Here is a 56,957-nt window from a genome sequence, read left to right on the forward strand (position 1 = left end):
CGCTCGTGCCCGGGGCGCGGTAGAGGCGGGTGGCGTAGGCGACTCCGGCGTCGACCTCGCGCTCGGCGGGCGCGGGCAGCCCGAGATCCGCCAGCCACCGCGGGGTGCGGGAGCCGCGCCCGGAGGCGTCCACGACCAGGTCGGCGGTGAGGGAGGTTTCCTCGTCGCCGGTGCGGACGCGTACGCCGGTGACGCGGCCGGTGTCGCCCTCCAGGGCGAGCGCGGTCGTGTTCTGGCGCACGGTGACGCGCGCGTCGGCCAGGACGCGTCGGCGCAGGACGTGGTCGAGCAGTCCCCGCGAACACACCAGGTTGCGGTGGTGCGTGGCCAGAAACCGGCGGAACCAGATCTCGTTGGGGGCCCGGGAGACCATGTCACCCGTGACGTGGATCAGGCGGCCGCCCTCGGCGACGACCTCGTCCACGACGCCGGGCAGCAGCTCGTCGAAGGCCTTCACGCCGGCGCTCCACACCATGTGGGCGTGGCGGGCCTGGGGAACCCCGCGGCGGGGTTCGGGGCCGTCGGGCAGGGTGTCCCGTTCGACGACGATGACGTCGGCGAAGGCGGTGAGCGCGCTCGCGGCGAGGAGGCCCGCGACGCTCGCGCCGATGACGACTGCGGTGGGGCGGGGGTCAAGTGCTCTGTCTGGCATCGGCGTTGACGTTATCAGCCAGATCTCGTCTTCACCGGTCGGACCACGGAAGGGCCCGGACACCCTGTCTCCGTGGTGTCCGGGCCCTGTGGGGGCGTGTCGGGCTCAGCCGCCGTCGAGGCGGGCGCGAAGGAGTCCCTTGCCCAGCTCGGCGCCCTTGCGGCTGTCGGCCTGGGCCTTGCGGAACAGGTCCGCGACCTCGGTGTCCTTCTCGCGTTCCGCGTCCTGGATGTAGGTCTCGAGGCGCAGCGCGTTGCTCAGGCACGCCTCCACGTACCAGATCAGGTTGTAGTCCTTGTCCTGTGTACCGGTGACGCCGCCGGTCTCGGTTCCACTGGTCATGCGGACCTCCTCCGTCTGTGCGTGGTCTGTCGGCGCGGGACGGGTACCCGTCCCGCGCCGGGCCACACGGCGAATCCGCTACGTCACTCGTCGACGGCCGAGCCGTAGCGGGAGCCCACCACGGGTGCGCCCAGCGATCCGGCGCCATAGGACCACGAGCCGCTCGCCAGCAGGCCGGACGGGCCGGCGGGCAGGTACCAGGCCACTCCGTCGCCGGCGTTCTCGGCGGGCGCGGCGGCGACCAGCTCGGCACGGCCGTCACGGTCGGTGTCCACCAGCCGGACCTGCGCGCCCCAGGCGTCGCCGGCCTCGGCGGTGCCGGGGATGTTCGCGGTGTTCTGGTCGAAGTACTGGCTGCCTGTAGCCGTCAGGCCGGCGGCGGAGCCGCGCAGCAGCGTCACCGCGCCGGCGTCCGCCTCGGTGCCCACGTCCTTGCCGGGTGCGCCGACGGCCACGTCCGCGTAGCCGTCGCCGTTGACGTCGGCCACGGACACGTCGGCGCCCCACGCGTCACCGTGCCTCCCCGCTCCGGGAACGCCGGGGGTGTTCTGGTGCCACCACTGTTGCCGTCCGCCGTCCTCGCCCACGGGACCGTCCTCACCGCCGAAGTAGACCTCGACGATTCCGCCGGTCATGCCCTCGGCCTCCATGTCCACGCTGCTGTCCTGGCCGAGCACGAGGTCGTCGTAGCCGTCCTTGTCGATGTCGCCGGAGGCGGCGGAGATGCCGCCAGCCAGGTCACGGAGGTGGGTCAGGCTCGCGCCACCGGAGTAGACGGCCGACCATCCCTTGATGATGTCGTCCTGGGGGCTGAAGCCGGAGACGACGAGGTCCGCGAAGCCGTCCTTGTCGTAGTCGCCCGTGGTCAGGCCGGCGGGCTCGACGCGGTAGCCGTGCGGGTTCCGGGCCATGCCGAGGTGGGCCGTGCGGGTGAGCTTGCCCTGGCGCCAGGTGAAGACGTGGGCCCCGCTCTCGTCGAGTACGGCGATGTCGTCGTTGGGGGTCGCCGAGGAGAAGCGGGCCGCGGCGAGGGCCGCGCCGAAGCGGGCCCCGGAGGTGGGGGTGGGGGCGGTGAAGGAGCCGGCGCGGGTGCCCAGGCCCTGCGCGGAGCCGTAGAGGACGGTGACCCGGCCGGCGCCCGCCACGGTGCCCTCGGCCTCGCCGGGGGCGCCGATGATCGCGTCGTCGTAGCCGTCGCCGTCGATGTCACCGGAGGCGACCGCCTGTCCGAAGCCGTCCCAGGCCTCCGAGGTGCCGGGGACGCCGGGCGTGGACTGGCTGAAGACGGCGGTGTGGCCCTTGGGGGTGCTGGTGTTGGTGCCGATGCCGTTCGGCGCGCCGTACTGCACGGTGACGTATCCGGCGCCCTCCTTGCCGTCGACCCGGCCTTCCGGCGCGCCGATGAGGACGTCGGCGTAGCCGTCGCCGTTGAAGTCGTTGTTGCGGTCGGCGGCGCTGGTGCCGCCGGGGACGCCCGCGTACGAGGCCGGGGCGGCCAGCACGGCGGCTCCGGTCAGCAGCAGGAACGAGGCTGCCGTGACGGCGGCGGAGGCACCGGTGCGGCGGGTCGTGCGCGGTGTGCGGGACATGCTTGTTTCCCCCAGGGGTGACGTGTGGTCGTGGTGATGCGTGGTCGTGGTCGTGCCGGCGCGTGCGGTCGAGTACCGGCTTTGTTGCGGATCGGGCAGGTATCCGCCCGTTCTTTCACCGACGCCAGGTTCGACACGGGACGGCCCGGAGGAGTTGTGGTGTCCCGGAGGGCTGTGACGGGTCGGTGACAGCTGTTGCCGGAGGCGGACATTCAGCCCACGTCCTCTGCCACGTCGACGTCCTCTGCCACGCCCCCGCGTCGGGCTCCACTGGAAAACGCCAGGGGCGCCACCCCTTCCGCGCCGTGAGGACATCCAGAAGCATGCATATGCCGGATCGACCTGCCGGACGGGCCGAGCGGACGTCACACGGAGCCGGACATGAGCGATGAGGCGTGGACGCGTGGCGTGGAGTGGCTTGCCGCCGCCGCGCCGGATCCCCGGGCCTGCAAGCGGGACTGGGACCGGGGCGACGGCGTCGCGCTCCTCGAGGCCGGCCGGTACTGGGACGTCCTGAGCGTTCCCGAGCGGCTGGGTCTGCTCACACTGGATCTGCTGTGGCAGTCGTCGCCGCCCCTGCCGGGGCCGACGCTCGTCGACACCGCCGCCCGACGGGTGGGTTTCTTCCTGCCGCCCGACCCGGGCAGCGAGTGGGTCGGGGCGGGGCTGCGGCACGCCGGCAAGGGGGCGTGGGTCGCCACCCCTCCCCCGTACCGGCCCGGCCGGTTCCTGGAGTGGCTCGTCCCGCCCGACGGGAGCGGCGCGCTGTACCCGCCGAGCGGGCTCGAGGTCGCGCTGCGCCGGGCCAACGGCACGCTCGCCGTGCTGACGCCGTCGGGTGACTAGCACCAACTCTGCGCATCCACAGGGAAATTCAGACAGTTGACGCAGAAACGAAGAGAGGCAGATCACTTTCGGAACGAAGTATCACTCGACCGTGCGAGATCGATCAATGACGGTGTGTACTGTGCAGCAAACGCCCCACCCGAGGGTCTCGGACCCTGCCCTGCCCGACCTCTCATGGAACCGCTGCGATGATCGAATTACCGGACCTGGCCGTCGGTGGTCTCGCCGTCGGCACACTGTCCGCGCTCGCCCTCGGCGGTGGGTTGCTGCGCGCCCGGCGGCAGCGAGCCAGACAGCGCACCGAGATCACCGCCTTGCGCGCACAGGTCGACGGGTTGATCCAGGCGTTCACGGCCGAGGTCGACCACCTCGCGCAGAAGCGCGTGCCGGCCGCCGCCCGTCAACTGGCGCACCCGCACCTGGGGGTGCCGGGCCCGCTCCGGCCGCAGACCACCGGAACGTACCTGGGCGCCGCCCTCGACGGCGTGCTGAGCGGGCTGCATGCCGAACTCCTCGCGCAGCGCACCCGCGTCGACGCGGCCGCGCAGGCCGGACTGCGTGGCGCCACCCGTGAGATCCAGGCGGCGCTGTACCGGCTCCAGGACGCCCTGAGGGGACTGCAACAGCGCTACGACGACCCCGAGCTGGCGCAGACGCTCTTCCAACTGGACCACGAGAACGAGCAGTCGCTGCGGCGCGCACAGGTGACCGCCGTGGTGTGCGGGGCCTGGGTGGGGCTCGCCCGTGAGGAGTCCCACCTGGTCGACGCGGTGACCGGCGGTCAGGCCCGGCTCGCGGGGTACCACCGGGTGAAGGTGCACAACCATCTGGAGCCGGGCACGGCCCTGGTCTCGCACGCCGTCGAACCGGTCGCCATCATCGTCGCCGAGCTCCTGGACAACGCCCTCAGGCACTCCGCTCCGGACACCGAGGTCGTGGTCGGTCTCGAACACGTCCACCACGGCGTCTGCGTCACCATCGACGACGCCGGCCTGGGCATGACGCAGGACGAACGGGCCCGGGCCCAGCGCCTGGTGGCCGGCAACGACCCGATCCTGCTGACCGAGCTCGGCGACCCGCCGCGCATGGGGCTGGCCGCGATCGGCCGGCTGACCCGGCAGTTCGACCTGAGCGTGGACGTCTCCTCGCCCTCCCCGTACGGCGGGGTGCGGGCGGTCCTGCGCGTCGACAGCCACCTGCTCAGCCGTCTCGACCCCGCCGAGAAGCCGCCCGCGGCCAGCGCACCGCGCACGACCCGCCGCGCCGTGCCGGACGGCCCGGGCGGGCCGTCGGCGCCGTCATCGTCCGCCCACGCCTACGGCGGCGAACACGACGACGCCACCGCTCCGGCCGCGCCGGGGCACCACGATCCGGGGGACACCGGTGGTCTGCCTCAGCGGCGCCGCCGCAGCCGGGTGACCGCCCAGGAGGCGCCCGCGCCGGCGCGTACGGCACGTCCGGCACGGCGGCCCGAGGAGGCCGCGGCCGCGCTCGGCGCATTGCAGTCCGGTACCGCGGCGGCCCGCGCCGCGGCCGAGGGGGGCACCGACGGGTGGCCCGAAGAGACCGAAAAGACCCAAGAGACCGAAGAGACCGACCACGAAGGGGGAGCGGCCCGATGACCAGCCGCGACATGAGCGACACGGCCTGGGTGCTGGAACCGATTCTTCAGGTGCCGCACGTCGTGGCCGCCGTCCTGCTGACCAAGGACGGGCTCGTGACGGGGTACACCGACGCGCTGACGCAGCCGTCGGCCGAGCGGGTCGCCGCGATCACCAGCACCGTCCAGGGGGCGTGCCGCACGGCGGCCGCCGCGTTCGCCGACCGGGACCGGGCGGAGGTGCGGCAGGTCGTCATCGAGTCGGACCACGGATACGTGCTGATCGTGCCGACCGACCACGGCACCTGTGTGGCCGCGTACGGGGACGGCGAGGTGCGCCTGGACCTGCTGGCGCACCGGGTGCACTCGCAGGTGGCACGGCTGGGCGAGAAGGCGATGGCCGCCGCGCCACGAGAGGCCGACGGCGACGACACTCCGGCATGACCGGCCGCCCGGGCGGCCGTCCGCTGGTCCCCGCGTACCTGTCGACCGGGGGTGTGGCCCGGCACCGCGGGGTGCGGCTGGACCGGCTCTCGGTGCTGAACCGCAGCGAGGCGGACGTGCCCGCGGGGCTGCCTGCCGCCCAGCTCGCCCTGCTGGACGCGCTGGACGGCGGTTCGCTGACGGTCGTGGAGGCGGCGGCGCTGTTGCGGCTGCCGGTCTCCGCGGTGCGTGTGCTCGCCGCCGACCTCGTCGACCAGGACCTCGTCCTCGCCCGTGCGCCGATCCCGCCCGCCGCACGGTTCGACCCCGACCTGCTGAAGAGAGTGGCCGATGGCCTCCGCGCCCTCAAGCGTTCCTGACGCCGGCGTGCCCGGCGCCCCGGGCGCCCTGCACCTGCCCGACACCGCCCGCGACCTCGTCAAGATCCTCGTCACGGGTCCCTTCGGGGTGGGCAAGACGACCCTGATCGACTCGGTGTCCGAGATCCGGCCGCTGCACACCGAGGAGCGGCTCACCGAGGCGTCCGCTCGGGTGGACGACCTCGAGGGGCTGCGCGACAAGACGACGACCACCGTCGCCATCGACTTCGGCCGGATCAGCCTGCCCGGCGGGATCGTGCTGTACCTGTTCGGGACGCCCGGGCAGGAACGGTTCCGGTCGCTGTGGGACGACATCGCCTACGGGGCGCTCGGCGCGCTCGTGCTGGTGGACAGCCGACGCGTCGACGCGTCGTTCGACGTGCTGGGTCTGGTGGAGGAGAGCGGGCTGCCGTACGCGGTCGCCTTCAACGTCTTCCCGGACGCGCCGCGCCACTACAGCGAGGAGCAGTTGCGCCGCGCGCTGGACCTGGAGGCGGGAACGCCGATGGTGGCCTGCGACGCGCGGGAGCGCGACTCGTCCGTCGACGCGCTGCTCGCCCTGGTCCAGCACCTGATCGAGCGCGCCCCCGACCGCGACTTCCCGGAGAGCCGGTGACCATCCCTCCCCCCGCGACCCCGTCCCCCGCCCAGGAGGCCTTCTCCCGCTCGGTGCCCGTACGGCTGTGGGAGGACGGCTTCGCGCTCGACCCGCACCGCTACTACGCCGCGCTGCGCGCCCAGGGCCCGATCGGCTGGGCGGAGTTGGCGCCGGGCGTGCCGGCGTACGTCGTCACGGACCGGCGGGCCGCCCTCGACCTGCTGCACGACACCGAGACGTTCTCGCACGACCCGCGGCCGTGGGAGGCGACCGTCGCCGACGACGCGCCGATCCTCGGCATGATGCGCTGGCGGCCCAACGCCCTGTTCTCCGACGGCGCGGCCCACGTCCGCTACCGCACCACCCTCATCGACGTCTTCGACCTGGTCGAGCCGCACGACCTGCGGGCCCGTGTGCACCGTGCGGTCAACCTGCTGGTCGGCCGGGTCGGGCCGAGGGGCGAGGCCGATCTGGTGGGCGATTTCGCGCGGCCGCTCATGGCGCTGGTGTTCAACGACCTGTTCGGGATGCCGGACAGCGACGGTGACCGGCTCAACGAGGGCCTGGGCAAGATGATGGAGGGTGGTCCGCAGGCCGCCGAGGGCGAGGCGCAGTACGCGGGATACGTGCTGGACCTGATCGCCGCCAAGGCCGAACGGCCCGGCGACGACCTGCCGAGCCGCCTCCTCGACCATCCCGCGGGGCTCACCCCGGAGGAGGTCACCTGGCAGGTGTTCCTCACCCTCGGCGCCGGGTACGAGCCGACCGCGAACCTGCTGTCGAACGCCCTGTCGCGCATCCTGGGCAACCCCGCCTTCTACTCCACCCTCACCAGCGGCGCCCGGCCGGTCATGGACGCGGTGGTGGAGGTGCTGCACCACGAGACGCCGCTGGCGAACTACGGCATCTACTACGCCCGCAGGCCCGTCGCCTTCCACGACGTGTGGATCCGGGACGCGGTGCCGGTGGTCGTCTCCTACGGCGCGCTCGGCCACTTCGCCGAGCAGGAGCACGGCGCGGCCCGGCACCCGGGCGACGCCTCGCACCTGTCCTGGGGCGCGGGCCCGCACGCCTGCCCGGTGCGGCAGCACACGCTGCTCATCGTCACCGAGGCCGTCGAGCGGCTCACCCAGTGGCTGCCCGACCTGGAGCCCGTACTGCCCCGTGACCGCCTGAGCTGGCGGCCCGGTCCGTTCCACCGCTCGCTCACGGCGCTGCCCGTGCGTTTCCGCCCCCGCACCCCCGACCAGCCAGGAGAACCCACGTGACCGTGACCGACCGCATCGCGCTCGACCCGTTCGGCGCCGACATACCCGCCGAGAGCGCCCGGCTGCGCGCCCTCGGTCCGATCGTGCCCGTCGAGCTGCCCGGCGGCATCCCCGCCTGGGCGCCCACCGGCTACGACACCCTCAAGGAACTGATCCTCGACCCGCGGGTCAGCAAGGACCCGCGGCTGCACTGGAACCTGTGGTCGCAGGTCGGCCAACACCCGTCCTGGGGCTGGATCCTGGGCTGGGTGGGTGTGGTCAACATGCTGTCGACGTACGGCCCCGACCACACCCGGCTGCGCAAGCTGGTCGCGCCGAGCTTCACGGCGCGCCGCACCGAGGCGCTGCGGCCGCGGGTGGAGGCGGTCACGAAGGAGCTGCTCGACGCGCTGGACGCCTCCGGCGACCAGGTGGTGGACCTGCGGGAGGGGTTCGCGCATCCGCTGCCCCTGCGGATCATCTGCGAACTGTTCGGGGTGCCCGAGGAGTTGCGGGAGGCGACGGGCCGGCTCATCGCGGCCATCATGGACACCTCCGACCCGAGCCCGGAGCACGCCGCGTTCGTGCAGGAGCAGATCGGCACCGTCCTCGGCGCGCTCATCGCCCACAAGAGCGAGCATCCCGGCGACGACATGACGACCGAGCTGATCCGGGTGCGCGACGAGGACGGCGACCGGCTCAGCTCCGAGGAGCTGCTGTACACGCTGCTGCTGGTCATCGGGGCCGGCTTCGAGACGACCGTCAACCTGATCGGCAACGCGGTGGTGGCGCTGCTGCGGCACCCGGAGCAGCTGGCGGCCGTGCGCGCCGGGGAGATCGGCTGGGACGCGGTCGTCGACGAGACGCTGCGCGTGCACCCCTCCATCGCCTCGCTGCCGCTGCGGTTCGCCGTCAGTGAGCTCACCGTGGGCGGCGTCACGATCCCGGCCGGGGACGCGATCATCACGACGTTCGCGGCCGCCGGTCTGGACCCGGCGCACTACGGACCGGACGCGGACACCTTCGACGCCACCCGCGGTGCCGACGACCATCTGGCCTTCGGAATCGGCGTCCACCGCTGCATCGGCGCCCCGCTGGCCCGCGTCGAGGCCCTGACCGCCCTGCCCGCCCTCTTCGACCGCTTCCCCGCACTCGAACTCGCCGTCGACGGGCGGGAGCTGCGGCAGGTCCCGTCGTTCATCGCGTTCGGCTGGCAGGAGGTGCCGGTCCGGCTGAAGGGCTGAGGACCCCTGAGACGCGGGGGCGCCGACCGGTCCCCCGTTCCGGTCGTGCCCCCGCTGTGCGACGAACTTACGTGGGGGGCGCTCCGCTTGTGAATCGCGTCAGTGCCCGCTCACGGCCCCGCAGGACTCACCCGTGCACAGGCGAGTCCTAATGGCCCGTTTTGGCCAGGTGCAGTTCGGGGCGTTCGAGGTCTCCCGTGGCCAGATGGGCGAGCACGACCTCGTACAGGTCGCTGCCGGCGGCCAGGAGCTGGCGTTCGAGGACGGGTTCGGCGCCGCGGACGTGTTCGCGCACGGTCTGGGCGTGGACGCCTAGCTGCTGGGCCGCACGCTCGGCGTTGCCCCCGGCGGCGATCCAGGCGCGCAGGGTGCGGCGCAGGTCGCGCGCGTCGGCGTCGAGGCGGCCCAGGAGGGCGTGGGCCCAGGTGCCCAGCGCGGGCCCGGCGAGCAGTTCCTCGAACGGGACGGCGGCCGACCCGTCCCCGCTGTCGGTCGTCTGCTCCGTGAGGCCGTCCTGGGTGTTCAGTGCGAGGTGGACGGCGGCACGGACGGTGAGGTCGGAGAAGTCCGTGCGCAGCAGGGTCTCCACGCGTTCCATGCGGGCGCGCACGGTGTTGCGGCTGACGCCCAGGATCTTGGCGGCGCTGACAGCGGTGAACTCCAGGCCGAGGCGGGTTGTGGCGAGCAGTTCGGCGCGGGTGTGGTGCGGGAGGGTGTCGAGCGGGCGCAGCAGTCGGGTGGTCCAGGTGCGCAGCGCCTCCGGGTCCATCAGGCGCTCGGGGTGGGTGCGTTCGGCGTACACGGCCGCCTTGCCGGGGCGGAAGCGGGCGACGGCGAGGGCGCTGACGGCCTGTCCGTAGGCGGTGGCCGTCTGGGCGAGGGCCTGCCGGGTGCTGCCGCCGAGGAAGGTGTGGGGGGTGCGGTCGAGCAGGGTGCGCAGTTCCGCGGCGGCGGTGTCGCGGGGCGTCACGACGATCACGTGCCCGTCCACGGCCGGGCACCGCACGACCAGGGCCTGCTCGGCGGTGACGTCGATGCAGTCCTCGGCGAGCCGGTCGCGTTCCTCCGGGCGGCTCTCGACGACGTAGACGCAGGCCGTCTCGGTGTCGAGCAGGCCCGGCCACAGTCCGGCGGCGACGCGGCGGGCGGCGACGGTGTCCTCGACCATGAGCAGTTGCAGGATCGCCAGGCGCAGGTCCGAGGTGGCCCGTTGCAGGCGGCGTCCGGTGGCGGTCGTCTCACGCGCCCGCAGCAGGATCTCGAGGACCGCGGCGGTGTGCGTGACGATGTCGGAGTCGCGCCGGTCGAACGGGGCCGGACGCGCGACGACGAGCACGCCCGCCGACGCGGGGTGCGGGAGCGCGACCCGGACCAGGCGCAGGTGCCGTCCCCCGCCCTCCCAGGCGGCGGAGGCGATCCGGCCGGTGACGATGTCGGCGGCCAGGTGGTCGGCCGGTGGGGGCTGCGGCCCGGCGAGGAGGGCGCCGGTGTCGTCCTGGAGGGACGCGGTCGCCCCCAGGGTGTCGGCGAGCCAGTCGACGACCTTGCGGATGTCGCGGCCCGCGGGGCGCAGATGGTCGAGGAGTTCCTCCGCCCACACCGCGTCCCCTCCCGGGGGCGCGTCCGTACGGCGGTACCGTCCGTCCCGGCCAGCCATCTCGGCCTTCTCCTCGTCCTAGCGTCAGCCTTGTGCACCCCCCGTTCGGGGACGTTACCTCACGCCGGTGTGAGGGCGGCCACCACGACCGGGCGCCTCCGCGCTGGGCCGGGGACGGCATAAGCTCGACAGATGGCCAAGTACTACGACGTGCACCCCGACAACCCGCAGCCGCGGACCATCTCCCAGGTGGCCGACAGTGTCCGCTCGGGGGCACTCATCGCGTATCCGACGGACTCCTGCTACGCCCTGGGGTGCCGGCTGGGCAGCCGTGACGGCATCGACCGCATCCGGACGATCCGGCAGCTGGACCACCGCCACCACTTCACGCTCGTGTGCCAGGACTTCGCGCAGCTGGGCCAGTTCGTGCACGTGGACAACGACGTCTTCCGCGCGATCAAGGCCTCGACGCCCGGGAGTTACACCTTCATCCTGCCCGCGACGAAGGAGGTGCCGCGCATGCTCCAGCATCCCAAGAAGAAGACGGTCGGCGTGCGCATCCCGGACCACGTCGTCACGCAGGCGCTGCTCGCCGAGCTCGGTGAGCCGCTGCTGTCGAGCACCCTGCTCATGCCCGGCGAGGAGGAGCCGATGACCCAGGGCTGGGAGATCAAGGACCTGCTCGACCACGCGGTGGACGGCGTGGTCGACTCCGGGGACTGCGGCACCGAGCCGACGACGGTCATCGACTTCTCCGGGGGCGAGGCGGAGATCGTCCGGCGGGGGGCCGGGGACACCTCGCGGTTCGAGTAAAGGGAAGGTTTGCACGTCGGGGGCGCTCCCGGACGGTTGGATGGTGCGTGCAACGATGGCCACGGCCCGGCTGCCGGGCTGCTCGACTGCTCGCCGTGAACCGCTCAGAGAGGCACCCCATGACCTCCGTGGAGGGAACCGCCGTGGACATCCCCACCGAGGACGGCGTCGCGGACGCCTACCTCGCCCATCCCGGTGACGGGTCGCCCCACCCAGGAGTGCTGCTGTACCAGGACGCGTTCGGGCTGCGCCCGCATCTGCGGGCGATGGCCGACCGGCTGGCCGGGGCCGGTTACACCGTGCTGGTGCCCAATGTGTTCTACCGCCACGGGCGCGCCCCGGTCGTGGACCTGCCCGAGTTCATCGACCCCTCCGGCCGTCCCGAGATCTTCGAGAAACTCGGCCCGCTCATGCAGTCCCTGACCAACGAGCTCGCCCTGCGGGACGCGGACGCGTATCTGCGGTGGCTCGCCGACAGCCCGCTCGTCGCGGACGGCCCGGTGGCGCTGACCGGGTACTGCATGGGCGCCCGGCTGTCCCTGCTCACCGCGGGCACGTACCCCGAGCGGGTCGCGGCCGCGGCCGGGTTCCACGGCGGGCGGCTCGCGACGGACGGGCCCGACAGTCCGCACCTGGTCGCCGAGCACGTCACCGCGGAGCTGTACTTCGGCCACGCCGACGCCGACCCCTCCCTGCCGCCCGAGCAGATGGATCGCCTGGAGAGCGCGCTGACCGCGGCCGGCGTCCGCCACCGGTGCGAGGTCTACCCCGGCGCCCCGCACGGCTTCACCCAGGCCGACACCGCCTCGTACCAACAGGAGGGCGACGAGCGGCACTGGGCGGCGCTGCTGGACCTTCTCAAGCGCACGTTCTGATCACCGGGAGGCGCCTGGGGCAGACCGCCGCGGGCGCCTCTTCGGCGCGCGGGCGGAGCGGCGCCGGGGGGAACCGGAGCGCCTGCGGACGTCCGGCCGCCCGCAGCGTCTCCGACAGGCGGAGGGCGTGGGGCGGGCTTTCCCTCGGGAGGGAGCAGACGCCGTAGCCTCGGCGAAAGCGGTCGGGATGGCCCAGGAACCGCTCCCGCCAGTGGGCGTCGTACAACCCCGCTGTTTCGAGCGTCGGGCCCGGACGCGGCGCGAGCCGTTCCGGCCCCGGGCCGGTGCGCCGGCGTCGAGGTCCGCGACCGGCAGTTCGGGGTGCGGCCGTCATGACCTCATGGCAGGCCGCGTTCTCAGGCACGCTCCGCCGCGCGGGCGTCCCAGCCGCTCCAGGCGGGGATGTCCTCGCGGGCCTGCCGCCAGGCGGCGGGGAAGTCGGCCGTGCCGGTGCGGGCGGCGACCGCGCCTCCGGCGATGGCGCAGGTCGTGTCGCGGTCGCCCCAGCCGGCGACGGTCTGCCACAGCGCCTCGGACAGGTCGTCCAGGTGCCCGGCGGCGGACCACAGGGCGAACGGCACCGTGTCCTGCGCCGAGATCAGCGTTCCCGAGCCCAGTACGGACGCCGCGTGGCGCACCGAGGTGCGTTCGGGGAAGGTGGCGGCCACCAGCAGTCTTGAGCGGACGTCGCTCTGGGGTATGTATGAGGCGACCTGGCGGAGGAAGTCGGGGCGGTCAGGGGCCCCTTGACCGTCGCCGGCGGCCGCGAGTGCCGCGGCGACCGCCACGGCCACGGCGCCCGCAACGGCCTCCGGGTGGGCGTGGGTGGTCAGCGCCGACAGCCGGGCCTGCTCACCCGCGGCCGCCGGATCGTCCCGGAACCAGGCCCCCAGCGGGGCGACCCGCATCGCGGCACCGTTGCCGTGCGAGCCCTGTCCGCCGAACTGTCCCGTGGTGACGGTCCGCCAGTGCTCGCCCTCCCCGATGCGCCGCAGCACACGGTGCATCGACGGACCGTACTGGCGCCCCGGGTCGCGGTCGTACTCGGCGGCGAACTCCCGTGCCAGGTCGTCCGGTCGGACCTCGCCGTGCGCCGTCAGATGGGCGAACAGGACGAACGCCATGGCCGAGTCGTCCGTCCACGGCCACGGCGCGGGGCGCGGTTCGCGCGCGGCCCACAGTTCCTCGACGGGCTCGCTGGAGAGGGTGAACCAGCCGTCACCGAAGGCGTCGCCCATGACGAGCCCGTCGAGGGCGGCGTGGGCGTGCTGCGGACCACTCATGGCAGGGCTCCTCCAACTGATCGTTCCTGACGGCATTCTCGCGTGGTGGAGAGCTCGTTCGAAGCAGACCGGGGCCGCGGACGGGGAGGGACACGACAGAACCGGTGTCGACAGCCGACAGCCGAGTGCTGGACGTTTGGCGGATGTGCCGGCGTGGGTAGCCTCGGCGTCGCTGTCCGGACGGGACACCGACCGGTGGGGAGTGACCGGATGCCATGGCGGCTGGGCGGTGCCACGGCCCCCGGGCGTGCAGGCGAGGAGAAGACGCGTGAGGGTCGTCATCACAGGTGCGTTCGGCTTCCTGGGCAGTCGGCTGACCGGCACACTGCTGCGGACGAGGACGTTTCGTGGCGCACCGATCACACGGCTTGTGCTCGCCGACCGCGTCGTGCGGCCCGACTCCCCAGCAGCGAGAGACCCGCTGGTGGACATCGTGCACGGCGACCTGACCGACCGCCTCGACGACGTGTTCGCCGAGCCGGTCGATGTGCTGTTCCATCTCGCCGCCGCGGTGTCCGCCGAGTGCGAGGCCGACTTCGACCTCGGCATGCGCGCCAATGTGGACACCACCCGCGCCCTGCTCGACGCGGCCCGGGCCCAGTCGGCCGCCGGCGGGCCGATGTCGCGGGTGCTGTTCGCCAGCAGTCTCGCCGTCTACGGTTCGAGCCCCGAGCTGCCCCTGCCCGCGGTGGTCAGCGAGTCGTCCCTGCCCATGCCGCAGTCGAGTTACGGAACACAGAAGCTCATCTGCGAGCACCTCGTCGCGGACCACACGCGCCGCGGCTTTCTCGACGGCCGCGTCGCCCGCCTGATGACCGTCGCGGTGCGGCCGGGCCGGCCGAACGCGGCCGCCTCCGGCTTCCTGTCCGGCATCGTCCGGGAGCCGCTCGCAGGGCTCCCGGCGATCTGCCCGGTCCGGTCCGACCTGCGGGTGGCCCTGGCGTCACCGGGACGCACCGTCAAGGGACTCCTCCGCGTCGCGGAGGCCGAGCGCGGCGTCGGGCCGGGGCGGCTCGAAGGGCGGCTGCCGGTCAACCTGCCCGCGCTCACGGTCTCGGTCGCCGAGATGCTCGCTACGCTGCGCCAAGTTGCCGGCGACGCCGTCGCCGACCTGGTGACCATCTCGCCCGATCCTGCCGTCGAGGCGATCGTGGCCTCGTGGCCCGCCGTCTTCGACAACAGACGCGCCGCCGCACTCGGGCTGGAGCCCGACCCGAGCTTTCTGTCCCTCGTGCGGGACTACCTCTCCGATCATCCCGACGCGGTCCCGAGGCGATGAACTTCGGGCCGGGAGGTTCGGGGTGCCCCTGGGACAGGACCACGGGGGCATGGTCAACTCGCTCCCCGGGCAGGCGAATGGACCCCCCTCCCGGCCCCTGAGCAGGTCGTTGCTACGGTGCCCCGGTGTCTGACTCCTCACGCGATACCGCCGAAGGCGCCGGCTGGGGCACCCTCGAACGCGGCGAGTACAAGAAGCTCATGCCGCCCAGGGTCGAGAAGCTCTCCTGGCTGAACCCCAGGACGCTGTGGGCCGCCCGCAACGGAGTGGTGGCCTCCTGGTTCGGGGACCCCACGGGCCGTACCCGGAGCCGTTGGGTGGCGCAGCGACAGGCCGCGGGGGCGCCCGCCGACAAGGTGATCCGGCGCGACTCCGAGGACAGCTTCTCCTTCATGGTGATCGGTGACACCGGGGAGGGCGACGACTCCCAGTACGCCGTCGTACCGGGGTTCCTGAAGGTCGGTCAAGGCACGGACTTCGCCGTCCTCGCGAGCGACGTGATCTATCCCGTGGGCAGCGCCGACGACTACGGCACGAAGTTCTTCCAGCCGTACCAGGACTATCCGGCCCCCATCTACGCGATACCCGGCAACCACGACTGGTACGAGGACCTCGGCGCGTTCATGCGCGTCTTCTGCGACGACGCCCCGCCCCTCGCCCCCGAGCCCGGGCCCCGGCCCCTCACCCGGGCCTGGCTGCGGTCGCTGCTGTGGCACCGGCCCCGCGCGACGGACGGGCAACACCTCGACGAGGCACGGCAGTTGCGGTCGGCGCCGGATCAACGGGCCGTCCAGCCGGGGCCGTACTGGGCGATCGACGCCGGGCCCGTGCGGATCATCGGCATCGACACCGGCCTGCTGGGCACCCTCGACGCCGAACAGGGCGCGTGGCTGCGCGAGGTGTCCCAGGGTCCCCGCCCGAAGGTGCTGGTCACCGGCTCACCCCTGTACGTGGACGGCGAGCACCACCCCTGCCCGATCGACGGCGGCGGCACGGTCGACGAGATCGTCCGCGACCCGGAGCACCACTACGTCGCGGCGATCGGCGGCGACATCCACAACTACCAGCGCTACCCGGTGCGGTTGGACGACGGGCGCACGTTCCAGTACGTGGTCTCGGGCGGCGGCGGTGCCTTCATGCACGCCACGCACATCATCCCCCGCGTCGACATCGCGGGCGTCACCGAGCAGGACTTCCGCTGCTATCCGCTGCGCGGCGACTCCCTCGCCTTCTACAGCGGGCTGTACGGGCGACGCCTGCGCCTGCGCCGCTTCTTCACGCTCACCGAGGCGGAGGCCACGGCCGTGATCGCGGAGCGCCTCGGCATCACGCCGGCCCGTGCTCCGGGCCCGGACGCCCGGGTCACCTGGCGGACCCGGCTGGTGGCCAGTCTGCTGGGCGCCGGGGGCCGCCCCGACCGCACCTCGCGGTTCCGGCTGCCGGTGCGCAAGATCTACACCTCGCTGTTCTCGCCGGGCTCGGCGACCTACAGCCCGCCCTTCTTCAAGAGCTTCCTGCGCCTCGACGTCACCCCGGAGGCGATCCGGCTGCGCTGTTTCGCGGCGACGGGCAACCGTGCGCAGGAGCTCCACCCGCCGGTGGAGGACGAGGTCGTCATCCCGCTGACCTGAGCCCACCTGCGACAATCGAACGCAGCAGCGCCGGACGGCCGTCCGTGCCCGTGAACCATCTGTGCCGAGAAGGATCTGCGCCGAGAAAGATCTGCGCCGTGAACGATGGAGGAAGCCCGTGCCGACGACCTCACGCCCGCTGCGGAAGCTGGGCTTCCTGACCATCGGCCTTTTCGACGCCGACGACCCGCGCCGGGGCCACGAGACCACGCTGGAGATCATCGAGCTGGGCGAACGGCTCGGCTTCGACAGCGCCTGGGTGCGCCACCGCCATCTGCAGTACGGCATCTCCTCCCCCGTCGCCGTCCTGGCGGCCGCCTCGCAGCGCACCCGGCGCATCGAGCTGGGCACCGCGGTGATCCCGCTGGGCTGGGAGAACCCGCTGCGTCTCGCGGAGGACCTGGCGACGGTCGACATCCTGTCCGGCGGGCGGCTCAATCCGGGGGTCAGTGTCGGTCCGCCGATGCACTACGACCAGGTGAAGGACGCGCTGTACCCGGACACGGGCGACGCCGAGGACTTCGGCTACGAGCGGGTGCGGCGGCTGCTGGACTTCGTGCGGGGCAAGTCCGCGACCGACTTCAGCGGGGTCGAGGGGTTCGAGGTGTTCTCCGACCGGGTGCAGCCGCAGTCTCCCGGGCTCGGCCGCCGTCTCTGGTACGGCGGGGGCAGCCTGAGCTCCGCCACGTGGGCCGGGGAACACGGCATGAACTTCCTCACCAGCAGCGTCGTCAAGGCCGAAGGCCCGGACGACACACGGGACTTCGCGCAGATCCAGCTCTCCCACGTCCGCGCCTTCCGCGCCGCCCACCCGGACGGCGAGGCCGCGCGTGTCTCCCAGGGCCTCGTCGTCATCCCCACCGACTCCGCCTCGCCCGAACAGCGCGCGAAGTACGAGGAGTTCGTCGCCAAGCGGCTGCCGCGCACCGCGTCCCCGCAGGGCCCGGCCCGGCTGCTGTTCGCGCCGGATCTGGTCGGCACGTCGGAGGAGATCGCCGAGCAGCTGTACGCGCACGCCGCGTTCCGCGAGATCGACGAGGTGGCCTTCGCGCTGCCGTTCACCTTCGAGCACGAGGACTACGTGCAGATCCTCACCGACATGGCGACGCGGCTGGGCCCGGCGCTGGGCTGGAAGGCCGGGGGAACGGACCGATGACGACGTCCGACCGGCAGGGCTGGAGTTTCGACTCCGCGCGTGTGCCCGCGTCCTTCACCGCGTGCGAAGAGACCGACGCGCCGGGAGTGGAGCACGCGCTGACAGCGGACCGGGCCCTGTGCGGCATCCCAGAAGCACGGCTGACCGTGTACCGGCATCTGTTCACCCCGAGCCAGAAATCCGCCTGTGCACGTTGCGCGGAACTGGTTGCCGAGGCTCCCAGCGAGCCCGGAGTGCAGGAGCGCCTCCACGACCGGGTGCGCGGCGCGGCTGCCGGCCCCCTGCGCGAGGAGCTGCTCGCGGCGCTGCGGCAGGGAGCCGACGTCGGGCTCTGGATCAACGGACCGACCAGCACCCTGCTACGGCACTACGCGCAGCTCGACCGGATCGTCGAGGGCGGCGAACCGATCGAGGCGGTGGTGCGCGCGGACCGGCGCCTGGGACTGGCCCGAGTGGTCCACGGCACCCGCGAGTTCGTCGTGTTCATCCCGGAGGACGGCCGCCCGTTCGTGACCCGCGCGGAGCCTGCCTGACGCCGTCGGCGACGGGGACGCGGGCCTCACCAGCGGCCCGGCTCGGTCCCGGTGATCGGCTCCGACGGCTTGCCGTCCACGCCGATCGGTACGTCTCCGGCGAGCATCACCCGGTGCATGGTCCGCGGGAAGTCGAGGTGGGCGTTGTCGCTGGGGGCGAGGTGGATGGTGGCCCGGTTGTCCCAGAAGGCCACGCTGCCCGGTTCCCAGCGGAAGCGGACCGTGTACTCGGGGCGGACCGCCTGCTCCAGCAGCATGTCCAGCAGCGCCCGGCTCTCCGCGCGGGAGACGTCGGCGATCTGCTCGACGTAGTAGCCGTTGACGTACAGCACCCGCTCCCCCGTCTCGGGGTGCACGCGTACCAGCGGGTGCAGGGACGCGACCTGGTGGTCCAGCAGATGGCGCAGGTAGGCGTCGTCGCCGGGGCGCGGCTGGTAGCCGACGCCGAGCCGGTGCTCGGCCCGCAGGCCGTCGACGAACTCCCGTACCGGCGCGGAGAGTCCGGCGTACGCGGCGGCCAGGTTGGACCAGGTGGTGTCGCCGCCGTAGGGCGGGACGGTCTCGGCGCGCAGGATCGTCGCGGCGGGCGGGTCGACGCGGGCGCCGTGGTCGCAGTGCCAGCCGCGCAGCAGGGTGTGCCGGCGGCGCCGTAGCCACTCGTCGTGCTCCATGCCGAAGCGGCCGCCCAGCTCCAGGCGGTCGGCTGTGGTCTCGATCTCCGGGAAGTCCGGTGGTGAGGCGCTGCCTCGCTTGCGCAGCACGACCGGTCGGCCGAAGCGGCGCGCGAACGCCACGTGCCCCGCGTGGTCGAGCCGCTGTCCCCGGAAGAACACGACCTTCCAGCGCAGTACCGCCGCCCTGATCGCCGCGACCTGGGCGTCGTCGAGGCCGTCGGCCAGGTCGACGCCGGTGATCTCGGCGCCGATGTGCCCGGCGACCGGCCGCACCTCGATCCCCGCGGTCGGCTCCGTCGTCTCTCCCGTGCCCCGGTCCGTGGTCATGCGCGCTCCGATGATCGTCAGGTCGTGGTATCGGCTCCATGAAGATCGTGACAGCGATCGCCGGACGGGGCGACAGGGCCTCTCATAAGGGGGCGCAGAAGGGGGCTGTCCCGTCGAATCGGATCGAATCCGTCACGATTCCAGCTCAACGGCCCCCGGACCTGCCGGACTTGCTGCCTTGACGGCGACTCGGAGCTACGGTGTTTCCCCCAGGTCGCGGTCAAGTCATCGGAGGAAAGGCCCGGTTGATCAAGTGACAGACTTTCCTCCCACCGTGGTGATCCTCACGGCACTGCCCGTGGAGTACGCAGCCGTACGCGCGCACCTCACCGACGTGGTGCGGCGCGAGGACGACTACGGCACGGTCTTCGACTGCGGACGGCTCGCCGACACCGGACTCGTCGCCGCGGTGGCGCTGATCGGTGAGGGCAACGAGAACGCGGCCCTGATCACCGGGCAGGCCTACAACCTGTTCGGTCCCAGGGCGCTGCTCTTCGTCGGGGTCGCGGGCGCGCTCAGCGAGGATCTCGAGATCGGCGACGTCGTCGTCGCCACCCGCATCTACGCCTACCACGGCGCGAAGATGAACCCGGGCGCCTCCCTCGCTCGCCCCCGCGCCTGGGACGCCTCGTGGCGGCTGCTCCAGGCGGCGTACCGGGCGACCCACGAGCCGGACGTCACGGTCCACTACAAGCCGATAGCCGCCGGCGAGGTGGTGCTCAACGACCGGGCGTCGAACCTCTCGGAGCACCTGGAGAAGAACTACAACGACGCCGTCGCCATCGAGATGGAGAGCGCGGGGGTCGCCCGGGCGGCGCACGTCAGCGGCAGGCTGGACACCCTGACGATCCGCTGCATCAGCGACAAGGCCGACGGCCGCAAGCGGGAGGCCGACGCCAGGGGCACCCAGCGCCTCGCCGCCTCCCGCGCCGCGACGATCGCCGTCGCCGTCCTCAGGGAGTTCGCCAAGAGCGTGGTGACGCGGCAGCACACCGGGCACGACTACGACCGGGCGACATCCGCACAGCCGCGGGCCACGGAGGGCCCCTGGGCGACGGCCGCTCCGGTGAGCAGAGCGACGCAGGATCCGGGGGCACGGGATCCGGGAACAGCGGATCTGGGCGCAGCGGCGGGTCTGGGAGCACAGGATCTGGGAGCACTGGGTCCGGGAGCGACAGAGAGAACCGGGCCGGCGGCGGGCCACCCGACAGTGGAGATGCACGGGACGGGGGAAGGTCGCTGGGCACCGGGAACTCCCGGGACGACGGGGGTCGACGGGGTGCCGGGAATGCCCGGGACACCGGGACATCACGGACCGCTGGTAACGCCCGGTGCGGCGAGAGACCACGGGGCGCAGGAGGTTTCCGAGGCCACGAGAGAGCGGGGGGCGCCGGAAACACCCGACGCCGTCAGAGGCCAGGGGACGGTGGGAACACCCGACGCCGTCATAGGCCAGGGGACAGTGGGAACACCCGAGGCAACCAGAACCGACGGGGCACTCGAAGCACCCGACGCCACCAGAGCCGACGGGGCACCCGACGCCACCAGAGCCAATGGGGCGCTGGAAGCCCCCAGGGCGGCAGAAGGACCCAGACCTACGGGCGCTTCCGCTCCCGTCACCCACCCCCCGACGCCGGTCACCGCCCGCGCCCGCCGGTCCGGCCCCGTCCCACCAGTGCCCGCCGCCTTCTCGGACGGCCCCGCCACCGCACCGTCGACACCCGCCGGGGCTTCCTCGCCGACCACCGCCACGTCCGCACCCGGCGACGCATCCTCGTCGCCCACACCCGCCACTCGGCCCAACCCGCCCTCCCCAGGCGGCACCGCCTCAGGGACAGGACGCGCTCCAGTCGACGGCCGTGCCCCGCTGTCGCGCGGGCTGCGTGCCGCACGAAGACACCTCACGCCGCTGCGCGCCGCGGGGCTCGCCTGCGTGCTGATCCTGGGCGCGCTCGTCCCCGTGGTGTTCTCCGGCGACGACGGGTCGTCCTCCGACCCGGGAGCCGGCTCGAGCCTGCCGACGTGCCCCGTGGCCAAGGCCGACACCACGCTGCGCATCTCCGCCTCCATCGACCTGTCCAAGTCGCTCCGCAACGCCGCCGACGCCTACGGGGCCCGCCGCGCCCACGGCCGCTGTGTGAAGATCACCGTCAGCGGCGTCAACTCCGGTACCGGGATGCGCGCGCTGGCCAAGGGCTGGACCGAGGCCGACGGACCGGAGCCGCCCGACGTGTGGTCGCCCGCCGGGAGCGAGTGGCTGGAGCTGGCCCGCTCGAAGGCGAGCCCCCGGGCGCTGAAGCTGCTCCCGGAGACGGCCGAGCCGATCGTCACCAGCCCGCTGACGATCGCGATGCCCAAGACGATGGCGACGGCCCTCGGCTGGCCGGAGCAGCGGATCGGCTGGAAGGAGCTGGCGAAGTGGGCCAAGGACCCCGCTGACTTCTGGGCCGACCGCGGCGAGAAGCAGTGGGGCGCCCTGAAGCTGGGCAAGACGAACCCCCACTACTCCACCTCCGGCCTCAACGCGACCATCGGCGCCTTCTACGCCAACACCGGCACCAGCGCCGAACTGTCCGAGAAGGACATCGACTCCCCCGCCAACCAGGCGCTCGTCAAGACCATCGAGAAGTCGGTGGTCCACTACGGCGACACCACGCTGACGTTCCTCTCGAACCTGCGCGCGGCCGACGACTCGGGCGGTGAGGACGAGGTGGCGCGGTACATCTCCGCAGTCACCGTCGAGGAGAACGCGGTGGTGACCTACAACCAGGGCTACCCCTGCGGCGCGTACAGCGACGAGCCGGAGTGCGCGAAGACCCACAAGCCCAGGACCCCGCTCGTGTCGCTGTACCCCAAGGACAGCAACCCGGTCAGCGACCACCCCTACGTCACGCTCAACCGCCTGTCCCCGGCCAAGAAGACGGTGTCCGCGGACTTCCTCCGGCACCTGCACGACCGGGACGTGTACGAGAAGTACTTCGCGCCCTACGGGTACCGCACCCACGACCTGAAGCCGGGGGCGTCGATCACCGAGGAGAACGGGGCCCTGCCGGGCACCCGGCTCTCCGCCTACAACCCGCCGAAGGGCAAGGTCCTCGACCGGATCCAGCAGACGTGGTCCCGGCTGCGCCGCCCCGCCAACGTCCTGGTCGTCATCGACACCTCCCTGTCCATGGAGGACAAGGTGCCCGGCACCGGCAGGACCAAGATGCAGCTGCTGAAGGACGCCGAACCGGCCCTGTTCGGCGAGTTCGGCCCGGCCGACCGGGTCGGCCTGTGGAAGTTCTCCAACGCGGCGAACCTCGACGGCAAGCACCACTACCAGGAGCTGGTGCCCGTCGGCCCGATGAACGACCCGGCGCCGGGAGCCAACGGCGTCCCCCGCCGCGAGCAGCTCACCAAGGAGGTACGCGCTCTCGTCCCCAACGGCGCCACCGGGCTGTACGGCACCGTCGACGCGGCGGCGAAGGCGCTGCGCCAGGGCTTCGACCCGGACGCCATCAACGCGATCGTGCTGCTCACCGACGGGCGCAACGAGGGGGTGCCCGCCACGCCGACGCTGGAGGAGGTCCTCTCCCGCATCGGTGGCTCCGACGACCGGGTCCGGATCTTCACCATCGCCTACGGCTCCGACGCGGACGAGCAGGACGCGGGCGGCAGGACCGTGCTCGAGAAGATCGCCGCGGCGACCGGGGCACGCGCGTACGACGCGAAGAACCCGAAGGTCATCGGCCAGGTGCTGACCAGCGTGATCTCCAACTTCTGAGCTCTCGGTTTGATCGACCCGCACGGTGTCCCCGACGCTGGGTGTACGGATCGGTCGAAGGGAAGGCTTCACGGTGATCGACATCCCGGTGCACCAGCTCAACGACGACACGACACTCCCCGCGATCGGCCTCGGCACCTGGCCGATGGACGACGCGCAGGCCGAGGACGCGGTGGCGGAGGCCCTCGGCCTGGGCTACCGCCTGGTCGACACGGCGACGAACTACCGCAACGAGAGCGGTGTCGGCCGCGGCCTGGTCCGCAGCGGTGTCCCCCGCGAGGACGTCGTGGTGACCACGAAGCTCCCCGGCCGGCACCACGGACATGCGGAGACGCTCGCCTCGTTCGAGGAGTCGCGTGCCCGGCTCGGCGTGGAGTACGTGGACCTCTATCTGATCCACTGGCCGCTCCCCCGCGTCGACAAGTACGTCGACTCCTGGAAGGCCATGATCAAGCTCCGTGAGGACGGTCTGGTCCGTTCGATCGGCGTCTCCAACTTCACCGTCGCCCACCTCGAGCGTCTGGAGAAGGAGACCGGGGTTCTGCCCTCCGTCAACCAGATCGAGCTGCATCCGCACCATCCGCAGGACGAGCTGCGCGCCTTCCACGAGGCCAAGGGCATCCGTACCGAGAGCTACAGCCCGCTGGGCCGTGGCACCCGTCTGCTGGAGGACCCCGCCGTCGTCGCGACCGCGGAATCCCTCGGGGTCACGCCCGCCCAGGTCGTGCTGCGCTGGCACGTCCAGCTGGGAGCCGTACCGATCCCCAAGTCGGCGAGCCCCGAGCGGCAGCGCACCAACCTCGACGTCTTCGGTTTCTCCCTCGGCCCCGCCCAGATGCGGACGGTGTCGGAGCGGGCGCACCGGCGCATCGGCGGGGACCCCGAGACGCACGAGGAGTTCTGAGCCCCCTGCGCCGGGGTACCCGGGGCTGCCGGAGCGCCGCGCGGAGGGAGTGAGCACGTGGGTGAGCGGGAGCGGCTGCGGGAGTATCACGGCAAGCGTGACTTCACTCGGACGGCGGAGCCCGAGGGGCGGACGGCGCGGCCCGGAGAGGCTCCCCGGTTCGTCGTGCAGATCCATGACGCGAGCACGCTGCACTTCGACTTCCGGTTGCAGGTGGAGGACGTGCTGAAGTCGTGGTCGATCCCGAAGGGGCCGTCGCAGGACCCGAAGGACAAGCGGCTCGCCGTGCCCACGGAGGACCATCCGCTGGAGTACGAGGAGTTCGAGGGCGTCATCCCCCGGGGCGAGTACGGCGGTGGCACCGTGATCGTCTGGGACGTCGGGACCTACGAGCCGCTCAGCCACGACCGCGAGGGGCGGCCCGTCGACTTCGAGGAGTCCCTGCGGCGGGGACACGCGACGTTCCGCCTGCACGGGTCGAAGCTGCACGGCGAGTACGCGCTGACCCGGTTCCGCGGCGGTGACGACGGCGAGGAGGCGTGGCTGCTGGTCAAGGCCGGCCGCGGGGACCGGCCGGGGCAGGGGCACCGGACGCCCGACCCGCGCAGGGCGCGTTCGGCACGCACGGGGCGGACCCTCGGCCAGGTCGCCGCGGAGGAGTGATCACAGGGGCGGGGGCAGGGGCTGTTCGGCCCAGATCGTCTTGCCGTTGGTCGTCTGGCGGCTGCCCCAGCGCTGGGTGAGCTGGGCGACCAGGAGGAGACCGCGTCCGCCCTCGTCGTAGGCGTGGGCGCGGCGCAGGTGCGGGGAGGTGGAACTGCCGTCGGAGACCTCGCAGATGAGGGAGCGGTCCCGGATCAGGCGCAGCTGGATGGGCGGTTCGCCGTACCGGATGGCATTGGTGACGAGTTCGCTGACGACGAGTTCCGTGACGAAGGCGGCCTCGTCGAGGCCCCAGGCGGTCAGCTGGTCGGTGGCTGCCTGCCGGGTGGCGGCCACCCGTGCGGGGTCCGGGTCGACGTCCCAGGTGGCCACCTGGTCCGTGCCCAGCGCGCGGGTGCGGGCCAGGAGCAGGGCCACGTCGTCGCTGGGCTCCTCCGGCAGTACGGCCTTCAGGACCGTGTCGCAGAGGTCGTCGAGCGAGTCGGCGGGGCCGGCCAGGGTGCGGCACATCTCGGCGGTGGCGCGGTCCACGTCGCGGTCGCGGTCCTCGATCAGGCCGTCGGTGTAGAGGGCGACGACCGCGCCCTCGGGCAGTTCCAGTTCCGTCGCCTCGAAGGGCAGGCCGCCGACGCCGAGCGGGGGCCCGGGAGTCATCCGGATGAGCTGCGCGGTGCCGTCGGGCAGGACGACGGCCGGGGCCGGGTGGCCCGCCGCGGCGAGGGTGAGGCGGCGCGCGACGGGGTCGTAGACGGCGTAGAGGCAGGTGGCGCCGAGCTCCGCGACCTCCTCGGCGCCGTCGTAGGCGGCCAGATGGGTGACGAGGTCGTCCAGGTGGGTGAGGAGTTCGTCCGGCGGCAGGTCGACGTCGGCGAGGGTGCGGACGGCCATGCAGAGCCGGCCCATGGTGGCCGAGGACGGGATGCCGTGGCCGACGACGTCGCCGACGACGAGGGCGACACGGCTGCCGGAGAGCGGGATGACGTCGAACCAGTCGCCGCCGATGCCCGCGAGGGATCCGCTGGGCAGATAGCGGTGGGCGACCTCGACAGCGGCCTGTCCGGGCAGGCCGCGCGGCAGCAGGCTGTGCTGCAGGGCCAGCGCCGTGGTGCGCTCGCGGGCGAAGCGGCGGGCGTTGTCGATGCAGACGGCGGCCCGGCTGGCGAGTTCCTCGGCCAGGATGGCGTCGTCGGGGCCGTAGTCGTCCACGGCGCGGATGCGGATGGCGACGACGACGCCCAGGGTGGTGCCGCGGGCCCGCAGCGGCACGGCGAGCATCGAGTGGACGCCCCGGCGGTAGGGACGGCCCGCGGGGGCGCGGGTGTTGCGCTCGTCGACCCACCGCATGAAGTCGTGATCGCCCGCCTGGCTGAGCACCGCGCGGCCCGTGCGCAGGGCGCGGGCGGGCGGGGAGAAGGAGGGGTAGATGTCGGTCTCTCCCAGGTGCACGGCAGCCTCGGGGGTGCCCTCGGTGACGGAGCCGTGGGCGACGCGGCGCATGACGATCTCGCCGTCGGGGACCGGGGGTGGTTCGTCGGCGCCGAGGACCCATTCGAGCAGGTCGACACTGGCGAAGTCGGAGTACCGGGGCACCAGGATTTCGATCAGTTCCTCGGCGGTGCGTACGACGTCCAGGGTGGTGCCGATGGCTGCCGCCGCCTCGTTGAGCAGGGCGAGGCGCTGGCGGGCCCAGTACTGCTCGCTGCTGTCGAACGCGGCCAGGGCGACCCCGGCGACCTCGCCCTCGGTGTTCCGCACGGGCCACATCTCGGTGCTCCAGGCGTGCTCCCGGTTGAGGGCCGGCGCGCCGGTGAAGCTCTCGTAGCGGGCCGGCCTGCCCGTCTCGACGACCTGGCGCAGGTTGTTGTGGAAGCCGCGGCTGTGCACGGCGTCCTCCACGGTCTCCGGGAAGTGGCGGCCCAGCAGGGCCTCCTCCGAGACGCCCATCACCCGGCAGGCGGCGTCGTTGAGGCGGAGATAGCGCTGCTGGGTGTCGAAGACCGACATCGACATGGACGCCTGTTCGAATGCCTGTCCCGCGAGGGTGGCCTCCGGATCCCGGGGCCGCTCGGTGGTGACGGCGAAGCCGGTGGCCTCGCCGTCCGGGCCGAGCACCGGGCAGGCCGTCAGGATGACGGGCACGGGATGCCCGTCACGGTGGCGCAGCGTGACGAAGCCGGACCGTGCGGCGAATGTCTGCGTCGACATCTCCTCCGCGAGCAGGTCGGCCGCGGGGCGACCCACGGCCTCCTCGGCCGGGTAGCCCGTGAGCACCCGGGCACCTTCGCTCCACCCCGTCACCCTGCCGTGGGCATCGATGATCGCCGCAGCGGCGACATGCTCCATAGTGTCCAGAATGGTCCCGATGCGGCGGCGCATCAACCGCGACGGAGACCGGCCACGAACCAGGACAGGTCCTGGGTCGTGGCCGGTGAGTCCCGCCTGGCCCCGCGTCTGCGGCATGATCCGCCGGACAGCACACCTAGGGCCTGTCGTTTGGATCAGGCCGGCCGTAAGGCTCGGTGCCTTGCAGCCGACCCGAGCGGGGTCTGGTGCGTGCAGCTGCAAGGCGGAGGAGGGCGTCAACGCGATGGGGGTCCCTCCCGCGCGAGCGAAGCCGAGCGTGGGGGAGTTGGCAACCGACGACAACGCGGCAGATGTGCGTGCCAGCCCCCGCGACGCCGGGATGATCCAAACGACAGGCCCTAGGAGCGGTGGGCGCGCAGGGCGGCGAGGGCGCGGTCGGCGTGGGTGTTCATGCGCAGTTCGCTGCGGACGATCTCCAGGACGGTCCGGTCCGGGGCGATGACGAAGGTGACCCGTTTGGTGGGTGCCAGCGAGAAGCCGCGCTTCACGCCGAACAGCTCGCGGATCTTCCCGTCGGCGTCGGAGAGCAGTGGCATGCCGAGCGTGTGGCGTCCGGCGAACTCCTGCTGGCGGTCGACGGAGTCCCCGCTGATGCCGACGGGCCGTGCGCCGACGGCGGCGAACTCGGTGGCGAGGTCACGGAAGTGGCAGGCCTCGGCGGTGCAGCCGGGGGTGAGGGCGGCGGGGTAGAAGAAGAGGACCACCGGGCCCTCGGCCAGCAGTTCCGACAGGCTGCGCTCGGTTCCGGTCTCGTCCGGCAGCGAGAAGTCCTCGATCCGGTCGCCGATCTCCACACGTTCCGTCATGACCGGCCCTCCGCACTCTTCGCGACGCTGCGCGCCCACAGCACCAGCGGCAGCTGGAGGGGCAGCCGGCCGAACGCGGCGGCCTTCCGCGGCGCGGGGCGGCGGCGCTGGTCCACGGCGAACTTCACGTTCGCGGGGAACACGCCGACGAAGAACGCCGCCGTGGCCAGGCCCGCGACCCGCCGCGTCCGCGGCAGGGCCACCCCCGCCGCGAGCACCAGCTCGGCGATGCCACTGGCGTACGTCCAGGTCCGGGGCGAGCCGGGGAGCGCGCGCGGCACCGTGGCCTCGAACGGACGTGGGGTGGCGAAGTGAGCGACACCCGCGGTGGCCAACAGGCCCGCGAGCAGCAGCGATGAACGTTCGGACCGCGGCACGGTTCCTCCTCTGACGACCTGCCGCGCGATATTACGGGACAGTAGCGAGGGGCCGGCCACCGGGTCCGACACTCTCAAGTCACTTGCGGTGAATCGGAGATGGCGCGGCGCGCGTCGGACACGCCGCCCGCATCCGACGGACGGCGGGGCGGGCGGCACCCTGCGCAGCGGCGGCCCTGGCGCGGCTCGGCGCGGTTCGGCTGCTGGACGGCAGCGCCTGGCAGCTCTGCCCTGACGGTCCGGCCGGGGCTGTCGCGCCGGCTCGCCGGGTGGACGGGGTGGCGTCAGGCGCTTGGTGGCTGCTGCTCCGTCTCCTCGTCGACGGCGTACGTGAGGAAGTCGTCGACCATGCGGTGGAAGAGGGAGGCGAGTCGGCGCAGCTCCTCGGGGGACCAGTCGGCCAGTGCGAGCTGCATGCCGCGCGCCCCGGCGTCGCGGATGCGGTCGATGGCCTGGCGGCCGGTGTCGGTGAGCTGGATGCGCTGGGCGCGGCCGTCGTGGGGGTCGGGGACGCGGGTGGCGTAGCCGGATTTCTGGAGCTGCTGGACCGTCCGGGTGACGTGGGAGGCCTCCACGCCGAGCCGCACGGCCAGCTCGCCCGGCCGCAACGGCTCCGAGTCGGCGATCTGTCGCAGCAGCGCCACGGCGGCCCGGTCCAGCGGCACGCCGGCCAGGGCCATCAGGCGTTCGTGCTGGCGGGCCCGGGTGCTCAGGTAGGTGATCCGGCTGAGCGCGCGCTCGATCTCGATCACTTCCGGGGAGGCGGAGGCGGGGGCTGCGGGGAGCGGTTCGGTGGACATGAGGTTCACTTTACCATCTTGTTGCGTAACTCAATTAAGTTACTCCCCGCAGTCGCCGCACCTGCACCGGCGCCCGCACGGCCTCGTCCCAGACCGCTCCGGACGCGATCGACTGCCGCCACGCCCGGATCACCTTCGGCGGCATCCCCACCGCGAGCGCTCCGCTCACCCGCGCCCCGGTGCGGTACACGGCCACGAACCGGCGTTCCGCGAGGTCGCCCTCCACGACGGCGACCTCGTCGTGCCCGCGCAGGAAGCCGTACGCCTGCACCTTCATGTCGTACTGGTCCGACCAGAAGTACGGCACCGGCGCGAACGGCTTGCGCCGGTCCGGCCCGAGCAGGTTGCGCGCGGCGGCCATCCCCTGCTCCGCGGCGTTCGTGCGGTGTTCGATGCGCATCCGGACCCCGAACAGCGGGTTGTGCCAGCGAGCCACGTCACCGGCCGCGTACACACCCTCCGCCGCCTCCAGGTACGCGTCGCAGACGACGCCGTCACCCAGGGTCAGGCCGCTGTCCGCCAGCCATTCGGTGTTGGGCAGCGAGCCGACCGCCACGAGCACCTCGTCGGCCTCGACGACCTCGCCGCCGGCCAGCCGCACCGCACGGTCGGTCACCTCGGTCACGGTCACCCCGGTACGCAGCTCCACGCCCCGGTCGAGGTGGGCCCGCGACAGCATCCGGCCGACCTCTTCACCGACCGCGTGCGCGAGCGGCACCGGCGCCGGTTCGAGGAGCGTCACCCGGGCCCCGAGCCGCCAGGCCACCGCCGCGGCCTCCGCCCCGAGGAACCCGGCGCCGACCACGACCAGACGCCGCCCCGGGCCAAGCCGCTCCCGCAGGGCGAGCGCGTCGCGCAGGGTGCGCAGGACATGTCCGCCGCCGCCCGGCAGCCGCCGGGGCCTGACCCCGGTGGCCACGATGAGACCGTCGTACGGCACCCGCGCCCCGTCGGCCAGCCGTACGACCCGGTCGCCCGGGTCGAGGCCCGTCGCGGCGACGCCCAGGCGCAGGTCGAGACCGAGGGCGGCGAGGTCGTCGCCGGTGCGCAGCGCCAGCCGGTCGGCCTCCCACTCGGCGGCGAGGTACTGCTTCGACAGCGGCGGCCGGTCGTACGGGAGGTGCGGCTCGTCGCCGACGAGGGTGAGCGTGCCGTCGTAGCCCTCGCGGCGGAGTGTCTCGGCCGCGGCGAGCCCGGCGGCCGAGGCGCCGACGACGACCACACGGTTCACTTCTCGACCAGCCGGATCGCGGCGGCGGGGCAGACGGCGACCGCTTCCCGTACCTGGTCGAGGTGTTCGGCGGCGGGCCGCTCGTCCAGCAGGATGGCGATGCCGTCGTCGTCCTGGTCGAACACCTCCATGGCGGCGACCACACACTGCCCCGAGGCGACGCACTTGTCGGCTTCGAGTTCCACCTTCATGGGAATCCCCTTCTCACACGTGGCTTCTTTGTTGTTCCGGAGCGGGACGGGGACCGTCACCAGGTCACGGGCAGTTCGTGCACGCCGTAGATGAAGGCGTCGTTCTTGAACCGGACGTCCTCGAAGGCGCAGGCGAGTTCGAGGGTGGGAATGCGCCGGTAGAGGGTGCCGTAGACGACCTGGAGCTCCATACGGGCCAGCGGCTGGCCCAGGCACTGGTGGACGCCGAAGCCGAAGGCGACATGGCGGCGGGCGTCGCGGGTGAGGTCGAGCCGGTCGGGGTCGGGGAAGACGCCGGGGTCGCGGTTGGCGATCTCGTTGACCATGATGACGCCCTCGCCGGCCTTGACGACCTGGCCAGCGATCTCGATGTCCTCGGTGACCGCGCGGCGCCGTCCGAGGTGGGTGATGTGCAGGTAGCGCAACAGTTCCTCGACCGCGGAGGCGACGACCTTCGGGTCGTCGGTGTCGCGCAGCAGGGCGAACTGGTCGGGGTTGCGCAGGAGGGCGAGAGTGCCGAGCGCGATCATGTTCGCGGTGGTCTCGTGGCCCGCGATCAGCAGGAGCAGCGCCATCTCCGTCGCCTGCTGGTGGTCGATCTCGCCGGCGGTGATCCGCCCGGCGATGCCGGACAGCAGGTCGTCCTGGGGCTCGGCGAGCCGCTCACCGATGAGTCCGCCCAGGTAGGCGGCCACCTCCCGGCTCGCCGTGCCCCGCTGCTCGGGGGTGGCGTCCCGGTGGACCATGGTCTTGGTGTTGTGCTGGAAGAAGTCGTGGTCGGCGTAGGGCACGCCGAGCAGTTCGCAGATCACCAGCGAGGGGATCGGCAGGGCGAACGCCTCCACGAGGTCCACGGGCCGCGGGCCGGCCAGCAGGCCGTCGATCAGGTCGTCCGTGATCCGCTGCACGGCGGGCCGCAACGCCTCCACCCTCTTGATGGCGAACGGCGCCGTCACCATCCGGCGCAGCCGGGCGTGTTCGGGGTCGTCCATCATGATGAAGCTGAGCTTGCCCTCGCCGGCCCCGGGCGAGGCCTTGCTCGGGTAGCCCGGACGGTCGGTGTCCGCGCTGACCCTCGGGTCGCCCAGCAGCGCCCGCTGTTCGGCGTAGCGGGTCACCAGCCAGGGTTCGGTGCCGTCCCAGAGCCGCACCTTCGTCAACGGCCCCTGTTCTTGGAGCTCCTTGAGGGCGGGCGGTGGGTCGAACGGACAGCGGGCCGCCCGGGGCATCGGGAACTCGGGGACGGCGTCCGGCGCTTCGGGCGCGGGACCCGCCGCGGGCTGGGCCATGGTTCTCCTCGGTCGGTGGGGGGCTCCGGACGGGACCGGAGAGCCGGGGTGAAAGGTGAGGCCTCGATGAGCACATGCAAACAGAGGGGGCTGACGCCTTCCGGTCAGTTGCCTGACGACAACCTGACGTAACCCAGATCACATCCCGAGCCGAGGGGCGGATGTCCGCCAACTCCCCCTTCTCATTGGCACCTTGACCGCCCAGCGCCACACTCGCAACACGACGACGGGCGGCGCCGCACGATCGCGGCACCGCCCACGCCCCATGGAACGGACGTCTCCGACGTTTGCTCCTCGCCCCTCAGTCCGCCTTCTCGCCCTCCCCCAGCCAGTAGCCGAAGCCCCGCCGGGTGTGGATGAGCGCCGGCCCGTCCCGGTCCACCTTCCGCCGCATCCGGGAGACGAGCTGCTCGATGGCGTTGTCCCCTCGGAAGTCGCCCCAGACGTACCGGCTGATCTGTTCCTTGGACAGCACCCGGTGCGCGTTGACGAGGAGGTGGTGCAGCAACCGATACTCGGCGGGCGTGAGATGGAGCGCGCGCTCCCCGCGCCGGGCCTGGCAGCGGGTGTCGTCGAGGACCAGGTCCAGGTGACTCAGGGGGACCTCACGGGGGCCCGGTCCGGCTTCGCGCAGCAACACCTGCATCCTGGCCAGGACTTCGGCCATCCGGAAGGGCTTGGTGACGTAGTCCCTCTCCCCCGAGCCGAGTTCGGGGAGGATGCGGTCGAGGTTGTCGCAGGCGGTCAGCATGAGGACCGGCGGCCGACGGGCGACCCTCGGCCTGTCGCCGCCGCTCATCGCGTCGACGTCCGGCGACGTGACGTCGAAGACCACGAGATCGAACCGCTGCTCGGCGAGCCGCTCCAGGGCCTCGGCGACGGTGACGGTGACGCCGGTCCGGTAACCGGCGAGCTCCAGGGTGGTGGTGAGCAGATCGGCGACGTCCGGCTCCCCGGCGACGATCAGGACGTGCTGGCCGGCGCCTCGGGCGAGCTTCGCGGACGGCGTTGCCTGCGGTAACTGGGGCATGGGCCCAGCCTACCGCTCTGCTTGCCTGACTCAAGTAACCGCTTCAGTTGCTTGACTCAAGTAATCCGCATATGTTTGCCTAACTCAAGCAACGCCCGAACCGGGCGCCCGACCGGCGCCGGGCCCGAGGACACCCCCGCCCTTGGAGCACCCCGCTCACCACCAGTGAAAGGCACTCCCCATGACCAGCATGAAGTCCGTGCAGACCGCCGGTGTGGGCAAGGTCGAGGCGGTGGACGTCGAGCGTCCCATGCCCGGCCCCAAGGACGCGCTCGTACGGATCCGCGCCTGCGGCATCTGCGGCACCGATGTCACGTTCCTGCACATGGGCGGCGTGCCGGCCCGCGCCCACCTCGGCGGCGAGACGGTGCCGGTGGCGCTGGGCCACGAGCCGGCCGGTGAGGTCGTCGAGGTCGGCGCCGAGGTGGCCGGTCTGAAGGTCGGTGACCGGGTGGTGGTCAACCCGCAGGACGCGCCGACCGGCATCATCGGCTGTGGGGGCAGATTCGGCGGGATGAGCGAATACCTCCTGATCGAGAACGCCGAGATCGGCAGGAGTGTCGCCGTCTTCCCCGACACCGTGCCCTTCGACGTCGCCTCGCTCAACGAGCCGATGGCCGTCTCCCGGCACGCCGTCAACCGTTCCGGGGCGAAGCCGGGAGACAGGGTCGTCGTGTTCGGCGCCGGTCCGATCGGTCTGGGCGCCGCGATCTGGCTGAAGCTGCGCGGTGTGGAGCACGTGGTGGTGGCCGACGTCATCCCCGCCCGGCTGGAGAAGGCACTGGCCGTCGGCGCGGACGCCGTCATCGACTCGGCCGAGGAGGACGTGACCGCCCGCCTGACCGAGTTGCACGGACCGAGCGCCAACGCCCTCGGCCAGCCCCGGCCGGGCACCGACATCTACATCGACGCGGCCGGCGCGCCGGTCGTCTTCAACACCGTGGTCCAGTCGGCGAAGTGGGGCGCCAGGCTGGTCATGGTGGCGGTGCAGAAGAAGGGCTCCGACATCGACCTCGGCGGCATGCTGCGCAGCGAGCTGACCCTCATCGCCTCCCAGGGCTACCCGACCGAGATCTTCGAGGTGACCCCGGAGCTCGTGGAGCACCAGGAGCGGTTTGCAACGCTGATCAGCCACCGGGTCCCGTTCTCCGAGGTGGACCGCGCCTTCGAGCTGGCGCTCACCCCGGGTGCGGCGGAGAAGGTCGTCGTCACCCTTGACGACGGGCACTGAACCGCGCCTCGGCTACCGGGTGCGCGAGTGGGGCGCCAGCCACAGGCCGGCTATGGCGTCGATCAGGCCCGTGGCGGCGTCGTGCCAGGTGGCGCGGGGCGTGGGGGTCCCCTCGGCGAGGGCGCGCTCGCGTTCGGCGGCGGTGTGCAGGATCAGATGGCGCGCCATGTCGCCGCGTTCGGCGCGGACCTCGGCGGGCAGGTCGCTGAGACAGCGGTCCAGGCCGTCGACCACCAGCCGCATCGACGGCGACGTGAGGGACTCCTCGACCATGATCGGGTACAGGGCGGGGTCGGTCATCACCTGGGCGCAGAAGCGGGCGTACCAGGTGGGCGACCCCAGCGCCGCCAGGTGCTCGGTGACCGGGCGCACCAGGCACGACACCCAGTCGTGCAGGTCCGCGGAGTCGTCGAGGCCGGCCACCAGCCGGACGCGGCCCTCCTCGATGCGTGTGGCGTGCTTGCGCACGACCGCGCGGACCAGGTCGGTCTTGGTGCCGAAGTGGTAGCCGACGGCGGCGTTGTTGCCCTGCCCGGCCGCCTCGCTGACCTGGCGGTTGGAGACGGCGTACACACCGCGCTCGGCGAACAGCCGCTCGGCCGCGGTCAGGATCAGCTCCCTCGTCGCCCCGGCCTGCTCCGCCCGTACCGCCCTGCCCGCCATGATCACCACCGTACCGGGACTGCGCACCACCCCGGGGCGACCAGTCCCCAGACCGCCCGGGTCCACCGCCGACACCGCGGTTTCCGGAACGGAAGACTACCGACCACGTCGAGAGGAACGACGTCACCATGCGACCGACCCTGCGGCAGGCGGCCCGGGCCTCGGGCCGGCTCCTCGTCGCCGCGGCGATGGCCTTCGGGTCGTACCTCTTCATCACCGTCCTGCTGATCACCGCCGTCGGCACGGCCGCGGTGGTGGGCTGCTGGCTGCTGCCCGAGACCGTGCTGCTGGTGCGGCGGATCGCCGGGGCGAAGCGGCGGCTGACGGCGGCGTGGACGGGCCGTGATATTCCCGAGGCGTACCGGCCGATCACCGGCACCCTGCGCGAACGGCTGACCACGTCGGTCCGCGATCCCGGCACGCTCACCGACTTCCGGTGGCTGCTCGCGTACTACGCCTACGGCTGGCTGCCGGTGCTGATGCCGCCGCTCTGGCTGCTCGCCCCGGTGGTGGACGGGGTGTGGTGCGGGCTGCTGCGGCGCGAGGCGGTGATCCTGCCGCTGATCGTGCGGCTCGCCGACCTGGAGGCGTCCTGGTCGACCGCACTGCTCAGTCCGTCCCCGCAGGCGCTGCTGGCCGCACGGGTCGAGCGGCTCACCGCGACGCGGGCGGACGCGGTCGCCGCGCACGGAGCCGAGCTGCGCCGCATCGAACGCGACCTGCACGACGGCGCCCAGGCCCACCTGGTCGCGCTGTCCCTGCGGATCGGGCTGGCGCAACAGGCGTACGAGCGTGATCCGGACGCCGCCCGCAAGCTGCTGACGGACGCTCAGAGCCAGGCCGAGGAGGCCCTCACCGGGCTGCGGCACGTGGTGCGCGGGATCCACCCGCCGATCCTCACCGACCGCGGGCTCGTGGGCGCCGTACGGGCGCTCGCCGCGAGCAGCGGCCTCGAGGTCACGGTGGACGTCGACGGCCTGACCGACGACGGCCCCCGCGCCCCGGCCGCGGTGGAGGCGGCAGCGTACTTCGTCGTCGCCGAGTCGCTGACCAACGCCGCCAAGCACAGCGGCTCCGAGCGGGCCGCCGCCCGGCTCGCCCGTACCGGCAAAGGGTTGAGCGTGTGCGTACGGGACGAGGGCCGGGGCGGTGCCGACGAGGCCGCCGGCACCGGACTGCTCGGCATGCGGCGCCGGGTCGCGGCGCTCGACGGCACCGTCCGGGTCTCCAGCCCGAGGGGCGGCCCGACGGTCGTCACGGTGGAGCTGCCGTGCGTGTGGTGACCCTCGACGGGCCGGCGCAGGCGCGCAACTGAGCGTCACGGCCCATCAGTCGGGCGCGGTGCGGCCACCGTCGCGGGTGGGTCCCTGAGTCCGTTCAGGGGAAACCACCGTGCAGGGGGCGTGGCGGTGCCCGGGTGTGTCGACATGTTCACCCGTGACGTCACCCGTGCCGCTGCCCCTGATCGCGCCCATGCTCGCCACGCCCGGCACCCTGCCGCCCGCCGCGCAGGACGCCCGCTGGGCGTACGAGACCAAGCAGGACGGTCAGCGGGTGGTGGTCTATCTCGCCGGGGACGGGAGTGCCGGGCTGCGGGCCCGCTCCGGGGAGGACATCACCGCCGCCTACCCGGAACTCGCGGCACTGGGCGGCGCCCTCGGCGCGACACCCGCCGTGCTGGACGGTGAGATCCTCGCGCTCGACGCGGAGGGCCGCGCGAACTTCCAGTTGCTCCAGTCCCGGATGGGCCTGGCCCACGCCCCCGGTCGCGCCGCCCGCCAGGCCGCGAAGGTCCCGGTCCATCTCGTGCTGTTCGACGTGATGCACCTGGGGCGGGACTCCCTGCTGCCGTGGCCCTACGCGCGGCGGCGGGCGCGGCTGGAGGAGCTCGGCCTGGCGGGACCGTTCTGGTCGACGCCGGCGGCGATCGTCGGCCATGGCCGACAGGCCCTGGCGGCCACCCTGGAGCACGGGATGGAGGGCCTGGTCTGCAAGCGGCTCGACTCGGTGTACGAACCGGGGGTGCGCTCCCGCGCCTGGATCAAGATCCGCAACATGCGCAGCGAGGACGTGATCGTCGGAGGGTGGCTGCCCGGCAAGGGGCGGCTGTCGGGTCTGCCCGGCGCCCTGCTGGTCGGCCAGCGGGCGGCGGGACGCCTGCGCTACGTGGGCGGAGTGGGGACCGGCTGGAGCGAGCCCGAACGGGCCCTGCTCGCCGAGCTGTTGGCGGCCGCCGCGAGCGAGGTGTGCCCCTTCGACCCGGTGCCGAGGGTGCCGGGCGCGCGCTGGGTGGTGCCCCGGCTGGTCGGCGAGGTCCGCTACAGCACCCGTACCCGGGCCGGGATGCTGCGTCAGCCGTCGTGGCTGCGGCTGCGCCCGGACCTGACACCCGAGGAGGCGGCTGCCGACATTCCGGACGATGCCGTCTGAAGCACCGTCATGATCCAAGTATTGGCTCGCGCTTCACTGTGGATACGCCTGCGACCTCTTGGCGCGGAAGGGAAAAGCGAGGAAGCTGAACCTCCTTTTCCCCCACAGCCGTTGGGCTGCGCCCGGATCAGAGGAGGACGCAGTGTCGTCACCGACCTTCAAGGCACACCGCAGGAGATGGGTCACCGGACTGGCCGGTGCCGCAGCCCTCGTCGTCGCCTTCCCCACCGTCGCCTTCGCCGCCCCGCCGAAGGCGCTGCCCGGCAACGCCGACAGCCAGGAGAAGACGTACCAGCCCGCCTTCGACTACGACACGGACGGCTGCTACCCGACCCCCGCGATAGGCCCCGACGGCACCGTCAACGGCGGCCTGAAGCCGACCGGTTCGCTCAGCGGCGACTGCCGTGACGCCTCGGACCTCGACAACACCAACGGCTACTCGCGCTACAAGTGCAACAACGGCTGGTGCGCCTTCATGTACGGCCTGTACTTCGAGAAGGACCAGGCCGTCGCGGGCAGCAGCATCGGCGGGCACCGCAACGACTGGGAGCACGTCGTGGTGTTCGTGCAGGACAACCAGGTCAAGTACGTGTCGACGTCGAACCACGGCTCGTACACCGTGCACGCGGCCTCCGAGGTCCGCTTCGACGGTACTCATCCGAAGATCGTCTATCACAAGGACGGCATCAGGACGCACTGCTTCCGGCTGGCCGGCTCGAACGACGAGCCGCCGGAGAACCACAAGGGCACCTGGCAGTACCCGCCCCTGGTCGGCTGGAACGGCTACCCGGCGGGCGTGCGCGACAAGTTGACCGCCTACGACTTCGGCAGCGCCAACTTCGCCCTCAAGGACGCCAACTTCGCCTCCGACCTCGCCAAGGCGAAGCCCTCCGGCATCGCGTTCGACCCCAACTCCTGAGCCCCGCACCGGGATCGGGCCGGGGACCTACGACCCGAGCCGCCCCTCGGGTTCCGCCCCGGGCCCGATCCCGGCCGTCCGTGCCACGGCGTAGCCTCCCGCACATGAAGATCAACGACACGAGCGGACAGCTCGAAGAAGCTCTGGAAAGACTGCACACCGCGGGACCGGAACGCGTAGGCCGGCTCACCAACCACGCCCCCATGGTGGTCGAGTCCCTCGCCGCCCACGGCCACGCCGAGGCCGTGCACCGCTGGCTGGACCTCTACGAGGGCAAGCTGGAGGACTTCCCCTCCCCCGTCGCCCCCGTCACGGACGCCAACTGGCGCGAGGCGCTGGGCGATCCACGGCGGGTCGCCGACTGGATCGACCACTTCTCCCGGGCCGTGGCCGACCGCCCGTGGCGCGCCGTCCTCGCCGAGTGGTGGCCCCGCCTGCTGCCCGGCCTCTACGGCGGCTCCACGCATCCCGTCATCCGGGTCGGCCACGCCGTACGTGCCCTCGAAGCGGGTGAGAGCGCGCCCCGTCTCAGCGAACTCGCCCACGGTCTGGGCTACTGGGCGGCCGTCCACCACACGGTCACCGGCATCGCCGCGCTGCCCGGCGCGCCGACCGCCGCGGCCTCCCTCGACGCCGTCCCGGCCGTGCACGCGCCGAGCGAGGAATTCCCCGACCGGCTGGCCGTGGTGCGCGCGCTGCCCGTCTGGGCGGACGACGTGACGGACCCCGACACCGCGCGGGAACGGCTCACCGAACTCGTCCGCGCCGCGACGCACCGGTACGCCACCCACGGCCACGGCGAGGAGACGATGCTCGTGCACGCGGCCACGGCCCCCAACGCCGTGCTGCGCACGCTCGGTTCACTCCCCCGCGAGCTGTGGGCGCCGAGCCTGCACGCGGCGTGGACGGCGTCCGCCGCGGTCACCGCGATGTACGCCCCCGCCGAACCGGTGCCCTACACGCCGCCCGCCCTGCGCACCCCCGAGGAGGTCCTCGAACGCGCTCTGGCCCACGGCGACGAACACGTCATCAAGCTCACCGACACGGCCCTCGACGTCGGCGACGAACCGGCCCTCGCCGCCGCCCTGCGCGCGGTCGAGCTCAGCGTGCCGCTGTCCTGAGGCCGCGGGCGGCGCCACGCGTGGACGTACGAAACCCGCCGGTGGCCCCTTGACAGTGGCGGAGTGCGGCACGCGCCCCCGGCCCGAGGGTCTATCGTGTCCCGCATGTCCGTCCCGGAACTGATCCGCATCGTGTCCCGCGACTCCCCCATGGCTCTCGCCCAAGTGGAGCGTGTCCGCGCCGAGTTGACCGCCCTGCACCCCAGCATCCGTACCGAGGTCGTACCGGTGAGGACCACCGGCGACAAGTGGATGGGGGACCTGTCGAAGGTCGAGGGCAAGGGTGCCTTCACCAAGGAGGTCGACGCGGCGCTGCTGGCCGGGGAGGCCGATCTGGCGGTGCACTGCGTCAAGGACGTGCCGGCGGACCGGCCGCTGCCCGCGGGCACGGTGTTCGCCGCCTTCCTGAAGCGGGACGACATCCGGGACGCGCTCATCCATCCGGGCGGGCTCACCCTCGACGAACTCCCGGCGGGGACCCGGATCGGCACCTCGTCGGTGCGGCGCAGGGCCCAGCTGGCCGCCACCCACCCGGACCTGGAGTGCGTGCCGTTCCGGGGCAACGCCAACCGGCGGCTGGAGAAGCTGGCGGCCGGCGAGGCGGACGCGCTGCTGCTCGCGGTCTCCGGCTTGGAGCGCATCGACCGGCGTGACGTGATCAGCGAGGTGCTGTCCCCGGAGGCGATGATGCCGCCGATCGGCGCGGGCATCCTCGCCCTCCAGTGCCGCGAGGACGACACCAACGTCATCGACGCGGTCAGCGGACTCGGTGATCCGGCCACCCACCGGGAGGCGACCGCGGAGCGCATGTTCCTGCATGTGCTGCAAGGGCACTGCAACAGTCCGATCGCCGGGTTCGCGCAGGTGGACCGCAGCGGCGAGCTGTCCCTGCGGGCGTGTGTGTTCACCCCGGACGGCAAGACCCGCCTCAACGCCCACGAGTGGGCGGGCCCCCTCGACCCGGCCACCCTCGGCACCTCGGTCGCCGTGGCCCTGCTGCGCCAGGGCGCCCGCGAGATCATCGACGGCATCCCGCACTGACGACGGGGCGACGGGCCCGCGCCGGGCGATGCCGGTGGCGGCCCCGCCTCCGCCTGGTCGCGGCGCAAGTCGCTGACCTGGCGGGCCGGGCTCTCGCGGTCCTGGGCGATGGGATCGTCGGCGGCGAGCCCGGTCAGGCCGATGCCGCCGGTCCAAGGCGGCGGTCGGTCCTCTCCCAACGGCATCCCGCACTGACGACGGGGCGACCCGGGGCGACGGGGCGACAGGACCAGGCTGGGCGGTGCCCGGGTGCGCCTGGGGCCGACCCACACGGTCCGGCCCCTGCTCAGTCGGCGCTCGGGCGGGCTCGCGTCAGGCCGTGCCCTCCTCCGCCTGGTCGCGGAGGAAGTTGCTGACCTGGCGGGCCAGGCTCTCGCGGCCGGAGGCGGTCGGGGTGCCGGTGGCGCCCTCGGTGAGGCCGATGCCGCCGGTCCACAGACGGCGGTCGGTCCACTCCTCCTCGACGCGCAGCTGGACCTGGGTGTCCACCTGGCTCAGCGAAGCCTCGGGGCCGGCCGCGTACAGCACGGCGGTGGCCCGGCGCAGCGGGTAGACGTCGAAGCCCTCGATGAACTGCGAGTTGCGCCAGTCGATGAAGGCGCTCTCACCGTCGGGGCCGATCCGCACGTCGATCTGACCGTCCTCGAGGTGGATGCCGTAGTGGCGGCCGCCGCGGTTCTCGACGGTCACGCGCAACCGGAAGTACGTCATGCCCTCGGCCGCGTCGTCCCGTCCGCGGGGCGGCTCGGCCGGCTCCAGGCGGTGGACGCGGACCCGCAGACCGGCATGCTCGTCGTACTCGTGCCAGTCCCCGACCACGTTCGGCTCGTACACAGTCCACCTCTCGACTTCTTTCGGGCTGCTTCCTATCCGTGTGCTGAGCGCACTGTCAAATGAGCAGAATGCGCTGTGGCCAGGGACTTCACCCCTTTTGATCGGTGATCAAGCCGTGCGCAGGAAGAATCCCGATCCGGGTCGCGCGACCGCTTTTCCGAGCGTGCCGCACATCACGTTCTCGGCCAAGATCAGCGGGCGAGCCGGCCCAGGAGCGAGGAGGCGGCGGCGATGCCGAGCGCGGCGGCCACGGCGAGCACCGCGAAGTCGGCCGGAAGGTCGGCGGGCGTGCCGAGGAGGAGACCGCGCAGGGCGTCCACCTGATGGCTGAGCGGGTTGACCTCGCTGATCGCCTGGAGCCAGCCCGGCATGACCGACACCGGGTAGAGGGCGTTGGAGCCGAAGAACAACGGCATGGTGATCGCCTGCCCGATGCCCATCAGGCGGTCGCGGCTCAGCACGATGCCCGCGATGGTCATCGACAGACAGGAGAAGAAGGCCGAGCCGAGGACGACGACCGCGGCGACACCGAGCAGCTTGAGCGGGTTCCAGGTGAGCGCCACCCCGAGCAGGGCGGCGATCACGATCACGACGACCGCCTGGACCAGCGATTTCACTCCGGCCGCGAACGCCTTGCCGGTGATCAGCGCCGAGCGCGGGGTCGGGGTGACGAGGAGTTTGTTGAGTACCCCGGCGTCGCGCTCCCAGATGATCTGGATGCCGTAGAAGATGGCGATGAACATCGCGGACTGGGCGATGATGCCGGGCGCCAGGTAGTCGGTGTAGGGGATGCCGCCGGTGGGGATCGCCTTGATCCGGCTGAAGGTCTGACCGAAGATCAGCAACCACAGGGCGGGCTGGACGGCCCGGGTGTACAGCTCGGTGCGGTCGTGACGGAGTTTCTGGAGTTCGACGGCGCACATCGCCGCCACCCGGGTGGGCAGCAGTCGCCAGCCCGCGCGGGGCTCGGGCGGCCGGACGAGCAGGCCGATGCCCTGCCGGTGGGCGCGGTCAGCCGACACGGTGCGCGGTGCGGCGGGTGCTTCGGACATCGCGGAAGTCTCCTGACTCGTCGTCGAGGCCGCTGCCGGCGACGTCCCGGAAGACGTCCTCCAGCGTGGGCAGCGTGTCGGCGTCCTGCGCGCCCTCGGCGCGTCGGCGTTCGCCGAGCCCCCGCCGCAGTTCGGCCGGGGTGCCGAGGGCGCGGATGCGGCCGCGGTGCATCAGGCCGACCCGGTCGCAGTACTGGTCGGCCTCGTCCATGTGGTGCGTGGTGACCAGGACCGTCATGCCGGTGGCCGCGCGTACGGCCTCGATGTGCTCCCAGACGCTCGTCCGGGCGATCGGGTCGAGACCGATCGTGGGTTCGTCGAGGATCAGCAGGCGGGGCGCGCTGACCAGCGCCTGAGCCAGTTCGAGGCGGCGGACCATGCCGCCGGAGTAGGTGCCGGCGAGCCGGTCGGCGGCGTCGGCGAGGTCGACCGCGGTCAGGGCCTGGCCGACACGTTCGGCGCGTTCGCGGCGGGGCACGTCGAAGACACGGGCGAACAGGTCGACGTTCTCCCGGCCGGTGAGGCCCGCGTCGGCGGACAGCTGCTGCGGGACGTAGCCCAGCAGGCGCCGTACCGCCATCCGGTCACGGGCCGCGTCATGGCCGAAGACGCCCACCATGCCGGCCGGGACCGGCAGGAGCGTGGTGATGCAGCGGATCGCCGTGGTCTTCCCCGCGCCGTTGGGGCCGAGCAGCCCGAAGACCTCGCCCTCCCGGACGGTCAGGTCGAGCCCGTCGACCGCCTTCGTGCCACCGAAGGCGTAGGCGAGCCGGGTGCAGGTGACCGCCTCGGTGGCGGTGTCGATCGTCATGACTCCTCGGCCTCCTCGTGCAGGGTGACGGCGAGCTCGCGCAGCGCCGGGAGCGCCGCGCGCAGCGCCTCGCGGTCGGTCTCGCCGAGGCGGGCCAGATGGCGGCCGACGAGGGCGGCGCGGCGCTGCTGCCAGGCGTTCAGCCGGGCCGCGGCGGCGTCGGTGAGCAGCAGCCGGGCGGCGCGCCGGTCGGCGGGGTCCGTCTCACGGACCAGGTACCCCTCCTTGACCAGCTGGTTGACCAGCGTCGACACGGAGTTTCCGGCCAGATGGAGCTCCTTCGCCGCCTCCGAGACGCCGATGCCGGGCCGGGTCGCCACGAGGCGCAGCAGCTCCACCTCGGCGCCGCGCAGCCGCGGCACGGTGAGCCCGGCGCGCAGCCGGCGCCGGATCAGCCGCTGGACGCCGACGAGGGCCTCCGCCAGCTCCTCCGCAAAGGGTTCCTGTTCCACGTGCTCCATGTCTTCGACGTTATCTCTGTAACAGAGGTAATGAACCCAAAGGGCGGTCAAGAGATCACCACAACGACCGAATTGTTATGATTTGTTTTGGAATCCACCTGCCCGGGCAAGGGCTCTTCAAGTGCTTCGGACAGGAGGCACGTCCGTGGGAACCGGCCCGCTCGGTCTCATGCGGGCGTACTCCACCCGCCCTGCGCGCCCTTTCCCACGGTGTCCGTCCACCGGCACCTGTCTCAGGGAGGCACGCACGATGCGTACCGCCGCCAGCACACGCCAGCATCCCCATGACGACGCCCCGGACACGGCCGCGGCCTTCGTCCGCCTCGCGGGCCTGCCCGAGGGCCCGGAGCGCTCGGCACAGCGGGACGAGCTCGTCGAGGTCTGGCTTCCGATGGCCGAGCGGATCGCCGTCCGTTTCCGCGGCCGCGGCGAGAGCCTGGAGGACCTCTACCAGGTGGCGGCCCTCGGCCTGGTCAAGGCCGTCGACCACTACGACCCGGACCGCGGCCGCGCCTTCGAGGCGTACGCGGTGCCGACGATCACCGGCGAGATCAAGCGGCACTTCCGTGACCACATGTGGACGCTGCACGTGCCGCGCCGGGTCCAGGACCTGCGCAACCGCGTCCGGCACGCGTCCAAGGAGCTGGGGCAGACGATCCCGGGGCGCGCCCCGACGGTCGCCGAGATCGCCGAGCACGCCCAGCTGACCGAGGCCGAGGTGCGGATCGGGATGGAGGCACTGGAGTGCTTCACCGCGCTGTCGCTGGAGGCCGAGATGCCCGGCACCGACGGCTACGCCCTGCAGGACGCGATCGGCGGCCCGGACCCGGGGTTCGACGCGGTCGTCGACCGTGAGGCGCTCAAGCCCTGCCTGGAGGCCCTCCCCGAGCGCGAACGCACCATCCTCTACCTGCGCTTCTTCCAGGGCATGACGCAAAGTCGCATCGCCCAGCAGCTCGGCATCTCCCAGATGCACGTCTCACGGCTGCTCAGCGGCTGCTTCGCCCGGCTGCGCAGGGAGGTGCTCGCCGAGACGGGCTCCACGCGCTGAGCCCGCCCGGCGCCTTCGCCGAGCGCGCGCCCGGCGCCTTGCTCCACCGGCCCGACGCCTTACTCCAACGGGGGTGCGCCCGGGACCTGGGTCGGACCGTGACGGTCGAGGGCGTCCTCGAGTTCGACCCGGATCTCCGGGGGCATCTCGCCGCTGCGTCCCCAGATGAGGATCAGCTCCGCGACGTTGCGGAGTTTGATGTTCGTGTGCTGGGACACTTCCTTGAGCACCGACCAGCCGTCGTCGGGTGTCACCCGCCCCAGGGCCACGACCATTCCGATCGCCTGGTCCACGACGGCGTGCGAGACCATGGCCTCCTTGAGCTGATCCACCTCGGCCTGGAGGTGGAAGATCAATCCCGTTTCGTCGTCGGGCTCCGGGGGTACTCGTGCCACCCCTCCATCGTGCCACCGGGCCTCTCAGCAGGCGCCCCGAGCGGTTCCGGCCGGACACTGGAGTCAGACCGGGGGCTGCCGAACGACGAGAGCAGGACGCGAGTGCCATGAACCACGACACGAAACCCTTCGGTACGGCCGAAGTCATCTCCACGCACTCCGTCTTCGGTGCGCCCTGCTGGGTGAGCCTGACCAGTCGCGACCTGGACGCCACGCAGGACTTCTACTCTGCCGTGCTCGGCTGGAAGTGGCGCCGGAACCGGCTCGGGGACCGGTTCCGGATCGCGCTGGTGGACGACGTACCCGTGGCCGGGATCGCGGCGGTCGCCGCCATGTGGCAGATGGCGGTGGCCTGGACGCCGTACTTCGCCGTCCCCGACGCCGACGAGGCCGTGAGCCGGGCGCGGGAGCGGGGTGGTACGGCGGCCGTGGGGCCGTTGTCCCTGCCCCCGGGGCGGGCCGCGCTGCTCGCCGACCGGGACGGCGCGACCTTCGGGATCTGGGAGGGCGAGCTGATGGGCGCCTGGGAGAGCTGGCGCCGCGCCGCCCCCACCTTCATCCGCCTCCACACCCGGGACGCCTTCGACGCGGCGATCTTCTACGGCGAGATCCTGGACTGGGCGTCGGACCGGCAGGGCTGCTGTGAGGTCCACTACGAGGGCGACGAGGTCGTCCTGCGCAGCCAGGGCGACATCGTCGCCCGCATCCAGTCGGGGGCCCTGGGTTCGGCTCCCGACCCCACCATTCGGCCGCACTGGCAGGTCCACTTCGCCGTGTCGGACGTGGCCACCTGCGCCCGCGCCGCCGAGCGGCACGGCGGCAGCGTCCTGCGCATGGCCGCCGACGAGGCCATCCTGCGCGACCAGGACGGCGCCCAGTTCACGGTGACGTCCCGCCGCGCGCGTTAGGGCCTGTCCGGCGGATCAGGTCGGAGGAAGGAAGCGGGGCCTTGTCGGCGCGGGTGAGCGGGGCTTGGCGGCCTTTGGCTGCAAGGCGTTGAGGAGGGCGTCAATGCGGAGCATCGGCAACCGACGACAACGCCGCAGGCAGACGCGCCAAGCCCCGCGTCTCCGACAAGATCCGCCAGACCGGCCCTAATCCGCCGGTGGACTCGAGCTGAGCAGCTACACACCGGCCAGCGACGGCTTCGAATGGCGGAGATGCTGACCGAGCAGGACATCGACGCCTCCCACCGCTACAACGACGACGTTCGCCGGATGCTCCACACGGTCTCCGGCGCCGCGGCCCGGCTCCAGGAACTCGGCGAACTGCTCATGATCACCACGGTCCGCGAGGCGATGCGCCTGGCCGTATGCGTTCTTCGCCTGGAGGAGACCGGCGAGCTGCGCCGTACTGGCGACGGCACCGCCTTCAGCAGTACACGGGCGTAGTCAGGGTGCTGCGCTGCGATTGGCTCGGGTGTACGGCGCGGCCCGTCTCACCGCGGGTCGCCTCCCTGCAAGCGACGGGGTAGCGCGCCTTGCGGGGCCGGTCCTCCCCCACTCCGTAGCGCCACGACGAGCACGACCCCGGTGACCGCCACGGCCCCCACCCAGATCCCATACCGCCACCACCGCACCGCACGGTCCCGTCCCGCCCGACATCCTGCACGGAGGATAAGCCCGCGATCACGCTCGAAGACCCGCCGAGGCGGTGCCGTCAGCATGATCCCCTTGCGCCGCAGTGCGGTAGTGCGCCGAACGCCCGAAACATTCGACCGCTCGAACGATCAGTACGCAGGGAGAACCGCCCCAGGCTGCCGAGCCCGTCACGCCCCGGCGTCTCACCTCCCCGCAGAAGCCGGAGTCGAATCGGTTCCGCGCAAGCGCTTCGACGGGATGCTGGGACCGGTGAAAGATTGGCGAGATATGGGGTCAATGGCGTGCCGGAGAGCGAAGGCGGTGCCGGGCACGGGTGAAGGACCGCCGCATCGGCCGCATCGGTGCGCACTGCCCCCTCGTCAGCCATAGTTCGACGGCCGCGTTCCTGGTCAGCGGTGTCGCAGGGGGAAGCCCAGGTGAGCGGGCCGAGGCGCCCGGTCCCGCCCCCGCCAGTCGCCGCGTCGCCCCGACGGCAGCGCGCACTACCCCCTACTCGCCGCCCCGCAGGGCCTGCCTGAGTGGCCCGATGGATGCGGATCCGGGGGGATCGGCGATCGAACCGATTCCGTGCACGAGTCGGACGGAGGACGTTCGGACCCTTGACAGCCCTACGGAATCGGGAGCACCGTCTCCCCCCGAAACCTCTCTGCAATCCCACTGCAAGAACGGCACCTTCAAGCGCTGCCGCATGTGTCAGTGCTCCCGGCACAAGACCCGACTGGATTCGTCGGCACGGTAGGGAGATCGGATGGGAACGACAGGCACCACAGGCACCAGGCGCCACGTGCTGTTCGGGAGCGGTGGCGTCCGCCTACTGCTTGCTGCGATACGGCGCCGTGGGAGGCCGGGAAATGGGCCTGACCAGGCATCTGTCCGTTCGTGGGAGCGCTCCCGCGCCCGTTCCCGCACCTCTCGGCCGAAAACATTCGCCCGGGCGGGGGCCGCGGCCGTACTCGCCGTCGGCGCGCTGGCCGGTGCCACGGCCACGACCGGGACGGCCCGGGCCGCCACGTCCGGACCGTGCGATCTCTACGCGGCCGGTGGAACGCCCTGTGTGGCGGCCCACAGCACGACGAGGGCGTTGTACGCCTCGTACAACGGGCCGCTCTACCAGGTCCGGCGCGCCTCGGACAACACCACCCGCGACGTCGGCGTCCTGAGCGCGGGCGGGTACGCCGACGCCGCCGCGCAGGACTCGTTCTGCTCGGGAACCACCTGTCTCATCTCGATCATCTACGACCAGTCAGGTCGCGGGAACAACCTCACCCAGGCGCCCGGCGGCGGTGCCGCGGGTGGTCCCGACAACCTCGCGAACGCGACGGCCGCGCCCACCACCGTGGGCGGTCACAAGGCCTACGGCGTCTTCGTGGCACCCGGGACGGGATACCGCAACAACCGCACCAACGGCATCGCGACCGGGGACAACCCCGAGGGCATGTACGCGATCTTCGACGGCACGCACTACAACGGCGGCTGTTGTTTCGACTACGGCAATGCCGAGACGGACAGCAACGACGACGGCAACGGCACCATGGAGGCCATCTATTTCGGCAACATCAAGGTCTGGGGCTACGGTTCGGGCAACGGCCCCTGGATCATGGCCGACCTGGAGAACGGCCTGTTCTCCGGGGTGAACCAGCACTACAACGCGAACGACCCGACCATCAACTACCGCTACACGACCGCCATCGTCAAAGGTGGCCCGAACCACTGGGCGATCCGCGGTGGCAACGCGCAGTCGGGCGGCCTGTCCACGTTCTACGACGGCGTGCGCCCCAACGTCGCGGGCTACAACCCGATGCGGAAGCAGGGCGCCATCATCCTGGGCATCGGTGGTGACAACAGCAAGGGCGCCCAAGGCACCTTCTACGAGGGCGTGATGACCTCCGGCTATCCGTCGGACGCCACCGAGAACGCGGTTCAGGCCAACATCACCGCGGCCGGATACAGCAATGCGACCGGCGGGACGGGCACCGGCGCGCTGCACGCGGTGGGCGCGGGCAAGTGCCTGGACGTGCCGAACTCGTCCACCACGGCCGGCACGCAGCTGCAGATCTGGGACTGCAGCGGTGGCGCCAACCAGAGCTGGACCCGCACCTCCTCCAACCAGTTGACCGTATACAGCGGCAGCAGCCAGATGTGCCTGGACGCCTACAACAACCAGACCACCGCCGGCACCAAGGTGGTGACCTGGCCGTGCAACGGCGGCGCCAACCAGCAGTGGCAGCTGAACTCCGACGGCACCGTCACCGGCATCCAGTCCGGACTCTGCCTCGACGTCACCGGCGCCTCCACAGCCAACGGCGCCCTGGCCGAACTGTGGACCTGCAACGGCGGTTCCAACCAGCGATGGAACCTCAGCTGAGGGGACCGAGATCTTCCGCCCGCCACTCCGTCCCCACACCGGGCGCCCCCACACCAGGCGCCACCCCCCACTGGAGGATGACGATGTCCGGAGCCAGAGCGCTCCACGGCCTCTGGGCCGCCCCCGTAGCTCTGTTCGCCTTGCTCGCCGGGAGCCTGCCCATGGCCGGGGCCGCGTTCGCCGTACCGGCCGAGCGCCAGGCAGCGGCCGCTGATCTGTACGTGGCCCCGGATGCGGCCCCCGGCGGGAACGGCACCGCCGGGCAGCCGTTCGCGACGATCGCCCAGGCGCGGCAGCCGGCGCACCGGCTCTCGGCCGACTCCGACGTCGTGGTCCACCTGGCCGGTGGCACCTACCGGCAGTCCAAGCCACTGACCTTCGGCTCAGGCGACGGCGGCCAGAACGGCCACACGATCACCTACCAGGCCATGTCAGGGCAGCAACCGGTCGTGAGCGGCGCCCAGCAGATATCTGATTGGCAGGTGCATGATCAGAGCAGCAACATCTGGTCGGCCCACGTCGGCAGCGGCGTGAACACACGTCAGTTGTACGTGAACGGCAAGCAGGCACCGCGTGCGGCGATCCAGGTGCCCCGCTCCGGATTCACCTTCACTCAGACCGGTCTGACCGTCACCGATTCCTCCCTCGACTACCTGGCCGGCCTCTCGGACCAGAGCCACATGGAAGTCGAGAGCGTCAACTCCTTCACCGACCGCTACGCGCCGGTCCAGTCGATCAGCGGCAGGACCATCACCATGCAGCAGCCCGCGTGGAACAACAACTCGTGGGGCTACGACACCATCAACGCGCCGTTCGCCGGCGGGACCATGTACCTGGAGAACAACTACGCGTTCCTCAAGCAGGCCGGGCAGTGGTACCTCGACTCGTCCACCGGCGACCTGTACTACCGGGCCCAGCCGGGGCAGAACCCGAACAGCCTCGACGTCGAACTGCCCCGGCTGCAGAACCTGTTGGGCATCAGCGGCAGCTACGGCTCACCCGTGACCGGCCTGGGATTCGCCGGCATACGGTTCACCGGGACCTCCTGGCTCGGCCCGAGCGGACCCGACGGGTACGCGGACCAGCAGAGCGGCGCGCACATCACCGGTGCCTATGCGATGTCGGCCAACTGGCTGAGCACCTGCAAGTCGGGCTGCACGCAGTTCGAGGCCACCCGGAACCACTGGGTGCAGATGCCCGCGGCGGTCCAGGTCTCCGCCGCCACCGGCATCACCTTCTCGGGCAACACGTTCTCCGAACTCGGTCAGGCCGGACTGGGCGTGGGCAACGACGGCGTCGCCACGGCCTCCGGCACCGGACTCGGCGCGAACGGTGTCACCATCACCGGCAACACGTTCACCGACATCGCCGGCAGCGGCATCCAGGTCGGCGGGATCCAGCCGGACGCGCACCACCCCGCCAACCCGCCGATGACCAACCAGAACATCACCATCAGCAACAACAAGGTCAGCGGGGTGGGCACCGACTACAAGGAGACCGCGGGAATCCTGTCCACCTACGTCACCAACGCGACGATCACCCACAACCAGTGCGACCACCTGCCCTACGACGGGATCGACATCGGCTGGGGCTGGGGGATGAACGATCCGGGCGGCAGCCAGGACTACGTCAACCGGGGCACGTACAACTACCAGCCGATCTACAGCACTCCCACGACGCTGAAGAACAACACCGTCTCCCACAACCTGGTCTTCGACACCAAGAACGCGATGTTCGACGGCGGCAGCATCTACAGCCTGTCCGCGGCCCCCGGCTCGGTGATCTCCGACAACTACATGTACGACAACAACCGCACCACCGCGCTGTACCTCGACGAGGGCTCCCGGTACCTGAAGGTGTCCGCCAACGTGGTGCAGGACGCGGGCAACTGGGCGCTCACCAACGCCAACGCGAACAACCACACCGACGACAGCACGTTCTCCGGCAACTGGTACAACGGCGGCAACACATACGTGGCCACCGGCCCTCCGCACAACAACGTCCTCACCGGCAACGTCCTGGTCAGCGGCACCAACTGGCCCCAGGGCGCCAGAGAGGTCATCCAGCAGGCGGGCGTCCAGTCCTCGGGCGGCGGCTTCCCCACGGGCTACCACCAGTTGGTGATCGGCAGCAACAGCCTGTGCCTTGACGTGTACGGCAACTCCACCAGCGCCGGCGCCGCGATCGACCAGTGGACCTGCAACGGGCAGGGCAACCAGCAGTTCGAGTTCGTGCCGGTCTCGGGCGGCTACGGGCAACTGCGCGCGCAGCACTCCGGACAGGTCGTGGCGGTGGCCGGCGGCTCCACGACCGCCGGTACGCCGAACATCGTGCAGCAGGCCGCGGGCGGAGCGTCGAGCGCTCTGTGGCTGCCGGTACAGCAGTCCGACGGCTCGTATTCCTTCAAGAACCAGAACAGCGGTCTGTGCCTGGACGTCTACGGCGGCGGCAGCAACCTGGGCCAGCAACTGGACCAGTGGCAGTGCAAGAACGCCCCCGGCACCAACCAGGACTTCACTCCCCGCTGACCTGCTCACGCCTCCAAAACGCCTGCACGGACCGGCGATTCGTTCACCCCCACCCACTGTCCCGCACCCAGTGAGGAACGCTGATGAAGAAGTACTGGGCACCCTTGGCCGCGGCGCTGGCGGCCACCCTCGCCATGGGCGCCGCGTGGCCCGCAGCGGCCACCGCCGCCGAGGCGCCGCCCTCCGCACCACAGGCCGCAGCGCCCACACCCCTGCGGCTGATGCCGTTGGGCGACTCGATCACCTGGGGCGTCGGCAGCCCGTCCGGGAACAGCTACCGGAACTTTCTGGCGAACAAGCTGACGGCCGAGGGGCACACCCTGGACTTCGTCGGCTCGGGGCGCAACGGCACCATGTCCGACCCGGACAACGAAGGCCACTCCGGCTGGCGGATCGACCAGATCGCCGGCATCGCGGACTCCGTGCTGGCCCGTTACCGCCCCAACGTGGTCACCCTGGAGATCGGCACCAACGACCTGAACGGCAACTACCAGATCCCGACCGCGGCCGACCGGCTCCGCGCGCTCATCGACCAGATCACCAGGGCCGCACCCGACGCGACCGTGCTCGTCGGCACCGTGATCATCTCCACCAGCGGTACCGAGGAGGCCAACCGGCCCGCGTTCAACGCCAAGTTGCCCGGGATCGTCCAGGCCGAGCAGGCTGCCGGCAAGCACGTCCGTCTGGTGGACATGAGCGCCCTGACCGCCGCGGACCTGTCCGACGCCCTGCACCCCAACGACAGCGGCTTCGCCAAGATGGCGGACGCCTTCAACACGGGGATTCAGGCCGCGGACGCGGCGGGGTGGATCAAGCCGCCGGATTCCGCGGTCGGGCAGGTGCGCTCCGGGATCGCGGGGAAGTGCCTGGGGGTGAGCGGCGGCAACAGCGCCAACGGGACCGCCGCGGAGATCCGCACCTGTGACGGCTCAGCCGCGCAGACATGGTCCGCGCGCTCCGACGGCACCCTGCGGGCGCTCGGGAAGTGCCTCGACGTCACCGGCCGCGGTACCGCCAACGGCACCAAGATCGAGATCTGGGACTGCAACGGCGGAACCAACCAGCAATGGCAGACGTACAACGGCGGCTACCGCAACCCGGTCTCCGGCCGTTGCCTCGACGACCCCAACGCGTCCACCACCGACGGTACGCAACTGGTCCTGTGGGACTGCAACGGCGGAGCCCACCAGCAGTGGACCGCGCTGCCCGTGTCCTGACCTCGTGCCCCCCACTCTCACGCACCCGCACAAGGAGGTTGATCCCTCATGTCCTGGCTCAACGACGAGCCTCCGCTCCGCAGGGCGCTGGTCTCGGCCACCGCCCTGTTGGCCGGCACGGCACTGGCCCTGACCGGACCGGCGGGCCTCACCGCGCACGCGGCTTCCGGCACGCTGGGCGCGGCCGCCGCCGACAGCGGCCGCTATTTCGGTACGGCCGTGGCTGCCGGGAAACTCGGCAACTCGACGTATTCCACGATTCTCGACCGGGAATTCAACATGATCACCCCGGAGAACGAGATGAAGTGGGACACCACCGAACCGTCCCGCGGCAACTTCAACTTCGGCCCGGCCGACCAGATCGTCAGCCATGCCACCGCGCACGGGCAGCGGATGCGCGGCCACACCCTGGTCTGGCACTCGCAGTTGCCCGGCTGGGTCAGCTCCATCGGTGACGCAGGCACCCTGCGCAGCGTGATGAACAACCACATCAACACCGAGATGACCCACTACAAGGGCAAGATCTACGCCTGGGACGTGGTCAACGAGGCGTTCGCCGACGGCGGCAGCGGTCAGCACCGCAGCTCGGTCTTCCAGAACGTGCTCGGCAACGGCTTCATCGAGGAGGCCTTCCGCACCGCCCGGAACGCCGACCCCGCCGCCAAGCTCTGCTACAACGACTACAACATCGAGAACTGGACCGACGCCAAGACGCAGGGCGTCTACAACATGGTCAGGGACTTCAAGGCGCGCGGTGTGCCCATCGACTGCGTCGGCCTCCAGAGCCACTTCGGCGCAGGCGGCCCGCCGTCGAGCTTCCAGACCACCCTGTCCAACTTCGCCGCACTCGGCGTCGACGTCCAGATCACCGAGCTCGACATCGCCCAGGCCTCGGCGACCGCGTACGGGAACACGGTCCGGGCGTGCATGAGCGTCGCCCGCTGCACCGGCATCACGGTGTGGGGGATCAGGGACAACGACTCGTGGCGGACGGGGGAGAACCCGCTGCTGTTCGACAACAACGGCAACAAGAAGCCTGCCTACGACGCGGCCCTTTCCGCGCTCGGCGGAGGTACCGGGAATCCAGGCGGAGGCATCGTCTCCGGCGCGGTGTACTCGCTGACCGACGTGGCCGCGGGCCGGGTGCTGGACGTGCCGTCCGGGCAGACGGCGAACGGCACGCCCGTGCAGGTCTGGGACGCCAACGGCACTGCTGCGAACCAGCAGTGGCGGGCGAGTCAGAACGGCGACGGCTCCTACACGCTGACGAACATCGCCAGCGGACGGGTCCTGGACGAGCCGGGCGGCCAGACCGGCAACGGCACCCGGATGGCGATCTGGGACGCCAACGGCGGTGCGAACCAGCACTGGCGGGCGAGCCGGAACGGCGACGGCTCCTACACCCTGATCAACGTCGCTTCAGGCCGGGCCCTGGAGATTCCCAGCGGCCAGACCGGCAACGGGGCCCCGGTCCAGATCTGGGACTCCAACGGCGGCGCCAACCAGCACTGGAACTTCAGGTGAGGTGACCCGGAACGAACACCCCGCGTCCGGTACGGCGGCCGTCGCCGGACGCGGCTTCCGGCATGCCCTCACAACGGTCTGACCAGGAGCGATACATGGGATGGATCGGAATTCGATGGGGTGTGCCGAGCGTATTGACTCGTTCGGGGGCCTGTGGAATCACTAGGACATGGGATGTCTGAGTGGTTCCTGTGGGTGCTCTGGACTGCCCTCGCCACCATCCCCTTCGGCCAGGCACAGCACTCGTCACCTTCCCCCACATCCCCGAGGAACAGAATGCGGTCTTCACCCTTTTCCCGTCGGTGTCCCACGGCCCGCAGACCACGCTTGACGGCGTTCGCCGCCATAGCCGTGATGGCGCTGCTGGCCATGCTGTCGGCGACCGCGCCGACGTGGTCGGCACCGGCACCCGCCCTCGCCTCGACGTCGTCGCCCTTGGTGAGTTCGGCGTCCGGGCGGTGCCTGGACGTCAGGGGCAATGTCGACACTCCGGGAACGGCGCTCGACATCCAGGACTGTGACAACCAGCCGAACCAGGCGTTCGAGTTCACCTCGGCGGGCCAGCTGAGGACGATGGGCGGCACCCGATGCGTGGACGCCTACGACAACCGGACCGTGCCGGGAACCCCGGTGATCATCTGGTCGTGCAACGGCCAGTCGAACCAGGTGTGGCGGCAGAACTCCGACGGGTCCGTCACCGGTGCCCAGTCCGGCCTGTGCCTGGACGTCAACGGGGCGGGCACGGCCAACGGCACCGCGGTCATCCTGTGGACCTGCAACGGCCAGAGCAACCAGAAGTGGACCACGTCGACACCTCCGCCCGCTCCCGGCGGGTCGGGCCCATGCGACATCTACTCCGCGGGCGGCACTCCCTGCGTGGCCGCGCACAGCACCGTGCGGGCGCTCTACGGGTCGTACAGCGGCAGCCTCTACCAGGTCAGGCGCGCTTCGGACAACGCGACCAGGAACATCGGCGTACGGGCGGTCGGCGGCTTCGCCGACGCGGCGGCGCAGGACTCGTTCTGCGGGGGCACCTCCTGTGTGATCACGGTCGTCTACGACCAGTCCGGGCGCGGCAACGACCTGTGGTACCAGGGATCGGCCCAGGTCCCGGGATCGAGTCAGAGCAGTCCCGCGAAGGCGACCTCGGAGTCGCTGACCGCCGGGGGCACCAAGGCGTACTCGCTGTACATCAATCCCGGCAACAGCTACTGGCGGGACGGTCACCTGACGGGCGTGCCGACCGGCAGCGCGCCCGAAGGGGCGTACATGGTGACCAGCGGCACCCACGTGAACAACGGCTGCTGCTTCGACTACGGCAACAGCGAGACCACCCGGAAGGCCGACGCGGCCGGGGCGATGGACGCGATCAATTTCGGCACCCAGTGCTGGTTCGGCGGCTGCTCGGGGAGCGGTCCCTGGGTCCAGGCCGACCTGGAATGGGGCCTGTACTCCGGGGGCAGCCAGTCCTGGAACAGCAACCAGCGGGCCTTCCCCGTCAAGTTCGTCACCGCGATGCTGAAGAACAACGGGACGTCGAGGTTCGCCCTCAAGGGCGGCAACGCGCAGTCCGGCAGCCTGACCACCCTGTGGGACGGCGGACTTCCCGGCGGATACAGCCCGATGAAGAAGCAGGGCGCCATCGTCCTCGGCAGCGGCGGTGACTGCTGCAAGCCCGGCGGCGGCGCCAACCTCAGCGCCGGCACCTTCTACGAAGGGGCCGTCGTCGCCGGCTACCCCTCCGACGCGACGGACAACGCGGTGCAGGCGAACATCACCGCGGCCGGATACCGCTGAGTCCTTCTGTCCTACGGTGAGTTCTGCCGCAACCCGGTCCAGGAGTTAATGACATGCACATGATTACTCGGGCGTTGGCGGTCGCGTTCTCCATCGCGCTGCTCTGCGTGGGCGTTCCCCTCGTCTCCCTCGGCACGGCGCAGCCCGCCGCCGCGCTGGGCAACGGGCTGGCGCTGACCCCGCAGATGGGCTTCAACGACTGGAACGCGTACGGCTGCAACGTCTCCGAGTCACTGATCAAGTCCACCGCGCAGGCGATGCACACCAACGGCATGCAGGCAGCGGGCTACTCCTACGTCAACATCGACGACTGCTGGATGACGCACAACCGCGATTCCGGCGGCCGTCTGGTGCCGGACCCGGCCAAGTTCCCCGACGGCATCAAGGGCACCGCCGACTATGTGCACTCGCTGGGGCTGAAGCTGGGGATCTACGAGGACGCGGGCACCGCGACCTGCGCCGGGTATCCGGGCAGCCTGGGGCACGAGAGCACGGACGCCCAGTCGTTCGCGTCGTGGGGCGTGGACTACCTGAAGTACGACAACTGCAACAACAACGGGGTGTCCGCGCAGAGCCGCTACACCGCGATGCGGGACGCCCTGGCGGCCACGGGCCGGCCCATCCTGTACAGCCTGTGCAACTGGGGCCAGGACAACGTCTGGACCTGGGGCGCGGGTGTGGGCAACAGCTGGCGCACCACCGGGGACATCAGCGCCAACTTCGCCAGCATGCTGTCCATCTTCCACAGCAACGTGGGACTGGCCTCCTACGCGGGACCGGGCCACTGGAACGACCCGGACATGCTGGAGGTCGGCAACGGCTCGATGACGGCCACCGAGAGCCGCAGCGAGTTCAGCCTGTGGGCGGAGATGGCCGCGCCGCTGATCGCGGGCACCAACATCCCCTCGGCCAGTGCGGAGACCCTGTCCACGCTGACCAACTCCCGGGTGATCGCGGTCGACCAGGACCCCCTCGGCAAGCAGGGCACCATGATCTCCTCGTCGGGCGGCCTCGACGTGCTGGCCAAGCCGCTGGCGAACGGGGACGTGTCGGTCGCGCTGCTCAACGAGACGGGCTCGACGGCGACCATCACCACCAGCGCGGCCGCGATCGGGAAGACCGGCGCGTCCTCCTACACCCTGACCGACCTGTGGTCGGGGGCGTCCTCCACCACCTCGGGCACGATCAGTGCCTCGGTCCCGGCGCACGGCACCGTGATGTACCGGGTCGCGGGCGGCACCAGTGGCGGTGGCACCAGCGTGACCGGCGCGGTGCACGCGGTGGGAGCGGGCAAGTGCCTGGACGTACCCAACGCGACCAGGACCGCCGGCACCCAGGTGGAGATCTGGAGCTGCAACGGCGGCGCCAACCAGACCTGGACCCACTCCGCGTCCAACCAGTTCACC

Annotated in this window: 50 protein-coding genes and 1 pseudogene (2 of these 51 cut by a window edge); 31 read left to right on the top strand and 20 right to left on the bottom strand. The window is 71.7% G+C overall.

The features are described from left to right. The 3 genes from ACGFNV_RS38560 to ACGFNV_RS38570 form a co-directional block, all read right to left on the bottom strand. Positions 1–652, bottom strand: the 5' portion of a protein-coding gene (locus tag ACGFNV_RS38560; protein ID WP_393629231.1) for an NAD(P)/FAD-dependent oxidoreductase. The gene continues 749 nt to the left of window position 1, outside the view; the window shows 652 of its 1,401 coding nt (coding positions 1–652); its start codon is at positions 650–652; its stop codon lies off the left edge, out of view. A 105-nt stretch (positions 653–757) separates the two neighbouring features. After that, entirely contained in the window at positions 758–994 is a 237-nt protein-coding gene (locus ACGFNV_RS38565) for a hypothetical protein (protein ID WP_133933293.1), read from the bottom strand. Positions 995–1,077: 83 nt separating this feature from the next. Then, positions 1,078–2,583 carry an FG-GAP repeat protein gene (locus tag ACGFNV_RS38570; RefSeq protein ID WP_393629233.1) on the bottom strand — a complete coding sequence of 502 codons (1,506 nt, stop codon included), beginning with the start codon at positions 2,581–2,583 and terminating at the stop codon, positions 1,078–1,080. A 381-nt stretch (positions 2,584–2,964) separates the two neighbouring features. Here ACGFNV_RS38570 and ACGFNV_RS38575 point away from each other — a divergent pair, with 381 nt between their 5' ends. The 7 genes from ACGFNV_RS38575 to ACGFNV_RS38605 all read left to right on the top strand — a co-directional run bounded on the left by ACGFNV_RS38575 (position 2,965) and on the right by ACGFNV_RS38605 (position 8,921). Next, a complete protein-coding gene (locus ACGFNV_RS38575; protein ID WP_393629234.1) occupies positions 2,965–3,429 on the top strand; it encodes a hypothetical protein in 465 nt (154 codons plus the stop codon). A 188-nt stretch (positions 3,430–3,617) separates the two neighbouring features. After that, entirely contained in the window at positions 3,618–5,051 is a 1,434-nt protein-coding gene (locus ACGFNV_RS38580; RefSeq protein WP_393629236.1) for a sensor histidine kinase, read from the top strand. After that, positions 5,048–5,473: a roadblock/LC7 domain-containing protein gene (locus tag ACGFNV_RS38585; RefSeq protein WP_133933291.1), complete on the top strand. Its 426-nt coding sequence runs from the start codon at positions 5,048–5,050 to the stop codon at positions 5,471–5,473. Before ACGFNV_RS38580 ends, ACGFNV_RS38585 begins: the two co-directional genes overlap by 4 nt. After that, positions 5,470–5,832, top strand: coding sequence for a DUF742 domain-containing protein (locus tag ACGFNV_RS38590; RefSeq protein WP_393629238.1), 363 nt, complete (start codon positions 5,470–5,472; stop codon positions 5,830–5,832). The genes ACGFNV_RS38585 and ACGFNV_RS38590 overlap by 4 nt, the downstream gene beginning before the upstream one ends. Further along, complete coding sequence (locus ACGFNV_RS38595) at positions 5,804–6,448, top strand: ATP/GTP-binding protein (protein ID WP_393629240.1); 645 nt, start codon at positions 5,804–5,806, stop codon at positions 6,446–6,448. The genes ACGFNV_RS38590 and ACGFNV_RS38595 overlap by 29 nt, the downstream gene beginning before the upstream one ends. Beyond that, on the top strand, positions 6,445–7,698 hold the full coding sequence (locus tag ACGFNV_RS38600) for a cytochrome P450 (RefSeq protein WP_393629241.1): 1,254 nt from the start codon (positions 6,445–6,447) through the stop codon (positions 7,696–7,698). Before ACGFNV_RS38595 ends, ACGFNV_RS38600 begins: the two co-directional genes overlap by 4 nt. Then, entirely contained in the window at positions 7,695–8,921 is a 1,227-nt protein-coding gene (locus tag ACGFNV_RS38605; RefSeq protein WP_393629242.1) for a cytochrome P450, read from the top strand. The genes ACGFNV_RS38600 and ACGFNV_RS38605 overlap by 4 nt, the downstream gene beginning before the upstream one ends. A 148-nt stretch (positions 8,922–9,069) precedes the next feature. On the opposite strand, the gene ACGFNV_RS38610 is transcribed toward ACGFNV_RS38605, so the two are convergent. Beyond that, on the bottom strand, positions 9,070–10,578 hold the full coding sequence (locus tag ACGFNV_RS38610; protein ID WP_393629244.1) for a helix-turn-helix domain-containing protein: 1,509 nt from the start codon (positions 10,576–10,578) through the stop codon (positions 9,070–9,072). A 132-nt stretch (positions 10,579–10,710) separates the two neighbouring features. On the opposite strand from ACGFNV_RS38610, the gene ACGFNV_RS38615 reads away from it, so the two are divergent. Together ACGFNV_RS38615 and ACGFNV_RS38620 are read left to right on the top strand one after the other, a co-directional pair. Continuing rightward, entirely contained in the window at positions 10,711–11,331 is a 621-nt protein-coding gene (locus ACGFNV_RS38615; RefSeq protein WP_037679679.1) for an L-threonylcarbamoyladenylate synthase, read from the top strand. Positions 11,332–11,450: 119 nt separating this feature from the next. Next, entirely contained in the window at positions 11,451–12,206 is a 756-nt protein-coding gene (locus ACGFNV_RS38620; protein ID WP_393629246.1) for a dienelactone hydrolase family protein, read from the top strand. A gap of 356 nt (positions 12,207–12,562) precedes the next feature. On the opposite strand, the gene ACGFNV_RS38625 is transcribed toward ACGFNV_RS38620, so the two are convergent. Next, the gene (locus tag ACGFNV_RS38625) at positions 12,563–13,489 is read right to left on the bottom strand and encodes an ADP-ribosylglycohydrolase family protein (RefSeq protein ID WP_393629248.1); all 927 of its coding nucleotides are present in this window, start codon (positions 13,487–13,489) and stop codon (positions 12,563–12,565) included. Positions 13,490–13,757: 268 nt separating this feature from the next. Here ACGFNV_RS38625 and denD point away from each other — a divergent pair, with 268 nt between their 5' ends. From denD to ACGFNV_RS38645, 4 genes are all read left to right on the top strand, one after another. Continuing rightward, complete coding sequence (gene denD / locus ACGFNV_RS38630; RefSeq protein WP_393629250.1) at positions 13,758–14,768, top strand: D-erythronate dehydrogenase; 1,011 nt, start codon at positions 13,758–13,760, stop codon at positions 14,766–14,768. Positions 14,769–14,893: 125 nt separating this feature from the next. Continuing rightward, on the top strand, positions 14,894–16,399 hold the full coding sequence (locus tag ACGFNV_RS38635; RefSeq protein ID WP_393629251.1) for a metallophosphoesterase family protein: 1,506 nt from the start codon (positions 14,894–14,896) through the stop codon (positions 16,397–16,399). Positions 16,400–16,517: 118 nt separating this feature from the next. Then, positions 16,518–17,555, top strand: a complete 1,038-nt coding sequence (locus ACGFNV_RS38640) for an LLM class flavin-dependent oxidoreductase (RefSeq protein ID WP_393629252.1) — start codon at positions 16,518–16,520, stop codon at positions 17,553–17,555. Continuing rightward, complete coding sequence (locus ACGFNV_RS38645) at positions 17,552–18,088, top strand: hypothetical protein (protein ID WP_393629254.1); 537 nt, start codon at positions 17,552–17,554, stop codon at positions 18,086–18,088. Before ACGFNV_RS38640 ends, ACGFNV_RS38645 begins: the two co-directional genes overlap by 4 nt. Before the next feature lie 26 nt (positions 18,089–18,114). On the opposite strand, the gene ACGFNV_RS38650 is transcribed toward ACGFNV_RS38645, so the two are convergent. Continuing rightward, a complete protein-coding gene (locus ACGFNV_RS38650) occupies positions 18,115–19,089 on the bottom strand; it encodes a TauD/TfdA dioxygenase family protein (RefSeq protein ID WP_393629255.1) in 975 nt (324 codons plus the stop codon). A 253-nt stretch (positions 19,090–19,342) separates the two neighbouring features. On the opposite strand from ACGFNV_RS38650, the gene ACGFNV_RS38655 reads away from it, so the two are divergent. From ACGFNV_RS38655 to ACGFNV_RS38665, 3 genes are all read left to right on the top strand, one after another. Next, a complete protein-coding gene (locus tag ACGFNV_RS38655; protein WP_393629257.1) occupies positions 19,343–22,855 on the top strand; it encodes a VWA domain-containing protein in 3,513 nt (1,170 codons plus the stop codon). Positions 22,856–22,928: 73 nt separating this feature from the next. Continuing rightward, positions 22,929–23,759 (top strand): aldo/keto reductase, encoded by an 831-nt coding sequence (locus ACGFNV_RS38660; RefSeq protein WP_393629258.1) that lies wholly within the window; start codon positions 22,929–22,931, stop codon positions 23,757–23,759. A gap of 57 nt (positions 23,760–23,816) precedes the next feature. After that, entirely contained in the window at positions 23,817–24,422 is a 606-nt protein-coding gene (locus ACGFNV_RS38665; RefSeq protein WP_393629260.1) for a DNA polymerase ligase N-terminal domain-containing protein, read from the top strand. Here ACGFNV_RS38665 and ACGFNV_RS38670 read toward each other — a convergent pair whose 3' ends face one another. The 8 genes from ACGFNV_RS38670 to ACGFNV_RS38705 all read right to left on the bottom strand — a co-directional run bounded on the left by ACGFNV_RS38670 (position 24,423) and on the right by ACGFNV_RS38705 (position 32,510). Then, on the bottom strand, positions 24,423–26,765 hold the full coding sequence (locus ACGFNV_RS38670) for a SpoIIE family protein phosphatase (protein ID WP_393629262.1): 2,343 nt from the start codon (positions 26,763–26,765) through the stop codon (positions 24,423–24,425). Between the two features lie 359 nt (positions 26,766–27,124). Then, positions 27,125–27,592 carry a peroxiredoxin gene (locus ACGFNV_RS38675; RefSeq protein ID WP_393629264.1) on the bottom strand — a complete coding sequence of 156 codons (468 nt, stop codon included), beginning with the start codon at positions 27,590–27,592 and terminating at the stop codon, positions 27,125–27,127. Further along, positions 27,589–27,969 carry a DoxX family protein gene (locus ACGFNV_RS38680; protein WP_393629266.1) on the bottom strand — a complete coding sequence of 127 codons (381 nt, stop codon included), beginning with the start codon at positions 27,967–27,969 and terminating at the stop codon, positions 27,589–27,591. The genes ACGFNV_RS38675 and ACGFNV_RS38680 overlap by 4 nt, the downstream gene beginning before the upstream one ends. A 284-nt stretch (positions 27,970–28,253) precedes the next feature. Beyond that, positions 28,254–28,769 carry a MarR family winged helix-turn-helix transcriptional regulator gene (locus ACGFNV_RS38685; RefSeq protein WP_393629268.1) on the bottom strand — a complete coding sequence of 172 codons (516 nt, stop codon included), beginning with the start codon at positions 28,767–28,769 and terminating at the stop codon, positions 28,254–28,256. Between the two features lie 34 nt (positions 28,770–28,803). After that, complete coding sequence (locus ACGFNV_RS38690; RefSeq protein ID WP_393629270.1) at positions 28,804–30,000, bottom strand: NAD(P)/FAD-dependent oxidoreductase; 1,197 nt, start codon at positions 29,998–30,000, stop codon at positions 28,804–28,806. Beyond that, complete coding sequence (locus ACGFNV_RS38695; protein WP_133933271.1) at positions 29,997–30,191, bottom strand: ferredoxin; 195 nt, start codon at positions 30,189–30,191, stop codon at positions 29,997–29,999. Before ACGFNV_RS38695 ends, ACGFNV_RS38690 begins: the two co-directional genes overlap by 4 nt. 56 nt (positions 30,192–30,247) lie before the next feature. After that, positions 30,248–31,480: a cytochrome P450 gene (locus ACGFNV_RS38700; RefSeq protein ID WP_393629272.1), complete on the bottom strand. Its 1,233-nt coding sequence runs from the start codon at positions 31,478–31,480 to the stop codon at positions 30,248–30,250. A gap of 301 nt (positions 31,481–31,781) precedes the next feature. After that, complete coding sequence (locus ACGFNV_RS38705; protein WP_393629274.1) at positions 31,782–32,510, bottom strand: response regulator transcription factor; 729 nt, start codon at positions 32,508–32,510, stop codon at positions 31,782–31,784. Between the two features lie 181 nt (positions 32,511–32,691). Here ACGFNV_RS38705 and ACGFNV_RS38710 point away from each other — a divergent pair, with 181 nt between their 5' ends. Then, positions 32,692–33,741 (top strand): zinc-binding dehydrogenase, encoded by a 1,050-nt coding sequence (locus ACGFNV_RS38710; protein ID WP_393629276.1) that lies wholly within the window; start codon positions 32,692–32,694, stop codon positions 33,739–33,741. A gap of 12 nt (positions 33,742–33,753) precedes the next feature. On the opposite strand, the gene ACGFNV_RS38715 is transcribed toward ACGFNV_RS38710, so the two are convergent. Then, entirely contained in the window at positions 33,754–34,404 is a 651-nt protein-coding gene (locus tag ACGFNV_RS38715) for a TetR/AcrR family transcriptional regulator (protein WP_393629278.1), read from the bottom strand. 128 nt (positions 34,405–34,532) lie between these two features. Here ACGFNV_RS38715 and ACGFNV_RS38720 point away from each other — a divergent pair, with 128 nt between their 5' ends. From ACGFNV_RS38720 to hemC, 5 genes are all read left to right on the top strand, one after another. Next, on the top strand, positions 34,533–35,687 hold the full coding sequence (locus ACGFNV_RS38720; RefSeq protein WP_393629279.1) for a histidine kinase: 1,155 nt from the start codon (positions 34,533–34,535) through the stop codon (positions 35,685–35,687). Positions 35,688–35,853: 166 nt separating this feature from the next. After that, complete coding sequence (locus ACGFNV_RS38725; protein WP_393629325.1) at positions 35,854–36,834, top strand: ATP-dependent DNA ligase; 981 nt, start codon at positions 35,854–35,856, stop codon at positions 36,832–36,834. A gap of 142 nt (positions 36,835–36,976) precedes the next feature. Continuing rightward, the gene (locus ACGFNV_RS38730) at positions 36,977–37,753 is read left to right on the top strand and encodes an NPP1 family protein (RefSeq protein WP_393629280.1); all 777 of its coding nucleotides are present in this window, start codon (positions 36,977–36,979) and stop codon (positions 37,751–37,753) included. 104 nt (positions 37,754–37,857) lie between these two features. After that, complete coding sequence (locus ACGFNV_RS38735) at positions 37,858–38,874, top strand: questin oxidase family protein (RefSeq protein ID WP_393629282.1); 1,017 nt, start codon at positions 37,858–37,860, stop codon at positions 38,872–38,874. A 105-nt stretch (positions 38,875–38,979) separates the two neighbouring features. Further along, the gene (gene hemC, locus ACGFNV_RS38740) at positions 38,980–39,915 is read left to right on the top strand and encodes a hydroxymethylbilane synthase (protein ID WP_393629284.1); all 936 of its coding nucleotides are present in this window, start codon (positions 38,980–38,982) and stop codon (positions 39,913–39,915) included. Between the two features lie 312 nt (positions 39,916–40,227). Here the strand turns inward: hemC and ACGFNV_RS38745 are convergent, their stop codons facing one another. The 4 genes from ACGFNV_RS38745 to ACGFNV_RS38760 form a co-directional block, all read right to left on the bottom strand. Next, the gene (locus tag ACGFNV_RS38745; RefSeq protein ID WP_393629285.1) at positions 40,228–40,749 is read right to left on the bottom strand and encodes a hypothetical protein; all 522 of its coding nucleotides are present in this window, start codon (positions 40,747–40,749) and stop codon (positions 40,228–40,230) included. A 191-nt stretch (positions 40,750–40,940) separates the two neighbouring features. Then, the gene (locus ACGFNV_RS38750; RefSeq protein WP_393629287.1) at positions 40,941–41,801 is read right to left on the bottom strand and encodes an ABC transporter permease; all 861 of its coding nucleotides are present in this window, start codon (positions 41,799–41,801) and stop codon (positions 40,941–40,943) included. Beyond that, on the bottom strand, positions 41,761–42,612 hold the full coding sequence (locus ACGFNV_RS38755) for an ATP-binding cassette domain-containing protein (RefSeq protein ID WP_393629289.1): 852 nt from the start codon (positions 42,610–42,612) through the stop codon (positions 41,761–41,763). Before ACGFNV_RS38755 ends, ACGFNV_RS38750 begins: the two co-directional genes overlap by 41 nt. Then, positions 42,609–43,073, bottom strand: coding sequence for a MarR family winged helix-turn-helix transcriptional regulator (locus tag ACGFNV_RS38760; RefSeq protein ID WP_393629291.1), 465 nt, complete (start codon positions 43,071–43,073; stop codon positions 42,609–42,611). The genes ACGFNV_RS38755 and ACGFNV_RS38760 overlap by 4 nt, the downstream gene beginning before the upstream one ends. 250 nt (positions 43,074–43,323) lie before the next feature. Between ACGFNV_RS38760 and ACGFNV_RS38765 the strand changes: the two genes are divergently transcribed. Further along, entirely contained in the window at positions 43,324–44,124 is an 801-nt protein-coding gene (locus ACGFNV_RS38765; RefSeq protein WP_393629293.1) for an RNA polymerase sigma factor SigF, read from the top strand. 59 nt (positions 44,125–44,183) lie between these two features. On the opposite strand, the gene ACGFNV_RS38770 is transcribed toward ACGFNV_RS38765, so the two are convergent. Continuing rightward, positions 44,184–44,519, bottom strand: coding sequence for an ANTAR domain-containing protein (locus tag ACGFNV_RS38770; protein ID WP_393629294.1), 336 nt, complete (start codon positions 44,517–44,519; stop codon positions 44,184–44,186). Between the two features lie 107 nt (positions 44,520–44,626). Here ACGFNV_RS38770 and ACGFNV_RS38775 point away from each other — a divergent pair, with 107 nt between their 5' ends. The 8 genes and pseudogenes from ACGFNV_RS38775 to ACGFNV_RS38810 form a co-directional block, all read left to right on the top strand. Then, the gene (locus tag ACGFNV_RS38775; RefSeq protein WP_393629296.1) at positions 44,627–45,427 is read left to right on the top strand and encodes a VOC family protein; all 801 of its coding nucleotides are present in this window, start codon (positions 44,627–44,629) and stop codon (positions 45,425–45,427) included. Positions 45,428–45,679: 252 nt separating this feature from the next. Beyond that, positions 45,680–45,910, top strand: a complete 231-nt coding sequence (locus ACGFNV_RS38780; RefSeq protein WP_393629298.1) for a hypothetical protein — start codon at positions 45,680–45,682, stop codon at positions 45,908–45,910. Positions 45,911–47,087: 1,177 nt separating this feature from the next. Next, positions 47,088–48,485 carry an arabinofuranosidase catalytic domain-containing protein gene (locus tag ACGFNV_RS38785; RefSeq protein ID WP_393629327.1) on the top strand — a complete coding sequence of 466 codons (1,398 nt, stop codon included), beginning with the start codon at positions 47,088–47,090 and terminating at the stop codon, positions 48,483–48,485. Positions 48,486–48,568: 83 nt separating this feature from the next. Next, positions 48,569–51,013, top strand: a complete 2,445-nt coding sequence (locus ACGFNV_RS38790; RefSeq protein ID WP_393629300.1) for an RICIN domain-containing protein — start codon at positions 48,569–48,571, stop codon at positions 51,011–51,013. A gap of 83 nt (positions 51,014–51,096) precedes the next feature. Continuing rightward, positions 51,097–52,230, top strand: coding sequence for a ricin-type beta-trefoil lectin domain protein (locus ACGFNV_RS38795; protein WP_393629302.1), 1,134 nt, complete (start codon positions 51,097–51,099; stop codon positions 52,228–52,230). Positions 52,231–52,278: 48 nt separating this feature from the next. Then, a pseudogene (locus ACGFNV_RS38800) lies at positions 52,279–53,751 on the top strand (endo-1,4-beta-xylanase); the annotation flags it as partial. A gap of 357 nt (positions 53,752–54,108) precedes the next feature. Continuing rightward, positions 54,109–55,551, top strand: a complete 1,443-nt coding sequence (locus ACGFNV_RS38805; RefSeq protein ID WP_393629329.1) for an arabinofuranosidase catalytic domain-containing protein — start codon at positions 54,109–54,111, stop codon at positions 55,549–55,551. A 53-nt stretch (positions 55,552–55,604) separates the two neighbouring features. Next, a protein-coding gene (locus ACGFNV_RS38810) for a glycoside hydrolase family 27 protein (RefSeq protein WP_393629304.1) crosses the window boundary here: on the top strand, positions 55,605–56,957 show its 5' portion. Its footprint extends 249 nt past the window's final position; only the first 1,353 of its 1,602 coding nucleotides appear in the window; the start codon lies at positions 55,605–55,607; the stop codon falls past the right edge of the window.

The sequence above is a fragment of the Streptomyces sp. NPDC048751 genome, from assembly GCF_043198595.1.
In the GTDB taxonomy this organism is placed as follows: domain Bacteria; phylum Actinomycetota; class Actinomycetes; order Streptomycetales; family Streptomycetaceae; genus Streptomyces.

What these genes read in the sequence shown, in the direction of transcription:
- ACGFNV_RS38565 (WP_133933293.1), bottom strand. Translation starts at nt 994, where the DNA reads ATGACCAGTGGAACCGAGACCGGCGGCGTCACCGGTACACAGGACAAG.
- ACGFNV_RS38570 (WP_393629233.1), bottom strand. Translation starts at nt 2,583, where the DNA reads ATGTCCCGCACACCGCGCACGACCCGCCGCACCGGTGCCTCCGCCGCC.
- ACGFNV_RS38575 (WP_393629234.1), top strand. Translation starts at nt 2,965, where the DNA reads ATGAGCGATGAGGCGTGGACGCGTGGCGTGGAGTGGCTTGCCGCCGCC.
- ACGFNV_RS38580 (WP_393629236.1), top strand. Translation starts at nt 3,618, where the DNA reads ATGATCGAATTACCGGACCTGGCCGTCGGTGGTCTCGCCGTCGGCACA.
- ACGFNV_RS38585 (WP_133933291.1), top strand. Translation starts at nt 5,048, where the DNA reads ATGACCAGCCGCGACATGAGCGACACGGCCTGGGTGCTGGAACCGATT.
- ACGFNV_RS38590 (WP_393629238.1), top strand. Translation starts at nt 5,470, where the DNA reads ATGACCGGCCGCCCGGGCGGCCGTCCGCTGGTCCCCGCGTACCTGTCG.
- ACGFNV_RS38595 (WP_393629240.1), top strand. Translation starts at nt 5,804, where the DNA reads ATGGCCTCCGCGCCCTCAAGCGTTCCTGACGCCGGCGTGCCCGGCGCC.
- ACGFNV_RS38610 (WP_393629244.1), bottom strand. Translation starts at nt 10,578, where the DNA reads ATGGCTGGCCGGGACGGACGGTACCGCCGTACGGACGCGCCCCCGGGA.
- ACGFNV_RS38615 (WP_037679679.1), top strand. Translation starts at nt 10,711, where the DNA reads ATGGCCAAGTACTACGACGTGCACCCCGACAACCCGCAGCCGCGGACC.
- ACGFNV_RS38620 (WP_393629246.1), top strand. Translation starts at nt 11,451, where the DNA reads ATGACCTCCGTGGAGGGAACCGCCGTGGACATCCCCACCGAGGACGGC.
- ACGFNV_RS38625 (WP_393629248.1), bottom strand. Translation starts at nt 13,489, where the DNA reads ATGAGTGGTCCGCAGCACGCCCACGCCGCCCTCGACGGGCTCGTCATG.
- ACGFNV_RS38645 (WP_393629254.1), top strand. Translation starts at nt 17,552, where the DNA reads ATGACGACGTCCGACCGGCAGGGCTGGAGTTTCGACTCCGCGCGTGTG.
- ACGFNV_RS38650 (WP_393629255.1), bottom strand. Translation starts at nt 19,089, where the DNA reads ATGACCACGGACCGGGGCACGGGAGAGACGACGGAGCCGACCGCGGGG.
- ACGFNV_RS38670 (WP_393629262.1), bottom strand. Translation starts at nt 26,765, where the DNA reads ATGGAGCATGTCGCCGCTGCGGCGATCATCGATGCCCACGGCAGGGTG.
- ACGFNV_RS38675 (WP_393629264.1), bottom strand. Translation starts at nt 27,592, where the DNA reads ATGACGGAACGTGTGGAGATCGGCGACCGGATCGAGGACTTCTCGCTG.
- ACGFNV_RS38685 (WP_393629268.1), bottom strand. Translation starts at nt 28,769, where the DNA reads ATGTCCACCGAACCGCTCCCCGCAGCCCCCGCCTCCGCCTCCCCGGAA.
- ACGFNV_RS38695 (WP_133933271.1), bottom strand. Translation starts at nt 30,191, where the DNA reads ATGAAGGTGGAACTCGAAGCCGACAAGTGCGTCGCCTCGGGGCAGTGT.
- ACGFNV_RS38700 (WP_393629272.1), bottom strand. Translation starts at nt 31,480, where the DNA reads ATGGCCCAGCCCGCGGCGGGTCCCGCGCCCGAAGCGCCGGACGCCGTC.
- ACGFNV_RS38705 (WP_393629274.1), bottom strand. Translation starts at nt 32,510, where the DNA reads ATGCCCCAGTTACCGCAGGCAACGCCGTCCGCGAAGCTCGCCCGAGGC.
- ACGFNV_RS38710 (WP_393629276.1), top strand. Translation starts at nt 32,692, where the DNA reads ATGACCAGCATGAAGTCCGTGCAGACCGCCGGTGTGGGCAAGGTCGAG.
- ACGFNV_RS38715 (WP_393629278.1), bottom strand. Translation starts at nt 34,404, where the DNA reads ATGGCGGGCAGGGCGGTACGGGCGGAGCAGGCCGGGGCGACGAGGGAG.
- ACGFNV_RS38720 (WP_393629279.1), top strand. Translation starts at nt 34,533, where the DNA reads ATGCGACCGACCCTGCGGCAGGCGGCCCGGGCCTCGGGCCGGCTCCTC.
- ACGFNV_RS38735 (WP_393629282.1), top strand. Translation starts at nt 37,858, where the DNA reads ATGAAGATCAACGACACGAGCGGACAGCTCGAAGAAGCTCTGGAAAGA.
- hemC (WP_393629284.1), top strand. Translation starts at nt 38,980, where the DNA reads ATGTCCGTCCCGGAACTGATCCGCATCGTGTCCCGCGACTCCCCCATG.
- ACGFNV_RS38750 (WP_393629287.1), bottom strand. Translation starts at nt 41,801, where the DNA reads ATGTCCGAAGCACCCGCCGCACCGCGCACCGTGTCGGCTGACCGCGCC.
- ACGFNV_RS38755 (WP_393629289.1), bottom strand. Translation starts at nt 42,612, where the DNA reads ATGACGATCGACACCGCCACCGAGGCGGTCACCTGCACCCGGCTCGCC.
- ACGFNV_RS38760 (WP_393629291.1), bottom strand. Translation starts at nt 43,073, where the DNA reads ATGGAGCACGTGGAACAGGAACCCTTTGCGGAGGAGCTGGCGGAGGCC.
- ACGFNV_RS38765 (WP_393629293.1), top strand. Translation starts at nt 43,324, where the DNA reads ATGCGTACCGCCGCCAGCACACGCCAGCATCCCCATGACGACGCCCCG.
- ACGFNV_RS38775 (WP_393629296.1), top strand. Translation starts at nt 44,627, where the DNA reads ATGAACCACGACACGAAACCCTTCGGTACGGCCGAAGTCATCTCCACG.
- ACGFNV_RS38780 (WP_393629298.1), top strand. Translation starts at nt 45,680, where the DNA reads ATGCTGACCGAGCAGGACATCGACGCCTCCCACCGCTACAACGACGAC.
- ACGFNV_RS38790 (WP_393629300.1), top strand. Translation starts at nt 48,569, where the DNA reads ATGTCCGGAGCCAGAGCGCTCCACGGCCTCTGGGCCGCCCCCGTAGCT.
- ACGFNV_RS38795 (WP_393629302.1), top strand. Translation starts at nt 51,097, where the DNA reads ATGAAGAAGTACTGGGCACCCTTGGCCGCGGCGCTGGCGGCCACCCTC.
- ACGFNV_RS38805 (WP_393629329.1), top strand. Translation starts at nt 54,109, where the DNA reads ATGGCGCTGCTGGCCATGCTGTCGGCGACCGCGCCGACGTGGTCGGCA.